Raw genomic sequence first — 56,981 nt, 5'->3', positions numbered from 1 at the left:
CCGAGGCGGTGGTGGAGGGCCGGACCCGGATCTCGTACGGCGAACTCGGCGCCCGCGTCGAACGGTCGACGGCGGCCTGCCTGGCGAACGGCATCGCGCCCGGCGACCGGGTCGGCATCTGGGCCCCGAACACGCTGGACTGGATCGTGGCGGCGCTCGGCGCGGTGTCGGCGGGGGCGGTGCTCGTGCCGGTGAACACGCGGTTCAAGGGCACGGAGGCCGCGGACGTGCTGCGCCGCAGCGGGGCCCGGCTGCTCTTCGTGACCGGCACCTTCCTGGGCACCTCGTACGTGGCGTCGCTGCGCAGGGCGGTCGCGGAGGGGCCGGGGCTGCCGGAGCTGCGGCAGGTGGTCGTGCTGTCGGACGACGCCCCGGCGGACTTCCGTACCTGGAAGGACTTCCTGGCGAGCGGCGACGGGGTGGGCGAGGCGGAGGTGCGGGCGCGCGCGGGGGCCGTGGAGGGCTCCTGGCCGTCGGACATCGTCTTCACGTCCGGCACGACGGGCCGCCCGAAGGGCGCGGTGATCACCCACGCGCAGACGCTCCGTGCCTACGAGGTGTGGAGCGACCTCGCGGGGCTGCGGCAGGGCGACCGCTATCTGATCGTGAACCCCTTCTTCCACACCTTCGGCTACAAGGCCGGGGTGATCGCCTGTCTGATGCGGGGCGCCACGATGATCCCCCAGCCGGTGTTCAACGTGACCACGGCCCTGGCGAACATCGCGGCGGAACGCGTGTCCGTACTGCCGGGCCCGCCGACCCTCCACCAGTCGCTGCTGGACCACCCGGCGAGGGACACGCACGACCTCTCCGCGCTGCGGCTCGTCGTGACCGGCGCGGCGGTCGTGCCGTTGCGGCTGGTGGAACGCCTGCGCGGGGAGCTGGGCGTGGAGACGGTCCTCACGGCGTACGGCCTCTCCGAGGCCGGCGGCATCGTCACGATGTGCCGGCGCGGCGACGACCCGTCGGTCATCGCCTCGACCTCGGGCCGCGCGATCCCGGGCACGGAGGTATGCGTCGAGGCCCCGCCCGGCGAGCCCGGCGAGGTCCTCGTCCGCGGCTTCAACGTCATGCGGGGCTACTACGAGGACGCGGCGGCGACGGCGGAGGTGCTGACGGAGGAGGGCTGGCTGCGGACGGGGGACGTGGGGGTGCTGGACGCGGCGGGGAACCTGCGCATCACCGACCGCATCAAGGACATGTTCATCGTCGGCGGCTTCAACGCCTACCCCGCGGAGATAGAGCAGATCCTGGGAGTGCACCCCGACGTGGCCGAGGTCGCCGTGATCGGCGTACCGGACGCACGGCTGGGCGAGGCCGGCAAGGCGTACGTGGTGCGCCGGCCGGGGGCGGTGCTGACCGGGGACGACCTGATCGCGTGGGCGCGGCGGGAGATGGCGAACTACAAGGTGCCGCGGGTGGTGGAGTTCCTGGGGGAGCTGCCGCGGAACGCGAGCGGGAAGGTGGTCAAGGGGGAGTTGCGGGGGCGGGCGGGGAGCCGGCCGTGAGCCCGTGATGGTGAGGGGTTCGAGGGCGGTCGGTATCGCGCCGCTTTGCCGACCAGCACGTGCAGAGCCGGAGCGAGGGGGGCCAGTCGCGAGTGGCGGCGGTATGGTGAGTGGTATGGCAACCAAGAAGTACACTGTGACACTGCCGGAGGAGCTCGCCGAGGAGATCCGGCGCGAGGTGGGGGCGGGCAACTTCAGTGCGTTCGTCACGCGGGCCATAGAGCGTCAGCGGGAGCAGGACCGGCTGGGAGAGCTGGTCGCTTGGATGCAGGAAGAAGGCGGACCGCTCACCGAGACCGAGCTTGCGGAGGCGGAGGCGGAGCTGCGGGGGCACGAGCGCCACTTCGCGGAACGCGAGGCCGACGGTGATGCGCACCTTCCGATGGCGGGCTGATGAGCGTCGGCACATTCGTGCTGGACTGTGAGGCTCTTTCCCGGGCTGTCCGGCGCGAGCGGAGGATGACCGCGCGGCTCACGCAGGCGCACCGCTCCGGCATCCGGGTTGTCACCGGCTCCATGACCCTGATCGAGGCCTACCACGGTCAGGTGCAGCACGCGGCCTGGGCATGGGCGATGTCCCGGATCGTCGTCGAGCCCGTCACGCGGGACGTGGCGGAGGAGGCGGTCGTGCTGCTGCGGGACACCGGGCTTCACGGACACAAGTACGCCATCGATGCTGCGCTGGCCGTGATCGCTGGGCGGCTCGGCGGGAATGTCGTGCTCTACACGTCCGATGAGGACGACATGACCAAGCTCTGCGGGGAGCGGGTTCGAGTCGTCGCGCTGTGACCGGTGTGGTCAGCCACGGGCCAGCACCCTGGTAGGCGAGATCGGCCAGGATGGGAACGCCCTGGCGCTCACAGATCCGGATGATCCGGTGGGTGCGAGCGGCGGTCAGGTCGTGAGTGCGGCCTGGCAGGGCGGGTGAGAGCCACAGCAGCCGGCCGCCGGGGTCGGTGACGACCTGCACGTTCACGCCGTGGCGCCGGTGTTTCTGGGAGTAGTCGCCCCGTCCGTCGCCGACTCGGTCGCACTCGGCGAGCGTGCCGTCCAGCAGGACGAAGGCCGCGTCGCTCTCGCGCAGAACCTTGAGCAGACCCGGTGCTCGTTCGGCGAGCAGGTGGACGACCGCACTGGTGTAGGCGTGGGCGGTGGACTCGCAGATCCCGAATCCGGCAGCGATCTTCGCCAGGGTGGCGTGTTCGCGCAGGTACACCAGTGCCACCATCGCACGCTGAGACGGGCGCAGCTTGCATCGGCGGTCGCCCTCACGGGTGACGATCAGCATGGTGACCCACTCCACGAGCGCATGCGGCAGGTCGAGTGCGGCAGGATGGATGACCAACGGGGCCCCCGAGCAATGTGGTTGAGACGTCAGACATCTCGATCAACAGCCCAGGGGCCTCGCTCGTTGCCCTTCGCTGGCCATCACCTGATCGATGCCCAACTCGAAGAAGCTCAATGAGAGTTTATCGGGGCTGATGGCTGTTGCTGCGGCGGACGCACCTCGGCCGCGGCAGCTTCCCCTCCGAGCCGCCGCGGCCGATCCCCGTGGGATGTGGCTTCAGCTGGTCGGCTCGCCGGTGGCGTGCGAGTTGTCGGTGGTGGCGTCGCCGGTGCCCTCGTCGGCGGCGAGGACGGTGTTCAGCGGCTCGCTGGTGGCGTGGCTGTTCAGCGTGGTCACCTTGGCGGCCTCGGTGTTCGTCGCCTCTGCCTCAGCGGTCGTCTTCTTCTCGTTGCTCATGACTGGCTCCCCTGAATGTTCTTGGTGCGGTGAGTGGTGGGACCGGCCCGGCAACTCCCCCGCGGGCCGCCGGGCCGGTCACCTCCGGGCCGCAACACCTTAAGGTGCGGCCACCGGTCGTCCCGCCTGCCCCCCGACGCGACGGATCGACACGACAAGAGTGCCGTGGGGCGATAAACGAACGATGAACGCGTACGTGCCTTGTCAGGCGAGGGTAAGAGGCTGGAGCAGTGCTCGTACTTCTTCGGCCTCGGGGGCCTTGAGCTCCTCGAAGATCTCCAGAGCTTCCTGCCAGCAGACCTGAGCACGACCGGTCTGCCCGATGCCGCTCAAGGCCCGCCCCAGCACGGTGAGTACGTTGCCGCGCCGCCACTCACCGCCGATTCCGCGGAGCACGGTCAGTGCCAGTTCCGCGTTGGCCGCGGCCTGCCCCGGGCGCAGGGCGGCCAGGTCGACCTCGGCGAGACGGAAGAGGGTCATACCCTCCCAGAGGCGTTGTCGGCTGTCCTGGAAGACTTCGAGCGCCTGCCCCAGCCGATCGGCGGCTTGATCCAGCTGACCGCTTTGGGTGAGTGCGAGGCCCAGCGCGTACCGGCCGTTGGCTCCCTTCAGCGCGTGCCCCATGTCGTCGTACATGGCGGTGCCCTGCTCGGCCAGGGACACCGCGCTGTCGGTGTGCCCCATGGCGAGATGGATCCGCGACAGGTTGCACAGGGCGCTGGCCTCGCCCGGGCGATCCTCGCAGGAGCGGAAGCTCTCTATGGCGCGGGTCAGGTGTGTCTCGCCGTCCTCGTACCTGCTCTGGTAGAGCGCGATGATGCCCAGCATGTTGGACGCCCAGCAACGGGGGAGCGGATCCCCCGCGGCCTCTGCCAGCTGCACCGCGTCGGCGGCCTCCTGATCCGCGAGCTCGAAGTGGCTGCCCGAAAGGTGATGGCCGTTGGCCAGGGTCACGAGGGCCCGGGCTTGCGCCCGTTGGTCTCCGGCGGCGTGCGCCGCGGCGCGCATGGAGGCCGCTGTCGCTTCGTACTCCTTGGAGTTCGCGCCCGACTCGGTGAGGTCGATGGCCAGCCAGAGCAGGTCGACGGCACGCCTCAACTGGTGGGGAGCTGTGGACTGACGCACACACGCGAGCAGGCAGACGGCCTCCGAGTACAACCAGTCCTGAGCGTGATGCCGGTCCTCGAACGTCAGCCCTGGATACTCGGTCGCCGCCAGATGATCCACCAACCGATCCCCCGGCCGCTCGATCGCGTAAACTCCCGCGGCCGTGGCCAGATAGAAGTCCAGCAGCCGCGACAGCGCCGCATCCCGCTCGCTCGGCGGCCACTCGTCCCGCTCCGCGCACGCACGCGCGTAGAGCCGCACCAGATCGTGGTACCGGTACCGCCCGGGCGCCGCCGACTCCAGCAGCGAGGTGTCGACGAGGGACTCCAGCAGGTCCTCCGTCTCCTCCACCGGCAGGTCCAGTACGGCCGCGGCGGCGGCCAGCGAGATGTCCGGCCCGTCCGCCAGCCCCAGCAGCCGGAACGCCCGGGCCTGGGTCGCGTCCAGTGCGCCGTACCCCAGCTCGAAGGTCGCCTTCACGGCCAGGTCCCCGGCCTGGAGTTCGTCCAGCCGGCGCCGCTCGTCCGCGAGCTTGGCGGCGAGTACGGACACCGTCCACGTACGGCGTGCCGCGAGCCGGGACGCCGCGATGCGGATCGCCAGCGGCAGGAAACCGCACGCCGCGACCACGTCGAGCGCCGCCTCTCGCTCGGACGCCACCCGCTCCTCGCCCACGATCTTCGTGAAGAGGGACAGCGCCTCCTCCGGGGACATCACGTCCAGGTCGACCAGATGGGCACCGGCCAGGTCCACCATCCGCACCCGGGACGTCACCAGCGCCGCGCAGCCCTCCATGCCCGGCAGCAGCGGGCGGACCTGGGCCGCGTCACGGGCGTTGTCCAGCAGGACCAGGACCCGGCGGCCGTCCAGCACGGACCGGTACAGCGCCGCCCGCTCCTCCAGCGAGTCCGGGATCGCCGAGTCCGCCGTGCCCAGGGCGCGCAGGAACGAGCCCAGGACCGTCTCCGGCTCCGCCGCCCGCGCGCCCGCGCCCTGGAGGTCGACGTAGAGCTGCCCGTCGGGGAAGGCGGTGCGCGCCTGGTGGGCCACGTGCACCGCGAGCGTCGTCTTGCCCACGCCGCCGATGCCCGCCACCGCCGACACCGCCATCACCCGGCCCTCGGCCGAGGCGAGGACCTCGCTCAGCTCCGAGACGAAGGCGGAACGGCCCGTGAAGTCGGGCACGGTCGCCGGGAGTTGCGCCGGGCGCACCGGGGCCGTCGGCGGCTCGGCCACCGGCGCCGACGGCGCCGCGAGGCCGGGGTCCGCCTGCAGGATCCGCTGCTGGAGCTCCTTCAGGCCCGGGCGCGGGTCCACACCCAGCTCGTCCGCCAGCAGGCGCCGCGTGTCCGCGTACACCGCCAGCGCCTCCGCCTGACGGCCGCTGCGGTACAGCGCGAGCATCAGCAGCTCCCGCAGCCGCTCCCGCAGCGGGTGCGCCGCGGTCAGCGCCGTCAGCTCCGAGACCGCCTCCGCGTGGCAGCCCTGCTCCAGGTCCATGTCGAGGCGGGACTCCAGCAACTGGAGCCGCCATTCCTCCAGGCGGACCCGCTGAGCCTCCGCGTACGGCCCGGGGACCCCCGCCAGCACTTCCCCGTCCCACAGCGCCAGCGCCCGCCCCAGCGCCTTGCGCGCTTGGCACAGATCCCCGGAGTTCCTGGCCTTCTCCCCCTCCGTGGCCAGCTCCTGCGCCACCGCCAGGTCCAGCGCGCCCTCGGCCAGGCCCCGCACCGCGTAGCCGCCCGACTCGCTCACCAGGACCCCGGGGTCCAGCACCTTGCGCAGCCGGGAGGCGTACGTCCGTACCGCGGCCAGCGCCTGCGAGGGCGGCTCCTCGCCCCACAGGGCGTCGATCAGCTCCGCCGCGGTCGCCGTACGGCCCTCGCGCAGCAGCAGGGCCGCGAGCAGGGCGCGTTGCTGGGGGGACCCGGTGGGGAGCTGCTCCTCGCCGCGCCAGGCGCGCACCGGACCGAGCAAGCCGAAGCGCAGCGCCGCCGCCGGCTCGGCCGGCTCCGCCGTATCTGCCGAGGAGCCGGGACGCCTCTGCTCCGGCACTCGCGGTACCCCGCCCATCGCAGTCCCCCTAGGACCCGTTTACATCTCCGCCAGTTTGCCTTGTTCCGGCAGATGCGTCAGCTGTGGAGGAGCTGATCACAGGCAGGCGCGCGGGATATCACAAGGTCCTCACGTGCTCTCCGCACGGCGGTGCCCGCTCCCGCATGACCGACGGCATAGCTGACGGACCGTCAGATCGGCGCTACCGTGACGGACATGGACACCGAGACGACGTTTCCCCTGATCATCTCCGTCGACGACCACACCGTGGAGCCGCCCACCGTCTGGCAGGACCGGCTCCCGAAGAAGTACCTCGACACCGGGCCGCGCATCGTCCGCGCGCCACTGAAGGAAATGACCTTCCTCGGCGGCCGGTTCAAGCCCGTCATGGGCCGGCCCGGCGACGACGGGCCCATCGGCGACTGGTGGGTGTACGAGGACCTGCACCGGCCGATCACCCGCCTCGACACGGCCGTCGGCTACAGCAGGGACGAGATCAAGCTGGAGGTCATCACCTACGAGCAGATGCGCCCGGGGTCCTACGACGTCCCCGCCCGCCTCGCCGACATGGACGTCAACCACGTCCAGTCCGCCCTCTGCTTCCCGACCTTCCCCCGCTTCTGCGGCCAGACCTTCACCGAGGCCGCGGACCATGAGCTGGGCCTGCTGTGCGTGCAGGCCTACAACGACTGGATGGTGGAGGAGTGGTGCGGGCCGGACGCCCAGGGGCGGCTCATCCCCCTCACCCTCATCCCGCTCTGGGACGCCGAACTGGCGGCAGCGGAAGTCCGCCGCAACGCCGCCCGCGGCGTCCGTGCCGTCGCCTTCTCCGAGATACCCCCGCACCTGGGCCTGCCCTCCGTCCACACCGACGACTGGGACCCCTTCCTCGCCGCCTGCGACGAGACCGGCACCGTCGTCGCCATGCACATCGGATCGTCGAGCCGTATGCCCTCCACCTCCGCCGACGCCCCGCCCGCCGTCGGCTCCACCATCACCTTCGCCAACTGCTGCTTCTCGATGGTCGACTGGCTGATGAGCGGCAAGTTCGAACGCTTCCCGAACCTCAAGGTCATGTACGCGGAGGGCCAGATCGGCTGGATCCCGTACATCCTGGAGCGCGCCGACGTCGTGTGGGAGGAGAACCGGGGCTGGGGCGGCGTCGCCGACAAGGTCCACCGCCCGCCGTCCGAACTGTTCGCCGACCACGTCTACGGCTGCTTCTTCGACGACGCCTTCGGGCTCAGGAACCTGGACGCGATCGGCGTCGGAAACGTCCTGTACGAGACCGACTACCCGCACTCCGACTCCACCTGGCCGAAGTCCCGCGAGGTCGGCGAGGCGCAGATGGGGCACCTGGACGCGGACGTCGTGGAGCGGATCGTGCGGGGCAACGCCATCGAGCTACTGGGACTGACGCCACAGGGGCTGTGGGCACCGGGAGGCGGCCGCTGATCGTAAACAACCGGTCTGGAACGGAACCCCGACCGCGTACAAGCCATCTTCCCCACCGAGGTGCGAAGTACCTCGTACATGACCATTACGCACATATTTCTCTTCGGTCGGGGCAACCATGGCTCTTCAGGACGCGCAGGTCACTGTCGTCGTCATCGGGTACGACGACGCCGCCCATGTGGCGGACGCGGTGCGCTCGGCGCTCGCGCAGGGGCCGGCCGTCCGTGAGGTGATCGCGGTCGACGACTGCTCGACGGACGGCAGCGGGGAGCTGCTGGAAGGGCTGGCCGCCGAGGAACCGCGCCTGAAGGTGATCCGGCGCCCGACCAACAGCGGCGGCTGCGGCACTCCGCGAAACGACGGGCTGAACGCCGCGACCTCGCCCTACGTGATGTTCCTGGACAGCGACGACGTGCTGCCGCTGGGTGCCGTCGACGCGCTGCTGGGCGCGGCCGTGCGGCACGACACCCCGGTCGCGTCCGGGCTGGCCCTGCGCAAGGAGCTGCCGTCCGGGCGCGAGACCCCCTGGCAGCCCGAGCTGTACACCCGGCGCACCCTGGTCGCCCACCCCGCCCGGCGGGTGCGCCTCGTCCGCGACACGCTCTGCGTCAACAAGCTCTACAGCACCGCCTTCCTGCGCGAGCACAGGATCAGCTTCCCCGAAGGAGCCTTCCCGTACGAGGACTTCGTTTTCGGCGCACGGGTGCTGGCCGCCGGGCCACGCATCGCGATCGTCCCGGAGCCGGTGTACCTCTGGCACGTGCGCCGATCGGCGGCCCGGCTGTCCATCTCCCTCGACCGCTCGGACACCGCCAACTGGCAGGCCCGGATCGACGCCGACCGGCTGTCGTACGACATCCTGCTGAGCGCCGGGGAGAAGCGGCTGGCGCGGGCGACGCGGGCGCGCTTCCTCGACCACTCGCTGCGGATGTACGCACGCGAGCTGCACCTGCGCGGCGCCGACTACCGGCGCGAGTGGTGGACCCTCACGCGCGCGTACCTGGCCTCCTTCGACGAGAGCGACCTCACGGCGGCGACCACGCCCGGCCGGATCGTCGCCCGGGTGGTGCTCGCCGCCGAGGAGCCGCGCGACCTGGACCGGCTCAAGGAAGTCGCGGCCCGCCCGGCACGGCTGAACCCGCCGTACGCGCACGCGGACGACGGCTCCCCGGTCTGGTCGGCGGACCTGCCCCAGGCGGAGTTGGACCACCTCCTCGTCCGCCCGGTGCACCGGCTGCCCGCCGCCGTCGACGCCGAACTGCGCCCACGCGTGCGTGGGACGGTGCTCCGGCTGCGCCTGCACGAGCTGTACGGACGGATGGCGGAGGGGGGTCCGCAGACCGTGGAGGCGGAGTTCGCGGAGCGGGAGGACGGGCGGGTGGGATTCACCGCCACGGCGCCCCTCACGGCCCACCCGGAGTCCGGCACCTGGTCGGCCGAGTTCCCCCTGGACCTGGCGGCGCTGGGCAGCGGCACCTGGGACCTCAGGCTGCGGCTGCGCTTCAGAGACGGCACTGACCGGCACACCACCGCCCACGCTCTCGCGGGCGCCGGACTGCTGCGCCGCAGCGCACTGCCGAGCCTGCGACACGGTGTGCTGCTGGCCCAGCCGTACGCCACCCACTCGGGGGCGCTCGCGGTGCGGCTCGCGCCCGGCTTGAGCGGACTGACCGAGGTCATACGCCGTCGCCTCAAACGCCTCTTTCGCTGATCTGTGACCCACTCCGACGAAGGGACCGCGGTACATGACCTGGCTGATCACCGGTGGCGCCGGCTACATCGGGGCGCACGTCGTGCGCGCGATGCTCGATGCGGGAGAACGAGCCGTCGTCTACGACGACTTGTCCACGGGGATCGCCGAACGGGTCCCCGAGGGCGTGCCGCTGGTCCTCGGCTCCACGCTGGACGGTGAGCGGCTCGGGCGCGTCATCCGGGACCAGGGCATCACCGGCGTCGTCCACCTCGCCGCGAAGAAGCAGGTCGGCGAGTCCGTCGAACTGCCGTTGTACTACTACCGGGAGAACGTCGAGGGCCTGCGCATCCTGCTGTCCGCCGTCGCCGAGGCCGAGGTCGCGTCGTTCGTGTTCTCCTCATCGGCCGCCGTCTACGGCATGCCGGATGTCGACCTCGTCACCGAGGAGACTCCGTGCGAGCCGATGAGCCCGTACGGCGAGACCAAGCTGGCCGGCGAGTGGCTCGTACGGGCCACGGGCCGGGCGACCGGTCTGTCGACGGCCTCGCTCCGCTACTTCAACGTGGCCGGCGCGGCGACCCCGGAACTGGCCGACACCGGCGTCTTCAACCTCGTCCCCATGGTGTTCGAGAAGCTCACCGAGGGCGCCCCGCCGCGGATCTTCGGCGCCGACTACCCGACCCCCGACGGGACGTGCGTGCGCGACTACATCCACGTCGTCGACCTGGCGGAGGCCCATGTGGCGGCCGCGCGGCGGCTGCACGCGGCACCGGGCACGGACCTCACCCTCAACATCGGGCGCGGGGAGGGCGTCTCGGTGCGCGAGATGATCGACCGGATCAACGCGCTCACCGGCCACGCCCTGCCCCCGGTGGTCGTGGACCGGCGGCCGGGCGACCCCGCCCGGGTCGTCGCCTCGGCCGACCGCATCGCGGCGGAACTGGGCTGGAAGGCGCGGTACGGGGTGGCGGACATGATCTCGTCGGCGTGGGCGGGCTGGACTGCGCACCACCCCGTGAAGTGAGCACCACCCCGTGAAGTGAGCAGTACGGCCCTTCCTCTCCAGGAAGGGCCGTACGCCTTACCTCTCCAGGAAGCCGAACAGGGCTTCCCACCGCCCGGCGATCTCCTGCGCCCCGTACCGCCGTATGTTCTCCCGCGCCGCCTCGCCCATCCGGTCCCGCAGCTCGCGGTCCGACATCAACAGGTCCAGCTTGCGGGCCAGTTCGCCCGTGTTGCCGGGCCTGGCGAGGAGGCCGTCCTCGCCGTCGCGGACTATCTCGTGGACGCCGGGGGCGCAGTCGAAGGCGGTGCAGGGGACGCCCATGGCCATGGCCTCCATGAGGGCGAGCGGGAAGCCCTCGCCCCTGGAGGACAGCGCGAACACCGAGCCGCCCCGCAACGCGCCCGGCACGTCGCTCGTGCGGCCCATCCACGTCACCGAGTCGTCGAGGCCCAGGGCGGTGCACTGCTTCCTGAGGATCTCCTCGTCCTCCCCGGAGCCGTAGATCTTCAGCACCCAGCCGGGGTGGCGGGGGGCCACCTCGGACCAGGTGTCGAGGAGCATGTCGACGCCCTTCTCGTCGCTGAGCCGGCCGATGCTGATCACGGCCTTCTCGGTGCGCGGGGAGGGCACGTCCGGCAGCCAGGGCACGGCGTTCGGCAGATACGAGGCGTTGTTGAGGCCCGCGCCGATCCACAGGTCGGCGTCCTCGCGGGTGAGGACGAGCATGCGGTCGACGTCCCGGTAGTGCTTGAGGACCCGCTGGAAGCGCGAGGACCGCTTCGAGGTCTCGAAGGACTCGTGGCTCATCCCGATGACGGTCAGACCGCCTGTGTCGGCGAGCTTCACCCACTCCATCGCCCACACCTGGGTCACGATGACGACCCCGCCGGGACGCGCGGCGCGGAAGAGGCCCGTCAGCACGCCGGCCTTCTCCCGCATGCTCGCCTCTCGCGCCCGGCCGGGGGCCGGCGGCTGGCCGTCGTACAACCGGGTGGTGGGGTACGGGAGTTCGCCGAGGTGGTGCGGGTCCTCGGGGGTGGTGACACCGATGACGTGGACGCGGTGGCCGCGCTCGGTGAAGAGCCGGGCCATCTGATGGGACCAGCTGGTCACGCCGCCCATCTCGTCCACGCTGTTGGAGACCAGGAAGACGTCCCGCTCCGGCATGCTGTCCCTCACGCTTTCCTCCAATCGGCGAAGAACTCCTCGACGATGCGCCGCGCGGCGGTGCCCTTGTCGTACTCGCCGAAGTCGGCCACGAACCGCTCCCGCGCCGCCGCGTACTTGACCGTCTGCTCCTCCAGCGGTGAAGCGCCCAGCACGGAGTGCAGTTCGTCCTCGGTGCGGACGACCGGGCCCGGTGCCCGTTCCAGCAGGTCGAAGTAGGTGCCGCGGCCCTCGTGCACGTACTCCTCGTAGTCGTACGGGAAGAAGAGCATCGGGCGGTCCAGCAGGGCGTAGTCGAACATCACCGACGAGTAGTCCGTGATCAGGGCGTCGGCGAGGGCGAGGACGGGGGTCACGTCGTGGTGGTCCGACACGTCGATGACCCGGCCTCGTACGGACGGCGGGAGGACGACGTGGTTGAGGTAGTGCGCGCGCACGAGGAGGACGTACTCGTCGCCGAACGTCTCCGCGAAGCGCTCCACGTCGAAGGGCAGCGCGAAACGGCGCCCGCCCTGCTGGCGGAAGGTGGGGGCGTACAGCAGCACCTTCTTGTCCGACGGGATGCCCAACTCGGCGGCCAGCGGCGGCCGTTCGGCGGCCTCGCGGGCCCGCACGAGCGCGTCGTTGCGCGGGTAGCCCACGCGCAGCAGCGCCTTCTCCGGCAGCCGGAAGGCCTTGGCGAGGGTGCGGACGTCGTGCTCCGAGCGGATCAGGAAGTGGTCGAAACGGTCCAGGGTGCGCTGCTGTTCCGCCTGCTCGGCGCGGGACTTGAGCTTCCAGCCGGGTTCGTCGAAGCCCATCCGCTTGAGCGCGGAGCCGTGCCAGGTCTGGATGTACGTCGTCCCGGGGCGCTTGGTCAGCTTCAGCGGGTAGCTCTGGTTGTCGACCCAGTACTCGGCGCGGGCCAGCGCGCGCAGGTACGGCAGCGACCAGCGGCGCACCAGCGTGGCGTCCTTGGGGAAGCCCTGCGGCTTGCCCGTGTACGACCACACCGCCTCGAAGTCGATCCCCTGCCGGCGCATCTCCTCGTAGATCGCCCGGGGGCTGTCGCTGTACTGCCGGCCCAGGTGGCTCTCGAAGACCACCAGGCGCTTGTGCACCGGCATCCGCAGGAAGACGTCGCGGTAGAGGCGGAGCTTGGTGTCCCCGGAGGACGCTTTCTTGCGCAGGGTCTTCGCCTTGCGGTAGCCGGCCTTGGCGAGGCGGCCGGGTGGGCCCTGCAGTCCGCGGGTGACGAGGGTGTTCGCCTTCTTGTCGGGGACGAGGCGGAAGGCGAGGTGGCCGCGGGCGGAGACCTGAGGCTCGACACGGTCGGCGACCAGCCGGGTCAGGCGGGGGCGCACCGGCACCTCGCCGGTCGCGAGGCCGGGGCCGGCGGCGGTCAGGCGGGTCGTCGTACGCTCGCCGTCGACGTCCAGGTGGAGGCGTACGTCCCAGACGGCGTCCACGATGCCGAGCGGGCGCAGGCCCTTCGAAAGGTTCGCCGAGGCCTCCCAGGACACGTGCGGGCCCTCGTGCCGCACCGTCGCCACCGGGAAGCGGAAGGTCTGGAAGCGTACGCCCTGCCGGCGGGCGTAGAACTCCAGCTCGGCGGTGAGCCGGGCACCGGCCGGGATGACCCCGAGGGGGTTGGTGACGCGCCCCGCGAGCCGGACGACACCGCCCTTGCCCTGCTCCCGCTCCTGCCGGTACTCGGTCAGTTCGTTGCGCAGGAACAGCTTCCCGACCGGCCGGGCGTGATAGCCGAGCTCGGTGACGTCCAGGATCCGGCGGGCGAGGGGGTCCTCGTCGATGTGCTCGGCGCACCAGTAGACCCGCCCCTCGCGCTCGGCGAGCGGGGCGGAGACCTTGTCGCGGTTGGTGAGCGTGTCCACGGCGGGCAGCAGGTTGTCCCAGTCGCTCATCCGCAGCAGATAGGCGCAGACCGCGTGGATCGGCTCGACCTCGTCGTACGCGGCCGGGTCGATCGACGCCAGGTAGGTGCGGGCGAGAGCGGCGAACTCCTGACGGTAGGCGGCGTCCCGGAAGGGCAGGTCGCGCAGGTGCAGGACCAGGTCGTGCTTGAGGAACTTGACGTCCTTGCGGAACTTCAGCTCGGGCAGGCCCTGGTCGGCGAGCAGTCGGTCGACCCGGCGGTGCATCTCCATGCGGTGCGCGAAGTTGGCGATCTCGGCCCGGCGGTTGCTGATCGACTTGGCGTCGGCCTTCTCGACCACGTTCCAGTCGTAGACCCGGTTCGGTATGAGCGTGATGCGGCGGGCCGCGGTGTACGCCTGGGCGGAGAAGAGCAGGTCCTCGTAGTGGATGCCGACGGGGAAGTCCAGGCCGCTGTCGACCAGGAACTGCCGGCGGTAGCACTTGTTGGTCGACAGGGTGTCGTAGACCAGCAGGTCAGGCAGCTCGGAGACCGAGTCGAGGGTGCGGGTGCGGGCGTACAGCCACGGGTACCACCTGACCTCCTTGCGGTGGCGCGAGTCGACGTGGACGCGGACACAGAGGCCGGAGACCAGGTCGGCGCCGGTGGTCTCGGCCGCCTCCAGGAAGTTGCGGCAGGCGTTGCGCTCCAGGACGTCGTCGCTGTCGAGGAAGAGGACGTAGGCGCCGCGGCTCTTCAGGATGCCGTGGTTGCGGGGCGCGCCGCAGCCGCCGCTGTTCTCGGGGAGCCGGTGCGCCCGCACCCGGTCGGGGTGCTCGGCGGCGAGGCGGCGGGCCACCTCGTACGAGCCGTCCGTGCTGTGGTCGTCCACGATCACGACCTCGACGCCGCGCAGTGTCTGCTCCAGCACCGAGCGTACGGCCGTGGGCAGCCTGGCCTCGTCGTTGTAGACGATCACGACGACGGACATGGCGACGTCGGCTACGGAGGGTCGCTGATCGACGTCCACATTCACCTCGTTCATCCCTGCTTCCACCCTTTGGAAGCGATCACGCGCTAGAGGGCCACATGGGTAGATGTCAATAGGGGCGCACGGGTTCCTTCGGTGGGGCCGGACCCTTGTCTGACAGTGCGTCAGCTACGACCATGTAGTCCGCGCCGGTCGACATCCCGGACCGCCAGTGAAGGGGGCACCATGCCAGCCCTGTCGCCGGAAGGGCGTCTTGCCTACGGCATCCAACTTCCCGTCCAGTCGCAGAGCACGATCTACGCCGAACCCTGGGAGGCCTCCGCCGGCCCGGACGACCTGCTCGCCCTCGCCCGCACCGCCGACCGCGCCGGCTTCGCCTACCTCGCGAGCTGCGACCACGTCGCCATCCCGCGCCGCCTCGCCTCCGCGATGAGCACGGTCTGGTACGACCCCGTCGCCACCCTCGCCTTTCTCGCGGCCGCGACCGAGCGCGTCCGGCTGCTCAGCCACGTGGCCGTGGTGGGCCTGCGCCATCCCCTCGTCACCGCCAAGCAGTACGCCACCCTCGACCACCTCAGCGGCGGGCGGCTGATCCTCGGGGTCGGGGCCGGGCATGTGCGGGAGGAGTTCGAGGCGCTGGGCGTCGACTTCGAGCGGCGCGGACCCGTGCTCGACGAGTGCGTCGACGCCCTGCGCGCCGCCCTCGGGCCCGACGAGTTCCCCGAACACCACGGCAAGCTCTACGCCTTCGAGGGCCTCGGCCAGCGACCGCGCCCCGCCCAGGAGCACGTCCCGCTGTGGGTCGGCGGGTCCTCCCCGGCCGCCGTACGCCGAGCCGCCCTCAAGGGAGACGGGTGGCTGCCCCAGGGGGATCCGCGGGACCGACTCCCGGCGCAGATCGCCCGGATACGGCGGCTGCGCGAAGAAGCAGGCATCGAGGGGTCGTTCACCGTCGGCGCCATCGCCGAGCCCCTGTACGTCGGCAAGCCCGGCTGGGACGTCGGACGCCGGACCCTCACGGGCGACGCCGAGGAGCTGGCCGAGTCGCTCCGGGCCTACCGTGCCATGGGCGTGCACCAGCTCCAGGTGCGGTTCCGGTGCCGCAGCCGGGCCGAACTCACCGATCAGATGGAGGCGTTCGGGACGCAGGTGGCACCGCTGTTGTAGCGGGCCCGGCACGCAGCGCTTCTTGAAAGCTTGAACATGTCCACGCCGACCGCCGTATGTATGGACGTACTGACGTAGACGTACGGCCGTACGGCTTCGGCGGAAGGACACATGACGTGCGCACTTCCCGGAAACTGACCGTCGCCCTCGCCTGCCCCGAGGATGCCTGGCCGCATCCCGACTGGCCGGCTCCGGACGACCCGTACGTCGGGCGGGTGGTGCAGTCGGCCGCTCCCTTCGAGGCGGTGGGGGAGGGCGCGGACGTCGTGATCCTGTGCTGCGAGGACCCCTCGGCGGCGCTGCGGGAGCGGTGGGCCGCCGACGTCCCGGTGATCGTCATCAGCCCGCGCCGGGACACCGAGACCATCGTCGAGGCGTTCCGTGGCGGGGCGGGCTATCTGGTCGAGGGGGACTACTGCACCTGCATGCTCTCCTCGGCCGTCGTCGGGGCCACCGTCGGGCACACGTACCTCTCCCCGGCGGCCTGCGCCGCCCTGCGGGAGGGGGCGCGGCGGATGCCCACCGGCGGGGAGGCCATGGAGCGGCTGCGGTCGCTGCTCTCGCCGCGCGAGCGGCAGATCATGGAGCTGCTGTCGACCGGCCTGGGCGCGCAGGAGATCGGGCTGCGATTACGGCTGAGCGAGAAGACCGTCCGCAACAACCTCAGCAACATCTACGCCAAGCTGGACGCACGCGGCAGCACGGACGCGGTCCTGCGCTGGCTGGGAGCCGCGCCCGTGCTTCGCTTCCGAGAATGCGGCTGACGACTCCTGACAAGCTGCTGCTCTTTGAGCTGCGCGCCGCAGACCTGCTCGACTTCTCCCGCGCAGCGGTCGACTCCAGCCACATCCGCGCGATGAAGGGCGGGCCGGCCACCGGTCCGTCTCCGGTGGACCGGGGCAAGGCCGACAGCAAGCACCACCTGATCGTCGAGGCGCACGGCACCCCGCTCGCGGCAAGCGCGGCCAGCCACTGCGCCGCCCCGAGCACCTGTATGCCGACCGCGGCTATGACCACGAGGCGCATACGTGGCAGTCGCGCCCGCGCAGCCTCACATCCGGGATCTCAGCACGTCGACCTCACAGCCCGGCGCGAACGGGTCGAAGCCGTGCTCGATCAGCCAGCGAACTATCAGCAGGCTTCGCAACGACCACCACGCGTGGATCACGTCGAGGTCGATGTCGGTGCCATAGCCGGCGATGACGTCGTCGAGGTGCTCCTCGTGTCCGAGCGTGAAGGTGGCGAGGTCGTACAGGGCATCACCCTGGCCCGCCTCGGACCAGTCGATGATGCCCGTGACCTCGTCGCCGTCGACGAAGAGGTGATCGATCTGCAGGTCGCCGTGCGTGAACGCCGGAGTCCACGGCCGGAGCGCGGCCTCGGCGACCTGGCGGTTGCGAGTGACCAGGTCGGCGGGCAGGACGCCGTTCGTCACGAGCAACTCGCACTCGTCGTCGAGTTCCGCCGCCAGCGCGACGATGCTCCGGCCGGCCTGGCCCGGCCGGGCCGGCAGGGGCGCTTCGTGCAGCTTCCGGATGGCGGCGCCCGCCGCGGCCCACGCCGCCGGCGACCCGGTCGACGGCCCGCCGAGGCGCCCAAGCGTCGTCCCCGGGAGTGCGGCGGTCGCGAGCACGGACGGCTTGCGCCACAGGACCTCCGGGGTCGGGACCGGCGCGAGGGACATCGCCTCGACCTCGGCATCGATGCGCGCCTGATCGGCGTCCACCTTCAGGAACACGTCGCCGACGCGCAGAGTCGCGCGCTCGGAATGGGAGACGACGACTTTGACCTCATCCATGGGCGACCAGTATCCCGGGGATGTTCGCCGACGTCGCCGGGTTAGGAGTCCTAAGGTGCCGGAACCTCCGACAGCGGGATCTCGACGTCGGTGACGTTCTCGCTGCCCTCACCGAACCCGGGTTCCGACCTCAGAGCGCGGGTCGAATTCTGAATGCCGGATGCTTCAGGAGTTCCGCACTTCACATTGCGCAGCCAGAGGCGGCCGTCGGGGGTGCCGTTCTTCAGGATCTGCGGATAGAAGACGTGTACGCCCGTGGAGCCCTCGCTCGGCGAGAAGAACACCGTCTGGCCGTCCTGTGCTTCCTTGTACGTGGCCTTCAGGAATCCGCTCACATCGGTGCGCTTGGCGGACCACATGAAGAAGCCGATGCTGTCCGCCTGTACGGTGTCCGTCCTGCTGAACGCCAGCGTCGTCGTCTTGTCGTCGCGGGTGATGTTGATTTCCGACGTGTTGAACTTCACGCCGATCTCGAAGAAGGAATTGCCGAGCTTCGTGCCGGCGTCCGCGGTGAATCCGTCCTCGAGCTGGATGGTCCGGGTGACGGACGCGCTCACGTTGAAGGTCTTCGAGGCGGTGCCCGTCGATCCGCAGTTGTCGCTCACCGTGGAGACCCGCTGATTGGGTCCGAGGTTGTCCCGCTTGAACTGGACGTCGACGAACTCGCAGTTCTCCAGCCTGTCGGAGTCCGCCGAGCAGTCGGCGGTCACTTCGGAGGGGGTGGCGGCACCGGCCGAGTTCATCAGCGGGACGGCCGCCGCGACGGCCACCAGCGGGGACAGGGCGAGGGCGATGCGCTTCTTCTTGCTCCGGTGGCTTCTGGCGCGGCCGACGCGTGTCATGGGGGTTCTCCTCTGGAATGTGGGAGGTCAGGGGGGTGGTGGTCGGGGTCAGCAGTCGGTCAGTACGGCCTTGGAGGTGCCGTCCGCGACACCCGGAGCACCCGCGGCACCCGGCAGGATGACGGGGCCCTCGACGACGTCCGGTGCCACGAAGTTCTGCTCGGGGGAGGGGTTGGTGACGGTCGTCGCCTCACGGGCGTCGATCCGCACCCGCCATTCGCCGGTCATGCGCTGCATCTTCGGCGTGAACTCCATGTGGAGCACCTTGCCGACCGGCACCTCACGCTGTTCCGTGTCACCGGCGGTCGCGGACTTCACGGTCATGTCGAGGGTTCCCTTGTGCTTGAGCCAGGATCCGGTCAGCGCGCCGAAGAGTCCTCCACCGCCGCCCTGTTGGGTGACGGTGTACTTGCCCTGTCCCTGGGCCGCCGTCGCCGACCAGGTGATCGACGTCTTCGCCGGTTCGGTGGCGTTCGGTTCGCAGTTCGGGAAGTCGATGGAGGCCTTTTCGGCCGGCCCGTCGAAGGTCTCGAACTTCGTCTCGACGAAATCGCAGTTGTCGGAGGCGAAACTCGGTCCGGCGATCGGGTGGCCGCCGAAATCGAAAATGGACTGCTGTTTGCCGTTGAGCACCTTGGCCCGCTGGCACATGGTCATGATCTGCTCGGGCGTCTTCTCATCGGCGGCGTTCGCCGACGGCAGCAGTACGGTGGCGATGGCTCCCCCGGTCACGAGAGCCGACCCGACCGCCACGATCCTGATCTTCTTGTTCTTCAGTCTCCGCTTGGACATGGGCAGGATTTTGTATTCCCTTGACGGATGCCGACAGGGTCAAACATCCCTACTTGTGGGTCACGTGAGATTCGCCTCAGCAACCCTCAGGGCTTGCATCTGACGCTTCGTCAGGTATGGCGCTACGATGCGGAGTTCACGATGCGGGGTCCACCGTGTCCACCCTTCGAAGGGGGCCGAAATGGGCAAGCTCGACGGACGGGTCGTCATCGTCACCGGGGCGGCGCGCGGACAGGGCGAGCAGGAGGCGCGGCTGTTCGCCGCGGAGGGCGCGCGAGTCGTCGTCGCCGACGTGCTCGACGACCAGGGCGAGGCCCTCGCCGAGGAGATAGACGCGCTCTACGTCCACCTCGACGTGGGCCTGGAAGCCGACTGGCAGGCCGCCGTCACCGCCGCGCGGAGGGCCTACGGCCACCTGGACGGGCTGGTCAACAACGCCGGCATCCTGCGCTTCAACTCCCTCGTCGACACGCCCCTCGACGAGTTCTTGCAGGTCGTACGGGTCAACCAGGTCGGCTGCTTCCTCGGCATCAAGACCGTCGCGCCCGAGATGGCCGACGGCGGCACGATCGTCAACACGGCCTCGTACACCGCGGTGACCGGCATGGCGGCCGTGGGGACGTACTCCGCCACCAAGCACGCCATCCTCGGCCTCACCCGGGTCGCCGCCCTGGAGCTGGCGCCCCGCGGCATCCGGGTCAACGCCATGTGCCCCGGCGCCATCGACACCGCGATGTCCAACCCGTCGCTGCTGGATCCGGAAGCGGACGCGGAGGAGACGTCGAGGGCGCTCGACGGGCTCTACCGCAAGCTCGTGCCGCTCGGCCGGATCGGCAGGCCCGAGGAGGTGGCGCGCCTCGCGCTGTTCCTGACCTCGGAGGACTCCTCCTACATCACCGGGCAGCCGTTCGTGATCGACGGGGGATGGCTGGCGGGCGTCTCGGTCATCTGACCGCCGGCCGACTGTCATCTGACTGCCCGTCAACTATTGACCATCCTTGCGCCCGGTGCCACAGTCGGCGGCATACCGCCGATCTGACGAAGCGTCAGAAACTACTGGGGACGGTGAACCTCCTTGGAATTCGGGCTCTTTGTACAGGGATACGTGGGCAAGCGCGCCGAGACCGACCCGCTCGCCGAGCACAAGGCACTGATGGAGGAGGCCGAGTACGTCATCCAGGCGGACCGGTCCGGCTTCAAGTACGCCTGGGCGTCCGAGCACCACTTCCTGGAGGAGTACTCGCACCTCTCCGCGAACGACGTCTTCCTGGGGTACCTGGCACACGCGACGGAACGGATCCATCTCGGCTCCGGGATCTTCAATCCCCTCGCCCAGGTCAACCACCCCGTGAAGGTCGCCGAGAAGGTGGCCATGCTCGACCATCTCAGCGGCAACCGCTTCGAGTTCGGGTCCGGTCGGGGCGCGGGGTCGCACGAGATCCTCGGGTTTCTGCCGGGCATCACCGACATGAACCACACCAAGGAGATCTGGGAAGAGACCATCGCCGAGTTCCCGAAGATGTGGCTCCAGGACGAGTACGCCGGCTTCCAGGGCAAGCACTGGTCGCTGCCGCCGCGGAAGATTCTGCCGAAGCCGTACGGGAAGTCCCACCCCGCGATGTGGTACGCGGCCGGGTCGCCGCCGTCGTACGCCATGGCGGCGAAGAAGGGGCTCGGGGTGCTGGGCTTCAGTGTGCAGAAGGTCGCCGACATGGAGTGGGTGCTGGAGCAGTACAAGACGGCGGTCGTGAACGCCGAGCCCATCGGTGACTTCGTCAACGACAACGTGATGGTGACGACGACGGCGATCTGTGCGCCTACGCACGCCGAGGCGATCGAGATCGCGGTGCGGGGTGAATTGCACTACCTGCCGTCGCTGGTGTTCCGGTACCACGACACGTTTCCTCGTCCCGAGGGGTTCCCGGTGTGGCCGGAGACGTTGCCCGAGTACACGCCGGAGTTCGTGGAGCTGCTGATCGAGGAGGAGTTGCTGATCTGCGGGGATCCGGACGAGGTGTTCCGGCAGTGCAAGCGGTGGGAGCAGGCGGGGGCGGATCAGTTGAGCTTCGGGTTGCCGGTGGGGGTGCCGAAGGAGGAGACGTTGCAGACGATTCGGCTGATCGGGGAGCACGTGATTCCGAAGATCGACACGGATCCGGTTCATCGGACTACGCGGTTCCGGAGGGGTGTCTGATCGCCGTTGGCGGGTGCGGGTTCGTGGGGGCTGGTCGCGCAGTTCCCCGCGCCCCTAGGTAGGCCGGCCGGCCCGGAGTTCAAGGAGGCAACGTTCATGCTCGATCACGTCATCAAAGGCGCGTCCGTTGTCGATGGGACGGGTGCGCCTGCGTACACCGCCGACGTCGGCATACGGGACGGTCGTATCGCCGTCATCGGCCAGGTCACCCAGGAGTCGCGCACCCGAGAAGACGCCACCGGGCTCGTCCTCGCCCCCGGATTCGTCGACCCCCACACCCACTACGACGCCCAGCTCTTCTGGGATCCGTACGCGACCCCCTCCCTCAACCACGGGGTGACCACCGTCGCCGCCGGGAACTGTGGGTTCACGCTCGCGCCGCTCAATCCCGCCCGTCCGGAGGACGCCGACTACACGCGCCGCATGATGTCCAAGGTCGAGGGCATGTCGCTGGTCGCGCTGGAGGAGGGGGCGCCGTGGAGTTGGCGGACGTTCGGGGAGTATCTGGACGCCCTTGAGGGGCGGATCGCCGTCAACGCGGGGTTCATGGTGGGGCACTGTGCGCTGCGGCGGCATGTGATGGGGCCGGACGCGGTGGGTGGGCAGCCGAGTGCGGAGCAGCTGGCCGAGATCGTCCGGCTGTTGCACGACGCCATGGACGCCGGTGCCTGGGGCTTCTCCACCACCCAGTCGTCGAGCCACTCGGACGGGGACGGCAATCCGGTGGCCTCCCGGCACGCCGGGCCGGACGAGCTGCTGGCGATGTCGCGGGCGGTCGGCGAGCACGAGGGGACCCAGATCGAGGCGATCGTCGCGGGGTGTCTGGACCAGTTCAGCGACGCCGAGATCGAACTGTTCGTGGAGATGAGCGCCGCCGCCGGACGGCCGCTCAACTGGAACGTCCTGACCATCGACTCGGCCGTGCCGGAGCGGGTGCCGCGCCAGCTCCTCGCGAGCGAACAGGCCCGGAAGGCGGGCGGCCGGGTGGTGGCCCTCACCATGCCGATCCTCACGCCGATGAACATGTCCCTGGGCACCTTCTGCGCCCTGAACCTCATCCCCGGATGGGGGCCGGTCCTCGGGCTGCCCGTGCCCGAGCGGATCGCCAAGCTGCGCGAGCCGGACGTGCAGGCCGAGCTGCTCAGGCACGCCACCGCCAAGGAGGCCGGTGTCTTCCGGCGGCTGACGAACTTCGGGCGGTACGTCATCGGCGACACCTACAGCGAGGCGAACCGGGGGCTGAGCGGGCGGGTCGTGGAGGACATCGCCCGGGAGCGCGGCCTGGAACCCTTCGCGTGCCTGGTGGAGATCTGTGCCGCCGACGATCTGCGGACCGTCCTGTGGCCGATGCCGACCGACAACGACCCGGCGTCCTGGTCCCTGCGCGCCGAGACCTGGCAGCACGAGGACGTGCTGCTCGGCGGCTCCGACGCCGGGGCGCACCTGGACCGCATGTGCGGGGCGCCGTACACGACGCGGTTCCTCGGGGACTGTCTGCGCGGGCGCAAGCTCGTGGGGCTGGAGCAGGCGGTGAAGATGCTGACCGATGATCCGGCGCGGCTGTTCGGGCTGCGTGAGCGGGGCCGGGTGGAGGAGGGCTTCCATGCGGACCTGGTGCTCTTCGACCCGGAGCGGATCGATGCCGGTACGGCCACCCTGGTGCACGACCTGCCGGGTGACAGTCCGCGGCTGGACGCCAAGGCGATCGGTGTGCGGGCCGTGTGGGTCAACGGGGTCGAGGCGATCCGGGACGACGTGGTGACCGGGGCGGTGCCGGGGCGCGTGTTGCGCTCGGGGCGGGACACCAGGACGGTGGCCACCAGGTGAGCTTGAAGGGGCCTGATCGGCAGCGGTTGTTCGTCGGTGGTGCGTGGGTCGAGCCGGACGGCGGCTATTACGCCGTGATGGACCCGGCATCCGAGGAGACCGTCGGGTGGGCTCCGGAGGCCTCGCGGGATCAGGTGCACGCGGCCTGTGCCGCGGCCCGCGAGGCCTTCGGGCCGTGGTCGCGTACGACGCCTGAGGAGCGGGCGGCCGTGCTGGGGCGGGCGGCGGACACCATCCGCGGCCACCTCGTGCCGTACGCCGAACTGGCCCAGGCCGAGACCGGCGCGACCACGGGGACGGCCCGGGGCATGCAGGTGGGCGTCGGGGCGGCCCGTTTCCGGCGGTACGCGCGCGTGGAGCCCGCAGAGTGGGCCATCCCGCCGCAGATCAACGAGGCCGGGCCGATGGGGAAGGCCGGCGTGATGGGAGCGCTGGCCGTCCGCCAGCCCGTCGGGGTCGTCACCTGCGTCACCTCGTACAACAACCCGTGGGCCAACCCGGCCGGCAAGATCGCCCCCGCGCTGGCCATGGGCAACACGGTCGTCGTGAAACCGGCGCCGCAGGATCCGCTGTCCGTCTACCGGATGGCGGAGGCGCTTGAGGCCGCCGGGGCTCCGGCGGGGGTCGTGAACGTCGTCTCCGGGCGGGCCGTGGAGGTCGGCGAGGCGGCCGTCTCCTCCCCGGACGTCGACATGGTGAGCTTCACCGGCTCCACGGCGGTCGGGCAGCGCATCGCCGAGGCGTGCGGGCGGGACATGAAACGCCAGTTGATGGAGCTCGGCGGGAAGGGCGCGGCGGTCGTCTTCGACGACGCGGACCTCGGGTCGGCGGTGGCCGGGATCGGGACGACGTTCTCCTTCTACAGCGGGCAGATCTGCACGGCGCCGACGCGGGTGCTGGCCCAGCGGGGCGTGTACGGCCGGCTCGTCGAGCAACTGGCGGCGTATGCGGGCCGGTTGAAGGTCGGGGATCCGCGTGAGGCGTCCACGATCGTCGGGCCGGTGATCTCGGCGGAGCACCGGGACCGGGTCGAGGCGTATGTGGAGACGGGCCGGAAGGAAGGCGCGGTGGTGGTGGCGGGCGGTGAACGGCCGCCGTACGAGCGGGGTTTCTACGTCTCTCCCACCCTCCTCGCGGACTGCACGAACGACATGCGCGTCGCCCGCGAGGAGATCTTCGGGCCGGTCGTCTCCGTGATCCCCTTCGACGAGGAGGAAGAGGGCGTCGCCCTCGCCAACGACACGGACTACGGCCTGATCGACTACGTCTGGTCCGGCGACGTGGCCCGCGCCTTCCGGGTCGCGCGGCGGTTGCGGGCCGGCGGGGTCGGGATCAACACCGTGGGCCGCAACATGGAGGCGCCCTTCGGCGGCTTCAAGAAGAGTGGGGTGGGCCGGGACGTCGGGTCGTACGCCCTGCACGCCTACAGCGAGGTTCAGTCGATCGTGTGGCCGGGCTGACCTCGGCCGAGCGTCTGCCGTGAGCGGCGGGCGGGCTGCGGCACAGTCGCCGCATGGAATCCATCGTGAAGGTCGACGGCGGCGAGGTCTGGGCGGACGACACGGGCGGGGGCGACACGGGCGGGGACGGGGTGCCCGTGGTGCTGCTGCACCCCGGCGTCGCGGACTCGCGGTTGTGGGACCGGGTCGCCCCGGCCCTTGCCGCGCGTCACCGGGTGATCCGGTACGACTCCCGCGGCTTCGGCAGGTCCCCGAGACCCACCACCGCGTACTCCCTGGTCGCCGACCTGCGCGCGGTCCTGGACCACTTCGGCGTGGAGCGCGCGGTGCTGGTCGGTTCCAGCATGGGCGGCGCCACCGCGATCGGCCTCGCGCTGGACGAGCCCCCGCGCGTCGCCGCCCTCGCCCTGCTGGTCCCCGGGGTGACCGGGTATCCCGAGCTGGAATCACCGGAACTGACCACCCGGCTCGGCGAGTTGGCGTCGGCCGGGGACATGGACGGGCTGGTCGCGCTGTCCCTGCAAGCCTGGGGAGCGGCGGGCACACCGCCCGACACCGAGGCCGTCGACCTGCTGCGCGCGGCGATCCCCGCCTGGCCCGCCATGCACCGTCACCGCACGGAGGACCCGCCGGCCTTCCCGCGCCTCGGCGAACTCTCCGTGCCCTGCACGCTGTTGCTGGGCGAGCGGGACCTGCCTCGGGTGGTCCGCTGCAACGAGGCGATGGCCGCCGCCATCCCCGGGTGCCGTCTCGTCCGTCTCGCGGCCTGCGACCACTTCCCGACCCTGCGCGCACCGCAGACCGTCGTGAGCGTGGTGGCGGAGCTGTGCGCCGGGATCACGGAAGCGGTGTGAGCCGGTAGCTCCACCACTCGGTCCGCGGGGTGTGACCGGCGAGGTGGGACCGGCGGGGCGTGATCACCGCCGCTCACCCCTCCAGATCCACCCGCACCGTCAGCTGCCCGACCCCGATCACCCGTACCGCGGCGCTGTTGAGCCGGGGCAGGGCGCGCAGCCGGGCGGCGGTGTCGTCGTCCGGGAGGAGGTGGGCCGTACCCGTGTGCCACCGGCCCCGGATGCGTACCCGTACCCGCGGATCGGCCTTGATGTTGCGCACGTACTGGGAACGCTCCCCGAACTCCGACACGAGCCAGAAGGAGTCCCCGACCCGGCGTCCGCCGACCGGGGTGCGGCGGGGCAGGCCGGAGGTGCGGCCGGTGGTTTCCAGGAGGGTCTGGATCGGCAGCCGGCGCATCACCGTGTTGAGCCCTCGCTGGAAGGCCGTGACGGTCCGGTACTTGCTCTCTGCGCGGGTCTCTGCGCGGTCGGGCATGGTTTGCGGGTCTCCTGTCTCATGGTGGTGCTGATGCTCTTCAATGTCTCTCACGGCGGGATCGAATGACCGGCGGAACCTCGAACGGTTCCTCTATGAGAGACGGTGGCCCCATGCGGGTCGTGACCTGGAATCTGTGGTGGCGCTTCGGGCCCTGGGAGGCCCGGCAGAAGACGATTCTCGCCGCGCTGCGCGAACTGCGCCCCGACGTCGTGGGCCTGCAGGAGGTGTGGGCCGCCGGCGGCGAGAACCAGGCCGAGTGGCTGGCCGGCGAACTCGGCATGCACTGGGCCTGGGCCCCCTCGCCCGCCCCCGAGCGCTGGCGCCGGCGGATCGGCGATCCCACGGTCGACATCGGCAACGCCGTACTGAGCCGCTGGCCGGTCGCAGACCGGCGCACGCTGCGCCTGCCGGCCCCGTCCGAGGTCGACGACGGCCGTCTCGCCCTCTTCACCCGCCTGACCACCCCCGCCTACGACATCCCCTTCTTCACCACCCACCTCACCTCCGCCCTGCACGCCTCGGCCGTACGCTGCCGCCAGGTCACCGCGCTCGCCGAGTTCATCGCCGAGAACCGGGGCGACACGCCCTTTCCGACCGTCGTCACCGGCGACTTCAACGCCTGGCCCGACTCCGACGAGATCCGCCTCTTCGGCGGCTACCGGACCGCGCCGGTCGTCCCCGGCCAGGTCTTCTTCGACGCCTGGCAGTACGCCGACCCGGCCGCCCCCTCCGTCACCTGGGACCGCGAGAACCCGTACGTCGCGGCAGGCCGGGAGCCGAGCGTGCGGATCGACTACATCCACGTGGGGCCGCCCGGGGCAGGCGGACTGGGGCATGTGCGGGGCGTACGGCGGGCGGGCGACGGTCCGGTCGACGGTGTCTGGCCGTCGGACCACGCGGCGGTGGTCGCGGACCTGGGGGACGGGCCGACGCCATCGGAAGGAACCAACAGCGGGATGGCAGACGTCTCCTGAGCGATCAAGCTTGAGGAGTGCGCACAGTGCGGATCTACATCAGCGCGGACATGGAAGGCGTCACAGGGCTCGTCGACGCCGACGATGTCCAGCCCGGCGGCCGGGACTACGAGCGTGGACGGCTGATGATGGCGGAGGACGTCAACGCTGCCGTCCGGGGTGCCCTCGCGGCCGGGGCCACAGACATCACCGTCAACGACGCTCACGGCCCCATGCGCAACATCCTTCCGGAGAACCTGCACCCGTCAGCCCGCCTCATCCGCGGCAAGCCCAAGCACATGGGCATGCTCGAAGGCCTCGCCCCCGAGCACGACGCCGTGATCTGCGTCGGCTATCACTCCCGGGCCGGCGCGCTCGGGGTGCTGAGCCACAGCTTCATGGGCCACGAGATCGAAGACATGTGGCTGGACGGCCGGCCCGTGGGCGAGATCGGCCTGGCCCACGCCACCGCGGCGGCCATCGGTGTCCCGGTGGCGGTCCTCACCGGTGACGACCGTGCCTGCGTGGAGATGGCGGAATGGGATGCCTCCGTCACCACCGTTGCCGTGAAGCATGCACGAGACCGGTTCGCGGCGGACCTGTGCCCGGCCGAGGAAGCACGCAAGGCAATTGAGGAGGCGGCTGCCGTCGGCCTCTCCGCGCAACGGACGGTCCAGGCGGTGTCTTCGGACCCGTCCACCCTCACCGTCCGCTGGCAGTCGGCCTCAGTGGCCTCCACCCTTCTGGGAATTCCAGGGGTCTCCTCGACCGACACGCGCACCGTCCAGGCGCAAGGCACTCTGCCCAGCCTCTACCGGCAGTTCGGAGTGTGGATGCGGGTAGCGGCTTCCCTGACCAACCAGCCACCGTACTGCTGACCGTCCAACCACGCTTCACCGCAAGGCAGTCGCCGCCTACGGCCGCCCCAGGAAAACCGGATTCGTGAACGCCGCCAGCGCCCCCGGCAACGGCCCCACCGCCGCCTCGTGCCGCAGCTCCGCCCGTACATAGGCCGCGTACGAGGGCGTCGTACGCCACTCCACGACCCCCGACCCCGCCACCGGCAGCGGCGGGCTCGTGAACAGTACGCCCTGGTCGGTCACGAAGCGGACCGTGCAGCGTGGGGCGCCCGTGGCCTCCAGGCGTACGGTCACCGGCGAGTTCCGGTCGACCTTCAGCCGCTCGCCGATACCGGCGTGTTCGCCCTTCGCGCCGGAGACGCCGAAGGCCAGGGAGACATTCTTCGACTCGGCCACGTACGACCGCCCCGCCTTGATCCCCTCCTGGATCGCCTCCCGCGTCAGGTCGTCCGCCAGGACCACCGTCTGCGGGCTGCCGACCGGGTCGGGGTCGCGGTGGGCGTCGCTGTTGCCCATCGCCGGGATCCAGTCACGGCCCTCCCGCACCGATGCCACCAGCATGCTGTCCCAGTCCGCCAGGGCGACTTCGTCGTCGGGCGTGTAGGGCCCGTTCCACACCTCGATCGCGTCCGCCTCGCCGAAGCCGAACTTCCAGTTGCAGCCGACGCAGGTGGCGTGCGGGTGGGCGGGGACGACGAGGCCGCCGGCCTTGCGGATCCGGCGGGCGAAACGGCCGAAGCGGTTGTCCCGGGCGCGGTAGCGCCAGTCGACGAAGGTGCCGGGGTCGGTGCCGAGCGCCACCACGTGGCCGTTGCGCGTCGTGACCTCCTCGCCCAGCATGATCAGGAGGTCGTCGCCCGCCTCGGACGCCCAGTGCGCGTGCGCCGAGTGCGTGTTGTGCTCCGAGCTGTTGATGAAGTCCAGCCCCGCCGCCCGCGCCAGCGCCGCGATCTCGGCGGGCGTACGGCGGCCGTCGGAGTACCAGGAGTGCAGATGGCAGTCGCCCCGGTACCAGGCCCGCCCCCGGCCCTTCGCCCGGTCCGGCGGGTAGATCGGCTCGACGACCTCGCCGGGCTCGCCGTACGTGAGCGTGATGGTGAGCTCGTACGGCAGTCCCTGCGGAGCCACCGTGTAGGGGCCGAGGGCGATGTGCCAGGTGCCCTCACGCACCGGGCCCGGGAGGTACCCGGGCGTCGCTTCGTCCGCCCGGATGAAGAACTCCGTGCGCGCCCCGCCCGACCAGCCCCGGAAGCCGTGGCCGCCGAGCTCCGTGCCGCGCCAGTCGAAGATGCCGATGTCGAGGGCGTTGCCCGGGGTACCGGCCGGGACGGACGGCTTCTCGTAGGTGTAGGAGACCTTGATCTCCTGTACGCCGGACGGCACTTCGACCGGCACGTACACGAAGTCGGGGGACCCGGGCGGCAGGGTGCCCCGCACCGTGCGGGTCTCCGCGTCCCGGGTGTCGTCGGCGCCTGAAGCGAAGGTCACGCTTCCCAACGTAAGCGCGGCGGCGGCGCCCGTCACGAACAGTGCGCGTCTTCCCAGGCCCGCGTGGTGGTCCTCGCACATGCTGCTGCTCCCCAGGTCGTCGTGAAGGACATGGCGTGGGTGGTGCAGTGGTGGTGCGTGCAACTCTGGTATTCAGCCGTGAACTGCCGTGCAAGGGAAGGGAATCGGCAGCCAATCGGCAGTCGAGCGGGAGTTGTCGAAGCTCCGGAGGCGGCGTGTGGAGTGATCTGTGCCGACCGGTCGGTATGGACATCGGACCGTGCGCGCGGTACAGATGCGGTCATGCGCATCTCCGTGACGATCTTCCTCACCGACGAGAGCATCACCCCGACCCGGCTCGCCCGTGAGCTGGAGCAGCGCGGGTTCGCCGGGCTCTACCTGCCCGAGCACACCCACATCCCCGTCGAGCGGGTCACCCCGTACCCGGCCGGCGGCGAGCTGCCGCCCGAGTACGGCCGTACCCTCGACCCCTTCGTCGCCCTCGGCCAGGCCGCCGCCGTCACCGAACGGCTCGGCCTGGGCACCGGCATCACGCTGGTCGCCCAGCACGACCCGATCGACCTCGCCAAGCAGATCGCGACCGTGGACCACCTCTCCGGCGGGCGGTTCACCCTCGGCCTCGGCTTCGGCTGGAACGTGGAGGAAGCCGCCGATCACGGCGTCGAGTGGGCCACGCGCCGCGAACTCGTCCGGGACCGGATGGCCCTGATGCGGGCTCTGTGGGCGGACGAACCCACCGCGTACGAGGGGGAGTTCGGGGCGGTACGTGCCAGCTTCGCCCACCCCAAACCCGTACAGAAGGCGCGCGCGCCGAAGGTCGTGGGGCCTCGCACGCTCATCGGCGGAGCCGCCGGGCCGAAGCTGTTCGCGCACATCAGTGAGTACGCCGACGGGTGGCTGCCGATCGGTGGGCGCGGATTGTCCGAAACTCTTCCCCAGCTGCGGGCCGCCTGGGTCGACGCCGGACGGGATCCGAACGCCCTCCAGGTCGTGCCGTACGCCGTGTTCCCCAACCCCGGCAAGCTCGCGCACTACGCGGAGCTCGGCATCGAGGAGGTCGTGGTGCAGCTGCCGCCGGCCGGTGAGGTGGAGGTACTGCGGGTCTTGGACGGCTACGGAGCCTTCCTCGACTGACCTCCCGGCACTGATCACGTCGACCGTATGCTCGAAGGATGACGACTTCCGCGACCTCCGGAACCGGCTCGACACCTGGCCCGACCGAGAACTCCATGCGTCGCGCCCTAAAACGCGCCAGGGACGGCGTCGCCCTCGACGTCTCCGAGGCGGCCGTGCTGCTCCAGGCCCGCGGCGAGGCCCTCGACGACCTCGTCGCGTCGGCCGGACGCGTGCGGGACGCGGGCCTTGCGGCGGCAGGCCGGCCCGGCGTCATCACGTACTCGAAGAGCGTCTTCATCCCCCTCACCCGGCTGTGCCGGGACAAGTGCCACTACTGCACCTTCGTCACCGTCCCCGGCAAGCTGCGCCGCGCCGGGCACGGGATGTTCATGTCGCCGGACGAGGTCCTCGACATCGCCCGCAAGGGCGCCGCCCTCGGCTGCAAGGAAGCCCTCATCACCCTCGGCGACAAGCCGGAGGAGCGGTGGCCGGAGGCCCGCGAGTGGCTGGACGCGCACGGGTACGACGACACCATCGCCTACGTCCGCGCCATCTCCATCCGCATCCTGGAGGAGACGGGCCTGCTGCCCCACCTCAACCCGGGCGTCATGACCTGGACCGACTTCCAGCGCCTGAAGCCCGTCGCCCCGTCGATGGGCATGATGCTGGAGACGACCGCCACCCGCCTGTGGTCCGAGCCGGGCGGCCCGCACTACGGCTCCCCGGACAAGGAGCCCGCCGTACGGCTGCGGGTGCTGGAGGACGCGGGGCGTTCCTCCGTCCCCTTCACCTCCGGGATCCTCATCGGCATCGGGGAGACGTACGAGGAGAGGGCCGAGTCCCTCTTCGCGCTCCGCAAGGTCTCCCGGGCCTACCACGGCATCCAGGAACTGATCATCCAGAACTTCCGCGCCAAGCCGGACACCGCGATGCGCGGTATGCCGGACGCGGAACTCGACGAGTTGGTGGCCACGGTGGCGGTCGCCCGGCACATCATGGGGCCGAGCGCCTGCCTCCAGGCCCCGCCCAACCTGGTCGACTCCGAGTACGAGCGCCTCATCCGGGCCGGTATCGACGACTGGGGCGGGGTCTCCCCGCTGACCATCGACCACGTCAACCCCGAGCGCCCCTGGCCGCAGATCGAGGAACTGGCCGACCGGTCGGCCGCCGTCGGCTTCGAGCTGCGTGAACGCCTCTGCGTCTACCCGGAGTTCGTCCAGCGCGGCGAGCCCTGGATGGACCCGCGGCTGCTCCCGCACGTCCGGGCGCTCGCCGACCCGGAGACCGGTCTGGCGCGTCCGGACGCCGTCGTCGAGGGGCACCCGTGGCAGGAGCCCGAGGAGGCCTTCGTCGCCTCCGGCCGTACGGATCTGCACTCCACCATCGACACCGAGGGCCGTACGTCCGACCGCCGCGACGACTTCGACGAGGTGTACGGCGACTGGGGCGCCCTGCGCGAGGCGGCCGCGCCCGGGATGGCGCCGGAGCGCATCGACACCGATGTGCGCCAGGCGCTGCGGGTCGCGGCCGACGACCCGACCCGGCTGACCGACGAGGAGGCGCTGGCGCTGCTGCACGCGGACGGCCCGGCGCTGGACGCGCTCACCCGCATCGCCGACGACGTCCGCAAGTCGGCGGTCGGCGACGACGTCACGTACATCGTCACGCGGAACATCAACTTCACCAACGTCTGCTACACCGGCTGCCGCTTCTGCGCCTTCGCCCAGCGGCGCACGGACGCCGACGCCTACACCCTGTCCCTGGACCAGGTCGCCGACCGCGCCCAACAGGCCTGGGACGTGGGCGCGGTGGAGGTCTGCATGCAGGGCGGCATCCACCCGGACCTGCCGGGAACGGCGTACTTCGACATCGCGCGAGCCGTGAAGTCCCGCGTCCCCGGCATGCACGTGCACGCCTTCTCGCCGATGGAGGTCGTGAACGGCGCCACCCGCACCGGCATGTCCATCCGCGAGTGGCTCACGGCGGCGAAGGAGGCGGGCCTCGACTCCATCCCGGGCACCGCGGCGGAGATCCTCGACGACGAGGTCCGCTGGGTCCTGACCAAGGGCAAGCTGCCGACGGCGACATGGATCGAGGTGGTGACGACCGCGCACGAGCTCGGCATCCGGTCCTCCTCGACGATGATGTACGGCCACGTCGACCAGCCCCGCCACTGGCTCGGGCACCTGCGCACGCTGGCCGGGATCCAGCAACGCACGGGCGGGTTCACGGAGTTCGTGACGCTGCCGTTCATCCACACCAACGCGCCGGTGTACCTGGCGGGGATCGCGCGCCCCGGCCCGACGATCCGCGACAACAGGGCGGTGACGGCGATGGCCCGTCTCCTTCTGCACCCGCACATCCCCAACATCCAGACCAGCTGGGTCAAACTGGGCACGGAGGGCGCGGCGGAGATGCTCCGCTCGGGGGCCAATGACCTCGGCGGCACGCTGATGGAGGAGACGATCTCGCGGATGGCGGGTTCGTCGTACGGCTCCTACAAGTCGGTACGCGACCTCGTGGCCGTCGCCGACGCGGCGGGGCGTCCGGCGAAGCCCCGCACCACCCTGTACGGCGAGGTGCCCGAGGAACGGCAGCGGGCGGCGGCGGCCTCGGACGGGCATCTGCCGGAGCTGTTGCCGGTGCTGGACTGAGGAGACCCGCCTCGCGGGGGTCGGTACGATGATCCGACCCCCGCTGGAGGGGTCCCGTAGCTGAGGAGATGCGTGCCGTGCCTGCTCCCAAGGTCTGGGTGACCGGTCTGACGGTGGGAGCGATAGCCGCCGTCACCGTCCTCGCCGTACAGGCCGACAAGGGGCCGCACCCGACAGCGACGGCGGCCCGCCCGAGCGCGTCGGCGTCGGCGGGCGCGAGCCCCGCACCGTCGAAGTCCACCGCACCCGCCGCCGTGCCGGAGGGCTCGGGCACGGGACGCCGGATCGTCTACTCCCTGGGCCAGAAGCGGGTCTGGCTGGTCGACGCGAGCGACGCGGCCCGCCGTACCTTCACCGTCTGGCCGGGGACGGTGAGCCCGGACCCCGGCACCTACTCGGTGTCGTCGCGGAACATGGCCACCACGGGCTCGGACGGCGTGCAGATCGAGAACATCATCTACTTCGCCGCGAAGTCCGGTCTCTCCATCGCCTTCTCCAACGCCGTGGACGGCTCCTCGCCCCCGCCCGCCTCGGGCAAACAGACCGGCGGGGTCCGCACGCGCGCGGCCGACGGGGCGGCGCTGTGGACGTTCGGGGAGACGGGCACGACGGTGGTCGTGGTCAAGTAGGGCGAGCAGGTCAGGTAGGAGTCCGCTGCATCTTTCGATGTAGGGCAGGATCCACTTCGCTCATGACGATTCGGGCCGTGACCGCCGTGACGATGAGTTCATGACGCAGCACACGGACGAGCGAGCCCAGCGGACCGCCCTGGACACGGCCATGGGGGCTTCCCCGACCGGACGACGACTCCCCCTCCTCGACGTTCTGCGCGGGGTGGCCATCCTGGGCACGCTCATGACGAACGTATGGATCTTCACCGGGCCGGGCGCGGAGTGGGGAGCCCTGGAGTCCGGCCCCTCCACGGATGTCGTGCAGGACGCCTTCAGCGTGCTGGCGAACGGCAAGTTCCTGTCACTGCTGACGATCCTGTTCGGAGTCGGGCTGGCCATCCAGTACGGCTCGGCGGCGCGACGCGGACAGCCGTGGCCGGGGCGCTACCGGTGGCGGGCGCTGTTCCTGTTCGGCGAGGGCACGCTGCACTTCGTCCTGGTCTTCGCCTGGGACGTACTGATGGGATACGCGGTCACCGCGCTGCTCGTCGCCTGGCTGCTGACCCGTTCGGAGCGGGCACAGCGGCGGGTGATGTGGTGGGCGGCGGGGATGCACCTGACGGTGATCGGCCTGCTGACGGCGGCCATGGCCCTGGCCGGCGGCGACGACGGTGACACCGGCGGCACCGTGTCCCGCGAGGTCGTCGACCTGTACGCGCACGGCGGCTACCTGGACCAGATCGCCTTCCGCCTGGAGAACTCGATCGCGCTCCGCATGGAGCCGGTCCTGACCTTCTTCCTCCTGGTCTTCCTCTTCCTGCTGGGCGTACGGCTGTTCCGGGCGGGGGCGTTCGGCGCGGACGAGACGGGGCGCAGGCTGCGCTCCCGCCTCCTGCTGTGGGGCCTGGGCCTCGGACTGCCGCTCAACGTGGCGGCCACACTGGCCGGCCCGGACCTGTTCCTGCTGGCCCGGTACGGCACCGCACCGCTGCTCGCCCTCGGCTACATCGGCCTGATCGGCGCGCTGGTGGACCGGGTACGGCGGCCGGGCCCGCTGATGACAGGGCTGACGTCCGTCGGCCGAACCGCCCTGTCCGGCTACGTCCTGCAGAACCTGCTGTGCGTGCTCGTCTCCTACGGCATCGGACTGGGCCTCGCCGAACGGCTCGGTGACACCGGCCCGTGGTGGGTGGTGGGACTGTGGGTCACGGTCTGCGCGGTCCTGATGGTGGGCTCCACGCTGTGGCTGCGACGCTTCTCGACAGGGCCCCTGGAGGCGGTCCAGAAATGGGCCCTGCGCCACTGATACGCGAGGGGCGCCGGGGTGGTCATGGCGCCGCGTTCTGAAGATCGGTGGGGCGCGGTGAGCCCGTGGTGGGAGTGGGAGTGGGAGCGGCCGGGGTTGACGTCGGCAGATCGCCCTCCGGGCGACGCACGCGGGTCAGGTCGGCTCCGTCCAGCTGCACGTCCATCAGGTCCGCCTCCCGCAGGTCGGTGTTGTGCAGCGAGGCGCCCCGCAGGTCTGCCTTCTCCAGGTCGGCGGCTTTCAACCGGGCGGAGTCCAGGCGCGCTTGGGACAGGTTCGCCTCGGTGAGAACGGCGTCGTTGAGGACGCCTTTGCTCAGGTTCGCCCCGGTCAGATCGGCGCCCTTCAGGTTCGTTCCGCTCAGCGTGGCGCCATGCAGGTCCGCGCCGGACAGTTTCGCGCCTTCCAGGTTGGCGTGGGAGAGGACCGCTCCGGCGAGGTTCGCCCCGCTCAGATCGGCCCGGTGGAGGTCGACGTCGGCCAGTCGGACGCCTCTGAGGTCGATGGGGCGATCACCGTCGTGCGCGGGGTCGCGCTGGCCGAGCACAGAGAGGGCCGCCTGGATGTCGGGAGCCTTCCCGGTCGTGGACGACTTCTTGGTGGCGCGGCCGCGGATGTACTCGGACAGGGTGTAGAGCACCGTCGGCTGCTGTCGCGGGGAGTCCTCCATGATGCCCTGCAGAGAAAAGATCGCGCTTCTGCGGATGTTGGCGGAGCCGTTGTCCAGCCGTTCCATGGCCTTGTCGGTCCGGTCCGCGATCTGTCCCTGCTCCGAAATGGTCAGTTCTTCGGAGGCCTGCGTCACGGACACCCAGGTGAAAGCCAGTGTGGCGACCGCCGCGAGCCCGGGGAGCATCAGCGCGACGAGGCCCGCTCGCTGTCCCCACAGGGCCCCTTCCGCGGGCGGGCCCTCCGCCAGGCGGGAGGCGGCGCCGGTGCCGCGGCGCTCCGGTGCTCTGCGGCGGTGTCCCGGGCGATGTGTTCCCAGCGGAGCTCTGGCGCGCCGGCCGGCGGGCCGGCCCGTCTGTGCCCGGCGTTCTGCGATCCGCCGCAGCTGTCTGCTCCGTGCCCCTGCTCGCGGTATGCCCCTGGTCATGCCTGCCATTCGAACCGACGGCGGCCCGGAGAGGGGTGGATGTTGCTGCTGGGTTCACAAGATTCCCACGCATCCGGGCCGCCGGTCGTCAGGAGCAGTGGTCAGCTGGCGTCGGTCCGCTCGCTCTGCCCGAGCGGCAGATGGTTGACGATCAGTACGACCCCGCTGAACAGGAACACCCGGGTCGCCGCGTCCAGCCCGTTCCAGTCCCCCGACTGCCACATCGAGAACCACTCACCACCGATGGCGATGAACCCGCCGCCGAACAGCAGCATCAGCATCAGCAGGCCGTAGGTGGAGAAGCGGCGGGCGCGCCGGTCGTCGCGGCGGAACCAGAGCCAGGTGCCGTATATGAGGACGAGGGCGGCGACGGTCTCCCAGACGATGATCGCGACGTACGCCGCGTCCTGAAGTCCCTTGCTGGTGATGGCTCTCCACATCAGGTCGTCGTCCTTGAACGTCGTATCCATCGCCAGGACGTGCTGCACGAACTGCTGGTTCGTCCCGAAGTCGGTGATGTTCCCGAAGGCGACGAGGGTGATGTAGAGGGCGACGGTCGCGGTGAGGAGGGTGGCGGCGAGGTGGAGTGCGGGGCGTGGGGGTGTGGTTGACATGGTGGTCATCTTCCCCGGCGGACCGGTTCACCACATACGCATTGAGCCAGCCACTACGGGATCTACTCGGTGTCCTTGGGGTGGCGGGTGGACGCGTACACGAGATGGACGGTCCGGCGTCCTTCGTCGACGAGGTAACGCACGCGACCGCCGGCCGTCACCTCGTACTCCCACTGGGGATACTCGCGACCACCGAGGCTTCCCATGGCCAGACGACCGCGCAGACGGTGCTGACGGTCGGGATCCGCTCGGGACAGGGGGTTACTGCGCAGCGCTTCGAAGCAGCGCCTTGTGTTCCCCGGGGCCTCTGCGCCCAGCTCTCCCCACCCCTTCGCTGACTCGTTCGTCGCGAATCGTAAGCGCCATTCCTCGTCCACCGGCGGTGGAGCAACGTCGTCGCCACGCTTCGGGCTCACGGCGCGGTCACCTCGCCATGGTCCTCGTCCGGCAGCCGACGGGTGAGCTGCGCGGTGAGCTCCGGGTCCGCGAGGACGCGTGCCGTCGCGCGCCATTCGACGACGACTCGGTGGAGATTGGCATGGACGTCCAGCTGTGCCGCGTCGTGCGTGGCGTCGATCAGCTCGGCCACGAACTGCTTCAGTTCGTCCGCCGACAGGTGACGGACCCATGGGAAGACGGAAGGTAGCGCGCGCAGTATGGCCCGCTCGCCGGCATTGCTGCGGACGAGGGCGGCGAGCAGGCGAGCCGTGATGTCCGCCGTCTCCTCGCGCTGTTGGTCGTGGCGAGCTGTCGTCAGGTAGAGATCCTCGCCGTCCCGGCGCGTGATGTGCACACGCTGAGTGCGGTCGAGCGTTTCGGCGACGCGCTTCGAGTTCTTCGAGAGCTCGGAGAAGGCGACCGTGGGAGTGGACATGATCCGACGGTACTTCGGAACGTATTCCGAAGTCAATCGCGGGCGACTGTCCGGGTGCTTGCGCCTCTGCCAGACTTCAGGGGACCGGCTACGGGGGTGGAGCGGATGAGGCCGACGCGGCCGTCGATGCAGGAGCTGATCGGGCGCCGGAAGCGTGCGGGTTTCGTCGGCCGCCGCAGCGAGCTCGACCTGTTCCGCGCCAACTTCGGTACTTCGCCGGAAGATGAGCGGCACAGTTTCGTCTTCCACATCCATGGCACGGCGGGCGTCGGCAAGTCCTCACTGGTCCGGGAACTGGAGGCCGTGGCTGCCCAGCGCAAGGCGCTCACCGCCTGCACGGACGAAACCGTGAACAGTGTGCCGGAGGTGATGGCGGCGATCAGCGCTCAGTTCGAGAAGCAGGGCGCCGAGTTGAAGGCCCTCGACAAGCTCCTGGTCACCTACCGTCAGCGCCGCCATGAGGCGGAGACAGCGTCGGCCGTACTGCAGGCCGGCCCTGACCCCGGCCTGCCCTCACCGGGCAGCATGGCCGTGTCACAGGCCGGGCTGATCGGCCTGGGCATGGTGCCGGTCGTGGGGGCCTTCGCCGGGGCCATCGATCCGGCCCAAGTGGCCCACAGCACAGACCGGTTGAAGGCGGCTCTCAGCGCACGATTCCGGAACCACGACGACGTGCAGCTGGTCCTGGATCCGCTGAAGGTCCTGACACCTGTCTTCGTCGCGGAGCTGGAACGCGTGGCGGCTGAGGAACCCTGGGTCGCGCTCTTCTTCGACACGTACGAGCGGACCGCACCCTTCCTCGATCCCTGGCTGCTCGATCTGATCACGACGGACCGGTACGGCGCGCTACCGGCGAACATGGTCGTCACGCTGGCCGGCCAGCACGGACCCGATCCGGCCCGCTGGGCGGACTACGCAGGGTTTGTCACCGAGTTCGTCCTGGAGCCGTTCACGGAATCCGAGGCGCGGCAACTCCTTGCGGCGAAGCGGGTGGTGGACGAAAACGCCGTACGGGAGGTGCTGCGGTTGTCCGAAGGACTTCCCGTACTCGTGTCGATGCTTGCGGAGAACCCGGGGGCGGTGGATGACCCCACCGCCACTGCCGTGGAACGCTTCCTCAAGTGGGAGCGTGATCCTGCGCGTCGGGATGCGGCACTCGCGTGTGCTGTGCCTCGGTGGCTGAACGAGGACGTGTTCCGGGTGGTGGTCGGCGAGGGAACCGAGGGGTCTTACGAGTGGCTGCGAGGTCTTCCCTTCGTCGGCGAGAGTGCGGGCCGGATCCGGTACCACGACGTCGTGCGCACCGCCATGCTCCGGCTCCGGCGGACACGGTCGGGACAGCAGTGGACGGCGGGGCACGCGCGGCTCGCAGAGGCATACGGGGAGTGGCGCGCCGAGGCGGAAGAAGGGCTGGAGCCGGACGAGTTGTGGTCCGACGGCCCATGGCGCGAGCTGCGGATGGAGGAGTCGTATCACCTGCTGTGCGCCAGCCCAAGAACCGCGCTGCCCCAGATGCTCAGAGATGTGGTCGGCGCCTGCCGTGCGGGCGAGGCAGCGGCGCGTGGCTGCGCGCAGGTGCTCGCTGACGCGGGGGAGCACGCGGACGCGCAGGCCGCACGGACATGGGGCCAGGACCTTCTCGCGGCGCTCTCGGACGAGTCGGAGGGAACGCTGCGCGCACTGGGGCTGCTGCTGAACAGGGCGGGCCTCGATGCACCCGGGCGCGCCGAGGCGCATTGTGTGCGGGGGCACGAACTGCGGTGGGACGGGGAACACGAACGGGCGCTCGCCGAGTACGACCGAGCCATCGCCCTGGCCCCGGAGTCGGCCGAGGCGTACAGCGGGCGGGCCCTTGCCCACCGGACGCTGCGTGATCTCGCGGCTGCCCTGGCCGACGTGGATCGTGCCGATGCGCTGAACCCTGACACCGTGCGAATCCTCGGCCTGCGGGGAGACATCCTGCAGGGCATGGCTCGCTACGAGGATGCGGTGGCGGCCTTCGACCGCGTTCTCGACCTGGATCCCGGACACACGCTGGCCAAGGCGAGCAGAGGACAGAGCAAACACTTCCTCGGTGACGACGAAGGGGCACTCGCCGACTTCGACGAGGCGTTGCAGACCGACCCGGAGTACCTGTGGGCTCTGGTGCACCGGGCGGAGCTGTACCGGGACCAGCGTCGGATGGAGGAATCCTTCGCCGACCTCGACCGGGCTGTGGAGATCGCTCCCGACAGCGCGTGGATCGCCTCCGAGCGGGGAGACGCCTACCGGCTGGTGGGCAGGAACGAGGAGGCCGTCGCGGAACTCGGGCGCGCCTGCGAGCTTGATCCCGACTACTCCTCCACACACGCCGGTCGCGGATACGCGCTCGCGCGTCTGGGACGCCACGAGGAGGCACGAGCGGCCTACGACCGTGCGATCGAGGTGGATCCCGCCTACCCCTGGGCACTGGTTCACCGCGCACTTCTCCGAGGTGAACTGGGGGACGAGGAAGGCATGTTCGCGGACCTGGACAGTGCCGTGTCGGCGGACGGGACGGATACATGGGCGCTGAACCAGCGAGCCTTCGCCTACCGGAACGCCGGCCGCTACCTGGAGGCGATGGCGGACTACGGCCTTGGACTGAGGCGCGAACCCGATCTCGGCTGGGGCCAGTTGAAGATGGTGACTCTGGTCGCGCTGAGCGAGGACGACGCGGCGGTCGCCGAGCTCGACCGGGCGCTGCAACTCGATCCGGACGACGTGGACCTGTTGGCGAGCAGGGGCGTGGTGTGCCTGAGGCGCGGGCAGTACGCCGCAGCGCTTCGGGACCTGGACCGGGCGATTTCCCTCCGCCCGGACATGGCGAGCCTGAACGCCACCCGGGCGAGGGCGTGCATAGCCATCGGGCGGCATCCGCAGGCCCTCGCTGACCTCGCTCGGTGCGTGGAGCGAGGAGAGGAGCCCGCATGGGCGACCCGGAGAACCGCCGAGGTGCTGCTGTGGTGCGGCCACTATGACGAGGCCCGGCAGCTGCTGGACGAGCTGGGGGCAACCGGGGGGCGGGAGGGCGACGCGGAGACAGTGACGGTCGCCTGGTACTTCGACAGCGAGAGCGATCGGTGGGAACGCGCGCGGAACGTCGGTGATCTGATGGCGCCCTTGCACTTCCTGGCCCGGCGATTCCTGTCGGTCGTGTCGCAGGTCATGTCGGGGGACTTGAGTACAGCCGAGCCCGTGCGGAGATTCCTGCGGCAGGTGGGTGTGCAGGCGGACGGGGATGCCGACGCGACGGTCAAATTCGAGCAGGCGCTGGTCAGTTGTGCTGTGGGCGACTGGTCGCGGGCCGACTCGCTGATCTCTGGAGGGCTGGCCCTCGACCATGACTGGGAAGATCTGGCCGACCTGACCCTTCGGCTGACCCTCCTGGCGCGCAGCCCCAATGCCGACCCGGCGCTCTTCGGCCCGCGACTGGCCCGAGTCACCGCGGCCCGCGACGCTTTTCAGGCCCGCTACGCGGAATAGGCCTCGACGAATGCTGCCCAGGAGCGGTTCGCGAACGCGAGCCGTGCTCCTTCCTTGTCCTTTGAGTCGCGGACGTGGACGGTGGTGTGGGCGGGGGATATGGCGACCTCGACGCACTCCGGCCCGTCGTTGCTGCTGTAGCTGCTCTTGAACCACTCGTGCTCAAAGATCATGTCTCTTCTCCCAGGACTTTCTCGATGAAGGCCAGCGACTCCCGGGGCGTGAGAGCCTGCGCCCGGATGATTCCATAGCGCATCTCCAAGATCTGGATCTCCCGGGGATCACTGATGACGCGACTGTGCAGCTGGGCCTCCGAGTGCCCCAGCGTCTTGCCGTCCCGGAGCTTCAGCACTTGGAGAGGTCCGCCCATGCCCGCGTGGTCCTCGCGGTCCGTCGGCATGACCTGGATCTCGACGTGCCTCAACGCACTGATCTCCAACAGATGTTCGAGCTGTTGTTGCAGCACCATTCTGCCGCCGATCGGCCGCCGCAGTGTCGCCTCTTCCTGGACGAAGCTGAGCAGTGGTGCGGGGACGCGTTCGAAGACGCGCTGTCGTGCCATCCGCGCGGCGACATGACGATCGATCTCGTCCTCCGTGTACGAGGGCCGCCGCATCGCGTACAGCACGCGTGCGTACTCCTGTGTCTGGAGCAGGCCGTGCATGTTGTGGTTGGCGTACGCCCCCAACTCGACCGCCTCGTGCTCCAACTTCGCCAGGTCCCGCACTTTCTTGGGATACCGGGCCCTCTCCACGTCCTCCTTCATCGCCGAGAGCTTCCCGCCCGCCCCCAGAACCTCATCGGCCTTGTCCAGGAAGTCAGGCTTCGGAATCCGCCGCCCGCGCTCGACGGACGAGACCATCTCCTCGCCGTACCCGATGGCGACGCCCAGTTCCCCCTGTTTCATTCCGGCGGCCTCCCGCCACATCTTGATCTGCCGTCCGACCGTCCTGAGAACGGCCTCGGCCTCCTCGTCCTCCACCCTCGTCCCTCCCGACGTACGAGCAGTACGACCCGGACCTGCACCCGGACAGTCACGTTCCGTACCCGGGTCGTTGCTGTTCAGCGTAGGAACGGCTCGCCACGCTAAGTGACATGAGTCCGAATTCCCTCCCCCAAGTCACCTCTTCCACGCACCAATTCGCGGTTCAGCTGTCCGCGACTCGAAGAGGTGCTCGACTCGCCCGCCTGCTCGCCGAGCGCCAACTCGTCGACTGGGGCAGAACTGTTGAAGGCGGAACGCACGTCGTGGCCGAGCTCGCGTCGAACGCCGTACTCCACGGCCGCGTCCCAGGGCGAGACTTCCGGCTGCGGCTGAAGCTCCACGCCGACCGCACCCTCCGCATCGAGGTCACCGACGCCCGCGGCGACCGGATCCCGCAGGTCCGGGACGCGGTAGGCGCTGACGCGGACTCGGGGCGGGGCCTGCTGATCGTGGCGGCGTACGCGGACCGTTGGGGCGTCGACGAGGCTCCGGCCAACTGCAAAACGGTGTGGGCCGAACTGGCGCCGGATCGCGGGGAGTCGTGACCCGGCTGTTCCCGACGCCAAAAACCAAAGAACCGGGAAAAGAACCAACCCGCCCCCACCGCCCCCGTCGATCACCCGCAGGGGTGAACATCGCCAACTCGGCTGGCGTGGAAGGGATTCGATGGTGCAGCGTCAGCCCGGACGACAACCGCACACATGAATCGGCCCCCGCCGGGAGTGGCATCCCAGTGCGAGGGCCTAACACCGAGGAAGAAGAGACCTTCCCGATGACTGAGCAGCAGCCTAGCGCGCCCGCGCGCGCCAAGTCCGGCCATTCCGCCGGAGGCGTCGAGCACGTCACCGAACCCCACCACGACCACTTCGTCGTGGTCGGAAACCACCTCGCCCAGCACCCGGAGCTGTCCCTGACGGCGATTGGCTTGGCGGTCCACATCCAGTCACTCCCCGCCCGGACCCCGGTCGGGATCAAGACGCTGGCCGCGAAGTTCCCCGAGGGGGAGATGCGGATCGCCGGGGCCCTGCGGGAGCTGGAGGCGCATGGATACCTGGCTCGCACCAAGGAGCGTCTTCAATCGGGCCGAGTCGTGACCCGGACGATCTCGTACAACAGGCCGGGACGCGCGGTGGTCCTAGCGGCCACGGAGCCCCCCCGTACCGCGCCCGGCACCGCCGTCCCGTCAGCAGGCGCCGGCCGCACCCCGCGCCGCCGTCGACCTCCTCGCCGGTCTGCGTGCCTACGACTCCCGCCTGCTGTTGGCCGAACGTGACGTACACCGCCTGGCCCCGGCCGTCTCCGCCTGGCTGGAGCGGGGCGTCCCGCCGACCGCCGTACAGCGAACCCTCTCCAGCGGCCTGCCCACGGACCCCATCCAGAACCCGGCGGCATTCCTCGCCCACCGCCTCGAAGCGCTCCTCCCGCCGCCGCTCCCTGCCCCGGCACGCCCCCCGGCCCCCGTCCGCCGGGACCCACTCCAGACCTGCGAAGGCTGCGACCGGGCCTTCCGCTCCCCGCTGCCGGGCCGCTGCCGGGACTGCCGTGCGGCCGGCGTGGCGGCGGCGTAGGGACCCGGGAAGTGAGCCTCGTGACAAGCGCTGCCCACACACCGCTCCACCGACTCCGCCGGTACCGTACGAGGACCGAGTCACCCGCACCGGAGGTCACCGTGAGCGCCCAGACCGATGGCCCGTACGGTCCGCTGATCCCCATGCCCGAGCTGACCCCGGACGCATTGCGGGCTGCGGTCGCGCGCATCGCGCCGAGCAGGATCCCAGCCCTGACGCAACACCTCTTCGAGGCCACCACGAACGCCCAGCAGACGCAGAGCCTCGCACCGCTCCGAGCCTTCGTGCATTCCTGGGCCGTGTTCGTGGCGATCGAACGGCACCCAGACCGGGCCGCCCGGTTGCGGGAGCTGGAGCGGCTCGTGGACGCGGGGGAGCAGGACCCGACGGAGGCCATCAACGAGATCCGCGCGATCAGGGGGTCCGCCGAGGCGGAGGCCGGGCTGTGACGGACTGGGCATGGGACTACAACCCGAGTGCCGAGTTCGTCACAGGCGGGCTGCCGCCCGGAGTCGTGGCGGAGGTGGAACGGCTCGCCACCGAACTGGCGCACTCGGACATGACTCCGTGAAGGTCGGCAGACCGCTGGACCGGGAGGGCGGGCTGCGTGAATTCGACATCCTCGGCGGGCGGGGCTTCATCTGCTTTCTGGCCGTGCCACGACATGAATGCGTCTACATCTGCAATGTCACCTGGTACGGGTAATAACTGACCACTGAGGATTACTCGTGACCATTTAGGCCACACCTCGCATACCATTCCGCCCCCTGAACCGACCGTCCCCATTCGATTACAGTGGCGAATCGTCGTACAGACGGACGCTGTCACGGGGAGGTCTTGGTGGGTGCGACAGTCGGCGCCGTCTGGGGCCGTACCGAACAGCAGGACTTCCGTAGCCGGGTGCGCGGCACGCTTCTCGGGGCGGCCGTAGGGGACGCCCTCGGTGCGCCGGTGGACGGGCTCGGGCTGGACGAGATCCGGGAGCAGTACGGCGCCGAGGGCCTCGTCGATCTCGGGTTCGGGTACGGCCGGCGCGGTGCCGTGAGTCATCTCACGCAGCTCACCCTCTTCAGCGTGGACGGGTTGATAAGAGCGCAGGTCCGGCGGGACACCGGCGCCTGGCATCCGCCCACCGATGTGCACCGGGCGTATCTGCGCTGGGCCGCCACACAGCGGGACTGGGGTCCCGACGAGCGCCGTAAGGACGACGGGTGGCTGGCGCGGGAGGAGTGGCTGTACGCCCGCCGGGATCCCACCCGCGCGCTCCTGCTCGGCCTCGGTGACGAGACCATGGGCACCCTGGAGTCGCCCAAGAACGCGGCCGAGCTCGGGCCCGAGGCCGTCGCCCGTTCCGCGCCCTTCGGGCTGCTCGTCGGCTGGGAGCCGCAGCTCGTCGTCCAGCTCGCCGTGGAGTGCGCGACGCAGACCCACGGCCATCCCGTCGCCTACCTGTCGGCGGGTGCGTACGCCGTCATCGTGCACGGTCTCGCCTGCGGGGAGAGCCTCGACGGAGCCGTGCAGCGGGCGCTCGCGCTGCTCGCCCTGCGGCCCGGGCACGAACCCGTGTCGGACGCGTTGCAGCACGCGCTGGGCGCCGTACGGCAGGGCATGCCCACCCCGGCGCGGGTGGAGGAGCTGGCGGCCGACGGCTCGGCCGACGGGCTGCTCGCGGCCGCCGTGTACTGCGCCCTGGTGGGCGAGGACATCCGGCACGGACTGTGCCTCGCCGTGAACCACGACGGCCCCTCCGCCGCCGCGGGCGCCCTCACCGGCGGTCTGCTGGGCGCCCTGCACGGAGAGACGGCCCTGCCCCCGGCCTGGCTGGCCGAACTGGAGGGCCGCCCCACGATCCTCGAACTCGCCGACGACTTCGCCATGGAGATGACCCAGGGGCCTGCGCTGCACGGGCCTGCGGGGGCGTCACCGGGGTGGCTCGCGCGGTACCCGCGAGCCTGACCCGAACGGGGGCTCAGTCCTTCGCCCGGACCACGTCCTCCACCGGGCCCGCCGGTGCCGGTGCCGGTACCGCGGCCGCCGCGGCGCCGTCCCCGTCGGTGTTGATCTTCTCGATGATCGCGAGCCGCTCCGGGGTGTCCTCCGGCTTGATGAAGCCGACGAGGATGTACAGGACCAGCGACACCGCCAGCGGAATCGAGACCTGGTACTGGAGCGGGACGCCGCCCTCGATCTGCCAGCTGATCGGGTAGTTGACCAGCCAGAAGGCGAGCAGACCCATCGACCAGCTGGTGAGCGCGGCGGTCGGGCCCGAGCGGCGGAACGGGCGCAGCAGGCCCAGCATCATCGGGATGGCCATCGGGCCCATGAGCCCGGCGACCCACTTGATGACGACGGTGATGATGTCCCCGAAGGTCGGGGAGTTGACCTGCGTCGCGGCCGCCATGGACAGGCCGAGGAAGACGACGGTCGTGATCCGGGCGACCCGCAGGCCCTGTCCCTCGCTCCAGGCCCGCGCCCTGCGCCACACCACCGGCGCGCAGTCCCGGGTGAAGACGGCCGCGATCGCGTTGGCGTCGGAGGAGCACATGGCCATGGTGTGCGAGAAGAAGCCGACGATGACCAGGCCCAACAGGCCGTGCGGGAGCAGCTGTTCGGTCATCAGGCCGTACGAGTCGGAGCCGTCCCCCTTCTGCGAGGTGACCAGCAGCGGCGACATCCACATGGGGAAGAAGAGGACCACCGGCCAGACCAGCCAGAGGATCGCCGACAGGCGTGCCGAGCGCTCGGCCTCGTACGCGCTGGCCGTGGCCATGTAGCGCTGGGCCTGGTTGAGCATGCCGCCGTTGTACTCGAAGAGCTTGATGAAGAGGAAGGCGAGGAGGAAGACCGTGCCGTAGGGGCCGACCAGCGGCTCACCGTGGCCCTGCAGCTCCGGCCTGTCCCAGGCGTCGAAGAAGCCGATGCCCTTGTCGTTCAGCTTCATCACCACGGCGACGAACATCGCGACGCCGGCCAGCAACTGGATGACGAACTGGCCGAGTTCGGTCAGCGCGTCCGCCCACAGGCCGCCGATGGTGCAGTAGACGGCCGTGATGGAGCCGGTGATCAGGATGCCCTGGTTCAGTGAGATGCCGGTGAACACGGACAGCAGCGTGGCGATCGCCGCCCACTTCGCGCCCACGTCCACGATCTTCAGCAGCATGCCGGACCAGGCCAGCGCCTGCTGGGTCTTCAGGTCGTAACGGTTCTTCAGATACTCCAGCGGGGAGGCCACATGGAGTCGCGACCGCAGCCGGTTGATGCGCGGCGCGAACAGTTTCGAGCCGATGGCGATGCCCAGCGCGATGGGGAAGGACCAGGTGACGAAGGACGTGACGCCGTAGGTGTAGGCGATGCCCGCGTACCCGGTGAACATCACCGCGCTGTATCCGGACATGTGGTGCGAGATGCCGGACAGCCACCACGGCATCTTGCCGCCCGCGGTGAAGAAGTCGCTGACGTTGTCCACCCGCTTGTGCGACCAGACGCCGATCGCCACCATCACGCCGAAGTAGCCGATGAGCACGGCCCAGTCGAGACCGTTCATGTGCGCCCTCCCAGGGTTCAGCCCGGCGCTCATCCTGGGCGCTGTCGCGTGAACACGACAAGTGAGCGTAAGGTCAAGGGGAGGTAAAAGTGTTCGAGATGAGAGTCTGCGTTCACCTACATGAACTCACCTCATTAGCTCCCCAGCGTTGACCAGCAACGACTGCCCCGTGAGGGATCGTGCCCTGTCCGACGTCAGGAACACCACCGCGTCCGCCACATCCCCGTCCGTGGCGAGATCGGGCAGCGCCATCCGTTCGGTCAGCCGCTTCAGTACGTTCGCCTCCGGCACGCCCTGCGTCTGCGCCGTGAACTGCACGTACGCCTGCACGGGCGGCCCCCACATCCAGCCCGGCAGTACGGTGTTCACCCGGATCCGGTACGGGCCCAACTCCCGGGCCAGCGAGTACATCGCGCTCGTCAGCGCCCCCTTCGACGCCGCGTACGCCGCCTGCCGCACCTGCGAAGGGGCGGCGACCGAGGACTGTGTCCCGATGAAGACGACCGAGCCCCCGCGCTCCTTGAGGGCCGGCAGACAGGCCCGTGTCATCCGCAGCGACCCCAGCAGATTCACGTCGATCACCGACTGCCACGTGGTGAAGTCCGCGTCCTCCAGGCCGCCGAAGTAGCTGTCCCAGGCGGCCACATGGACGACTGCGTCGATCCGCCCGAACCGCTTCCGCGCGAGCGCCGCCAGCGCCTCGCACTGCGCCTCGTCGGTGATGTCGGTCGCCCGGTACGCCGTGTGCGCCCCGTCCGGATCGATCTCGGCCGCGCTCTTGGCGAGGTTGGCCTCCGTGCGCGCCCCGAGGACCGCGTTCCCGCCGTCGCGCACCACCGTGGCGGCGACCTGGTGACCGAGCCCGGCACCCACCCCCGACACGACGACGGTCTTGCCCGCGAGCAGTGACATTCCGTTGCCTCCCGACTCTGGACGCACTATCTGACGGCCCGTCAGAGTATGGGTGACCGCAGGAAAGGGGAACCGCATGAGCGAGGACACCCGCAGCGAGGCGTACGCCGAACTGGCCGCCGTCGGCCCGTACGGAGTCCGCCCGGGCCACGCCCTGATCACCATGGTCGAACCGCACCCGGGCCACGAGTACGCCTACAACCGCTGGTACGAGGACGACCACTACTACGCCGGCGCGATGGCGATGCCCTGGATGTACGCGGGCCGCAGGTGGGTGGCGACCAGGGACCTCCAACTCCTGCGCTACCCCGAGAAGTCGGCGATCGCCCAGCCGGTCACCGCCGGCTGCTACATCTCGACGTACTGGATCACCGCGGGCCGCTACGACGACCACATGCGCTGGACGGTCGCCATCAACAAGCGCCTCAACCGCGACGCCCGCGTCTACCAGGACCGCACCCACGTCTTCACGGCGTTCCAGGACCACGAGGCGACGGTGTACCGCGACGGCGCGGCCGGCCCCCGCGACTTCCACGCCCTGGACCACCCCTACGCGGGCCTGGTGGTGCAGGTCATCGACGCGGACTCACCGCAGCAGCGCGCCGAGCTGCTGGAGTGGCTGCGCGCACGTCACCTCCCGAAGCGCCTGGCGGGCTCCCCGACCGCGATGGTGACGATCTTCCGGCCCACACCGCTGCCGCTGGACCGCATGTCGTACGTCAAGCAGGTCGAGGGGGTGGATACGCGCCTGACGCTGCTGTGGTTCCTGGAGACGGACCCGAGGGAGTGCTGGGAGAGCTGCTTCACCGACCTGGACACGGCGGTCGGAGAGTCGGGGCTGGGGAGGGTGGAGCTGGTGGCGCCGTTCATTCCGACGGTGCCGGGGACGGAGACGTACGTGGACCAGCTGCGCTGACGGTCACTTCTCAGGGCTGGTCCAGGCATTCCAGGGTCTGGGGGCGGCAGCCCCCAGGAACGCCGGTCAGCGCAACTCCTCGGGGCAGGGAGTACCTCGCGGCACCGTGTACGGCGCCGCCAACCTGTACTCGCCCGCCCGCGGAGCGACCAGCATCGTCCACTGGTCGCCGAGCGCGTCCTCCTCCGTCTCCATCAGACAGCCGTTGACGTTGTCGTACGACTTCGGCTCGTCGTCGGGACGGTCCTTGGACGCCTCCGTCTCCTGCGGCGGGTCGAGCTTCTTGCCGTCGGCGTCGACGATGCTCAGCCAGGGCGAGTAGGGGATGCGGATGAGGATCCGGCCCGGCTTGCTCACCTGCATCGTCATCTCGCCCTGCTCGGCCCGCTCGACGACCGCGTTCGGCTCGGCGAGCGGCGCCGGGTGGGTCACCTCGAACAGCTGCCAGTTGGCGTCGCCCCACACCTGCCTGAGGTACGGCATGCCGCGCTGCACCAGCTCCCGCTCCCGCTCCGCCGCCGAGGGGTCGGGCTCGTCCTTGGGCAGGACCACGAAGTGCACGGCCCAGCGCTTGAGCCACTCGTAGTAGTTCGCCGAGTTGAGCGTGCCGTCGTAGAAGAGCTGGTTGCGCTTCATGTCGGCTTGGCGGTTCCAGCCGCGGGCCAGATTGACGTACGGCGCGAGGGCGGCGGCCTCGCGGTGGGAGCGGGCCGGGACCACCTCGACGCGGCCCTTCTCGGCACCGACCTCCTGGAGCTCGTTGACCAGCGGCGCCAAGTCGCGAGCCCAGGACGCCTCCGGGGCGGCGTGGATGATGTCGTCGATCGTCTTGTAGCCGATCCAGCCGGCGAAGGTGACGAGCGCCAGCACACCCGTGTACCACTTACGCGAGCGCGGCACCGTGAAGGGCAGCGCGGCCACGAGGGCCGTCCCGCCGAAGAGCATCGCCAGGCGCGTGATGTTGGAACCGATCTGCGAGCTGATCACCCAGACCAGGACGACCGAGAGGCCGTAGACGGCGGACACCAACCGGACCGTCTTCCACTCCTTGGGCACGAGGACGAAGGTGACGACGGCGACCAGCAGCGGCAGCAGCACCGAGCCGATCACCATCGGCTGCGTGCCGGAGAAGGGGAACAGCCAGGCCGACACGGCCACGACCGCGGTCGGCGCCAGGCCGAGCGCCCATGCTCCCGGCCGCCTCTTCTGCAGGAACAGCGCCACCGCCACGAAGCCCACGAACAGGCCCGCCACCGGCGACGACATCGTGGCGAGCGCGGCCAGCGGGGCCGCGCACAGTGCCTTCGCCCACCGTTTGTAGCGCCAGCGGTAGGGCCAGCAGAACACGACGGCGACCGCGCCCAGCGCGAACATCATGCCGAGGCCGAAGGTCACCCGTCCCGAGATCGCGTTGCACACCAGCCCGAACACCCCGGCCAGCGCCGCCCACAGGGGGTTCCTCACCGAGCGGCTGCGGAGCAGGACCAGTGTCAGCAGGCCCGCGGAGATCGTCCCCGCGATCATCATCGTCGTACGGACACCGAGCACCGACATCAGATACGGCGACACCACGCTGTACGACACCGGGTGCATACCGCCGTACCAGGCCAGGTTGTACGCCGAGTCCGGATGCCGGCCGACGAATTCGGCCCAGGCGTCCTGGGCCGCGAGATCACCGCCGCTGCTTGCGAACGTGAAGAACCAGATGACGTGGAGGAGTCCGGCCAGAGTCGTGATCGACAGCACCGGATGACGCAGAAGGCGCTCACGCAGGGTGAGGAGGACCGTGCTCAGACGCGACGGCGGTCTGTTCTCCGTAGGGCTTTGACGGTCTTCCCGGCGTGGCGCGGGCACGCGTATTCGCGGACCGGCTCCCCGTCCCGGATCAGCGTCGTCTGCGCGTGTCGGCTCCGCAGTGGCCACCTTTGAGGCACTCCCCGTACTGTCCTGTCTTCTGTTCTGGCCGCGTACCGTTTCCCGCGTGTTGTCGGCCCTGTCCCTGAAGATTTCCGGGCCGCGCCTCGTGAGCGACGACCTGCCCGTTTCGTGACGCTAGCACGCAGCCCGCCGACGAGGCCTGTCGGCGGGCTGCGGTGCGCTGCCGCTGCGCCGTCCCCGGGGGTCAGCCGAGGCGGGTCAGCTTGTCCGTGAAGCCCGGTTCGGTGAGGTCCGTCTGCAGGGCGACCGGGATCTTGACCGCGCCGCTCGTGCCGTCACCCACGGTGAGCGTGCCCACCTTGGTGCCGGCCTTCGCGGTGTGCGGTACGGCATCGGAGGCGAAGGTCAGCTCGACCTTCAGCCCGGACCAGCCGACCGCCGTGACGTCCTTGGTGGCCACGACCGGAGTGCGGCCGCCGAGGCCGTCGTCGACGTATCCGACGACGTCCCCCTTCTTCAGCAGCGTCGCCGACTTCAGGGCGTCCTGCGCGGCGCGGATCAGCTGGTCGCCCGAGTCGAGAGCGGCAGCGAGGATGCCGCCGCCCGCGTCCGGCTGGCGCACCACGGCGCCCACGATGGTCCGGGTCTCGCCGCCGACCTCCTTCTTCGCGGCGAACACGAGGTTGCCGAGGGCGGAGGTGGTGGTGCCGGTCTTGATGCCGACGACGTTGTTCTTGCCGACCAGCTGGTTCCAGTTGCCGTGGTTCTTGCCCCTGTAGTCGTCGTACGACATCATCGCGGCGACCTCGCGGAAGGCGGGCTCCTTCATCGCCGCCTTGGCCAGCTTCACCTGGTCCACGGCCGTGCTCACGGTGGTGTTGTTCAGGCCGGAGGGGTCGGTGTACGTCGTGTTCGTCATGCCGAGGTCCTTGGCGGTGGCGTTCATCTTCGCCACGAACGCCTTCTCGGAACCGGCGTCCCAGCGGGCGAGCCGGCGGGCGATGTTGTTCGCGGATGCGATCAGTACGCTCTCCAGGGCCTCGCGCTGGGAGATCTTGTCGCCCGCGAACACGTCGACGGTCGACTCCTGGCCCGCGTCCGACTGGTCCTCGGCGGCCTGGTCGATCTCGATGTCCGGGCCCTCGGCGCCGCTCTTGAGGGGGTGCTCGCGCAGGATCAGGTACGCGGTCATCACCTTGGCGACGCTGGCGATCGGCACGGGCTTCTGGTCGCCGGAGGAGCCGAACGTGCCGAGGCCGTCCACGTCGAGCGCGGCCTGGCCCTCGGCGGGCCACGGGATGTCGACCTTGCCGCCGTCGAACGTGTAGGTGTCCTCGGCGGTGAGGTCGAGGGTGGGGGCCGGGAGCGGGCGTACGGACTGGACGACCCCGAGGATGACCACGAGCAGGAGGACCAGCGGGGTCCAGATCTTGATCCGCCGGATGACCGTGCGGACGGGGGTGTCCGGGGGCCGCGGCGTGTTCGTCAGCTCGGCGAGCAGGTCGAGCGGGGGCTTGGGGGGCAGCGGCTGCTGCGTGGTGCGCTCGGGGCCGACCTGGGGGATGGCGGCGGTGGCGTCGGGGGGCGCCGGAGCGGTGGCCTTCGGCGAGGCAGGGGTGGCCGGGGTGCCCGGGGTACCCGGGGCCTTCGGGGTGTCCTGCCGGATGTCCGCCTTCAGGGCGACGAACTTGCTGGTGCGCTCGGAGGGGGACTCGGGCTGCTTGGGGGCCTTGAGTGTGGTGGTGGGCTGGTCGACGGGGGGCTTGGTGGGGCGTACGGCCTTGAAGACGGCGGTCGGCTGGTCGACGGGCTTGGCCGCGGGCGCGCCGCCCTGCCCGGCCTCGGCTTCGCCGTCGGCCTTGTCGTTCCCACTCGCACCACCCGTGCGGCTCTCGTCGCCGGGTGCGGGTGGCCCCTGCGGGGCGTCCTCGCCGTCGGCGGCTGCGGGTGCGCCGTCGGCAGCCTTGCTGGACGCGTCTGCGTCTGCGGCAGGAGCCTCGGCGGGCCCGGTCGAGCCGTCCTGGGCGGCCGTGGGGGTCTCGTCGGCGCCGGAAGCCTCGGCAGGCTCGGCGGATCCGTCGGCGTCGGCCTCGGAAGCCGCCGCAGCAGCCGTCTCGACATCGGCGTCGGCGACGGACTGGGCGGAGTCGGCGTCCTCGGCCTTCCCGGCGCCCTCAGCCGCGCCGTCCTCGGCGTCGGTCACGTCCCCGGCCCCGTCGGCCTCGTCGCGCGCGTCGGCATCCTTCGCGCCCTCGTCGGCGGTGTCCGCGGAAGCCACCCAAGCCGCCACAGCAACCCTCAGCCGATCTTCACCCGGCGCAGCAGCCTCGTCACCGTCACCCGGCGCCCCGGACGAGGCCCCGTCCCCGGCACCCTTGCCCTCGGCGTCGTCGGTCTCGGCCTGCGCGCCGTCGGCATCGTCGACTTCAGCGTCGGCGCTCCCGGCCGCGGCCTCCGCGCTGCCAGCGTCCGTGTCTCCGTCGACCGCACCCCCGGCCCGCGAGCCCTCGGCGCTACCGGTCTCGGTGCTCGGGCCCTCGGCGTCGTCAGCCTCAGTCTCAGGGCTGCCGGCCTTGCTGCCCGCGTCGCTCTCGCCCGCACCCTCGGTCTTCCCGGCGGTCGCGCTCGCACTCGCGGTGTTCCCGGCGGCGGCCGTGCCCGCACCCTCGGTCTTCCCGGCGGCGGCCGTGCTCGCGCCCTCGGAGCCCTCAGCCCCCGCGTTCGCGTCCTCGCCGTCCTCGGCCCCGGCGTTCGCGTCGCCGTCCTCGGCCCGGGTGTTCGCGTCGCCGTCCTCGGCCCCGGCGTTCGCGTCGCCGTCCTCGGCCCCCCCGGCCTCCTCCAGCTTCGCCCTCACGGCCTCCAGTTCCCGCCGTGACAGGACCCTGGTCGCCGTGTCCACGCCGCCGCGCGGCGTGGCAGTGGACTCCCGTGGCGCGGCACTCTCGCGTGCCACCGCCAGTCGAGGGTCGCGCTTCTCACCGGTGTCGGCTGCGCGCGTGCCCTCGGCTTCGGGGCCGGACTCGGGAACCGGACCCGTGCTCCCCGACGTCGGTTCTCCCGACGACTCGCGCTGCTTCGACCTGTCGGGGGACTCGCCCGCCACCGATGCCTCCTCCATGTGCCGCCGCACGCCCTCCGTGCGTCTGCCGAACCGTGAGTCGTCGCCCGGACACCGCGCCCGCACGACCCCCCGTGCCGCTGCCCGAACCATGTACCAGTGTCCTGTGTGCGGCCCTCTACTTCTGCGGTAGACGAGAACGACATACCTGCCGGTTCCCTCACGAACCGGTCACGCACCCTCGACAGATGAATGTGAGAGGGGTCACCCTGTCTTTCATCCACGCGGGGAGGCATGGATGGGCAGGAGCCGCAGAACAATTCCGGAGGAGCTTTTGCTGCTGGCGTTGGACCCGGCCACGGGTACCACCGCACAGCCGCAGTCGCTCGACCTCGGTCTGGCCGGAGCACAGCTAGTGGAGCTGGCGCTGGCCGGACGGATAGCCCCAGACGGGGATCGTATCGCCGTGGTGGCACCACGGCCGACTGGAGATCCAACATTGGACTGCGCATTGGAGTTGCTGCGAAGGCGTGGCGCTCCCGTGCGTGCCGTCCACTGGATTGGCGGGCCACGCTTGGGGCTCCGCCAGACCTATCTCTCGCATCTGGAGCGGTGCGGCATGGTGCATGCCGTGGCCGGTCAGATGTGCGGGGTATTGCCGACGACTCGCTACCAGGCGACGGACAACGAGATCAGCCGGGAGATCAGGGCCCGGCTGGATTCGGCGATCCGCACCGGCGTACCGCCGGACCCGCGGACCGCGGCGCTCGCCGCTCTGGCACACGCGGTCGGCCTCGGCAAGCACCTGTATCCGGGGAACGAGGGGCGATCCTCTCGTTCTCGGCTGCGGGATCTGATCAGGCACGACCCCATGGGCGGTCTCGTCGCGCACGCCGTGATGGACGTCCAGAACGGCGCGGCGGCCCAGCCGCGTCGCAGCCCGGCCCCGGCCGGCCGTCAGGCCGCCCCCGGAGGCAGGGCCGCAGCGGAACCCGCCCGTGGCGTTCCGGTGCAACCGCGCCGCGGATCCATGGCGCGCGTCGTGGCTCACTGAGCCGCAGTCCCACGACCCGCACCAACCGGTCCACCGCACGCACCGCTTGATCCACACGCTCGAAACGCTCGACACGCTCCGCAAGTTCCACAAGCGCCAACAGCTCCACGAGCTTCATACGCACGCCACGTGCAGCGCCGCACCGCAGTCCCCAAGACCCGGTACGGGAGCCGCTGGTCCGCGCGGGGCGACGGGACCGTACGTCCGGACGACGACACGGTCCCGCCGCCCCGCGCGGCCGTATTTGCCGGGGGTGTCCCCGAACTGGCGTGTATCCAGCGCATATCCACCGTTTCCCAGCGGTAGTAAGCACCTTGGTGGCAGTCTGCTCAGCAGCAGATACGCAAAGTGGCAATCAGCAGTCACGCAGCCGGAGGTGCACGTCCCGTGGCGTCCAATGTCAATCCCACCGTCAGGCGACGCCGGCTGGGCCAGGAGTTGCGCCGGCTCCGAGAGCTCAAGGGCATGACGGCCGAAGAAGTGGCCGAGCGGCTGTTGGTGTCGCAGTCGAAGATCAGCCGGCTGGAGAACGGGCGGCGCAGCATCAGCCAGCGCGACGTCCGCGATCTGTGCGGGGTCTACGAGGTGGAGGACCACCGCATCGTCGATTCGCTGATGCAGATGGCCAAGGATTCGCGGCAGCAAGGGTGGTGGCATTCGTTCGGCGACATTCCGTACAGCGTCTACATCGGGCTGGAGACGGATGCCGCGAGTCTGCGCGTGTACGACCCGCAGGTCGTCCCCGGGCTGTTGCAGACCAAGCAGTACGCGGAGGCCCTGATCGCCGGGGCGCTGCCGGAGACACCGCCCGCCGAGGTCGAGAAACGGGTCCAGGTGCGTATGCGCCGACAGGAACGAATCTCCACCGAGGAGAACCCGCTGCGCCTGTGGACGGTCCTGGACGAGGCCGCCCTGCGCCGGGTCGTCGGCAACCGCTCCCTCATGCGGGACCAGTTGGAACAACTCGTCGAGCAGTCCCAACTGCCGCACGTCACCGTGCAGGTGATCCCCTTCGACATGGGAGCGCACCCGGGCCTCAACGGTCAGTACGCGATCCTCGAGTTCCCGGACGCGGCCGACTCCAGCGTCGTCTACATCGAGGGCGTCACCAGCGACCTCTATCTGGAGAAGGCGAACGACGTCCAGAAGTACAGCGTGATGTACGAACACCTGCGGGCGCAGGCCCTGAACGTGGACCAGTCCCGCCAGTTCATCGCGGACATCGCGAAGGACTACGCGCGCTGATCATCGGCGCCGATCACCCGTGCGGGGGACCATCCCGACCGGAGGGGCGCGGTACGGTACACCGTCTCCTGGCCGGGATGGAAGGCTCCACTGGAATATGCCATCCAGTCGAGTGAATAGTCGCTTCGTAAGCCGATGTTGGCTAGTAGCGTCGATCACGCCACCGAGCAACAAGGTTGGCGTGAATCGCATTGCGGGGTCCGGTTGCGTCCGGACGTGCAGCGCGGTGACAGCAACTCAACATCTGGCAATTCGGAGCAAACATGGCAATTCGTCAGGGTGCCACGGACACGTGGACCAAGTCCTCGTATTCCACCGGGAACGGCGCGTGCGTCGAGGTCAAGTCGCCGGTCACAGCGGCCATGGCGGTACGGGACTCCAAAGTTCCCGAGGGCCCGGTCCTGGCGTTCCCCGCTAACGCGTGGAACACCTTCGTGGCGTCGGTCAAGGCGTGAGGGGCGAGGCTGTCTGATCCTCACCCTCGACCCACCGCACGATCAACAACTGCACAAGCACCACAGGAAGAGCCCTCTCGACCAGCCCGCCGTCCTTGCCGAGAGGGCTCGGCCGTGCCCCGGATCACCTCACCGGGAACGCCACATCACACACCGGGTCCTGAGCCCCCGCCGCGTCCCAGTCCGCGAAGTACACCTCCCGGCACGGGCCCGCCTGTTCGAGGCCCTCCCGGGCGATCCACTCCTCCACCGCCTCGAAGGCCGCCAGGATCT

The 56,981-nt window shown here is 70.3% G+C and carries 49 protein-coding genes and 2 pseudogenes (2 of these 51 only partly in view); 30 read left to right on the top strand and 21 right to left on the bottom strand.

Annotation, left to right across the window (positions count from 1 at the left end; genetic code table 11):
* Together PBV52_RS20550 and PBV52_RS20545 are read left to right on the top strand one after the other, a co-directional pair.
* Positions 1-1,508 carry the 3' portion of a FadD3 family acyl-CoA ligase gene (locus PBV52_RS20550; RefSeq protein ID WP_274240016.1) on the top strand. It extends 58 nt beyond the left edge of the window, so 1,508 of the gene's 1,566 nt are visible here — the last part of the coding sequence; its start codon lies beyond the left edge, outside the window; the stop codon is at positions 1,506-1,508.
* A 115-nt stretch (positions 1,509-1,623) separates the two neighbouring features.
* The gene (locus PBV52_RS20545) at positions 1,624-1,902 is read left to right on the top strand and encodes a hypothetical protein (protein WP_274240015.1); all 279 of its coding nucleotides are present in this window, start codon (positions 1,624-1,626) and stop codon (positions 1,900-1,902) included.
* A gap of 204 nt (positions 1,903-2,106) precedes the next feature.
* On the opposite strand, the gene PBV52_RS20535 is transcribed toward PBV52_RS20545, so the two are convergent.
* The 3 genes from PBV52_RS20535 to PBV52_RS20525 form a co-directional block, all read right to left on the bottom strand.
* Positions 2,107-2,853 carry a transposase family protein gene (locus tag PBV52_RS20535; RefSeq protein ID WP_373921889.1) on the bottom strand — a complete coding sequence of 249 codons (747 nt, stop codon included), beginning with the start codon at positions 2,851-2,853 and terminating at the stop codon, positions 2,107-2,109.
* Positions 2,854-3,072: 219 nt separating this feature from the next.
* Positions 3,073-3,252 (bottom strand): hypothetical protein, encoded by a 180-nt coding sequence (locus PBV52_RS20530; RefSeq protein ID WP_274240014.1) that lies wholly within the window; start codon positions 3,250-3,252, stop codon positions 3,073-3,075.
* A gap of 204 nt (positions 3,253-3,456) precedes the next feature.
* Positions 3,457-6,432 carry a BTAD domain-containing putative transcriptional regulator gene (locus PBV52_RS20525; RefSeq protein WP_274240013.1) on the bottom strand — a complete coding sequence of 992 codons (2,976 nt, stop codon included), beginning with the start codon at positions 6,430-6,432 and terminating at the stop codon, positions 3,457-3,459.
* Positions 6,433-6,630: 198 nt separating this feature from the next.
* Between PBV52_RS20525 and PBV52_RS20520 the strand changes: the two genes are divergently transcribed.
* From PBV52_RS20520 to galE, 3 genes are all read left to right on the top strand, one after another.
* Positions 6,631-7,869 (top strand): amidohydrolase family protein, encoded by a 1,239-nt coding sequence (locus tag PBV52_RS20520; protein ID WP_274240012.1) that lies wholly within the window; start codon positions 6,631-6,633, stop codon positions 7,867-7,869.
* Between the two features lie 118 nt (positions 7,870-7,987).
* Positions 7,988-9,580, top strand: a complete 1,593-nt coding sequence (locus tag PBV52_RS20515; protein ID WP_274240011.1) for a glycosyltransferase family 2 protein — start codon at positions 7,988-7,990, stop codon at positions 9,578-9,580.
* Between the two features lie 34 nt (positions 9,581-9,614).
* Positions 9,615-10,586 carry a UDP-glucose 4-epimerase GalE gene (galE, locus tag PBV52_RS20510; protein WP_274240010.1) on the top strand — a complete coding sequence of 324 codons (972 nt, stop codon included), beginning with the start codon at positions 9,615-9,617 and terminating at the stop codon, positions 10,584-10,586.
* Between the two features lie 57 nt (positions 10,587-10,643).
* On the opposite strand, the gene PBV52_RS20505 is transcribed toward galE, so the two are convergent.
* Together PBV52_RS20505 and PBV52_RS20500 are read right to left on the bottom strand one after the other, a co-directional pair.
* Complete coding sequence (locus PBV52_RS20505; RefSeq protein ID WP_274249472.1) at positions 10,644-11,735, bottom strand: glycosyltransferase; 1,092 nt, start codon at positions 11,733-11,735, stop codon at positions 10,644-10,646.
* Positions 11,736-11,743: 8 nt separating this feature from the next.
* Positions 11,744-14,635, bottom strand: a complete 2,892-nt coding sequence (locus PBV52_RS20500) for a CDP-glycerol glycerophosphotransferase family protein (protein WP_274240009.1) — start codon at positions 14,633-14,635, stop codon at positions 11,744-11,746.
* Positions 14,636-14,806: 171 nt separating this feature from the next.
* On the opposite strand from PBV52_RS20500, the gene PBV52_RS20495 reads away from it, so the two are divergent.
* The 3 genes and pseudogenes from PBV52_RS20495 to PBV52_RS51770 all read left to right on the top strand — a co-directional run.
* On the top strand, positions 14,807-15,748 hold the full coding sequence (locus PBV52_RS20495; protein ID WP_274240008.1) for a TIGR03619 family F420-dependent LLM class oxidoreductase: 942 nt from the start codon (positions 14,807-14,809) through the stop codon (positions 15,746-15,748).
* A gap of 116 nt (positions 15,749-15,864) precedes the next feature.
* Positions 15,865-16,512: a response regulator transcription factor gene (locus tag PBV52_RS20490; RefSeq protein ID WP_274240007.1), complete on the top strand. Its 648-nt coding sequence runs from the start codon at positions 15,865-15,867 to the stop codon at positions 16,510-16,512.
* Positions 16,513-16,529: 17 nt separating this feature from the next.
* Positions 16,530-16,682 (top strand): annotated as a pseudogene (locus PBV52_RS51770) (IS5/IS1182 family transposase); the annotation flags it as partial.
* A gap of 117 nt (positions 16,683-16,799) precedes the next feature.
* Here PBV52_RS51770 and PBV52_RS20480 read toward each other — a convergent pair.
* From PBV52_RS20480 to PBV52_RS20470, 3 genes are read right to left on the bottom strand one after another with little or no spacing between them, the layout of a single operon-like run.
* On the bottom strand, positions 16,800-17,546 hold the full coding sequence (locus tag PBV52_RS20480) for a phosphotransferase family protein (protein WP_274240006.1): 747 nt from the start codon (positions 17,544-17,546) through the stop codon (positions 16,800-16,802).
* A gap of 50 nt (positions 17,547-17,596) precedes the next feature.
* On the bottom strand, positions 17,597-18,388 hold the full coding sequence (locus tag PBV52_RS20475; RefSeq protein WP_274240005.1) for a hypothetical protein: 792 nt from the start codon (positions 18,386-18,388) through the stop codon (positions 17,597-17,599).
* Positions 18,389-18,436: 48 nt separating this feature from the next.
* Positions 18,437-19,180, bottom strand: coding sequence for a hypothetical protein (locus PBV52_RS20470; protein WP_274240004.1), 744 nt, complete (start codon positions 19,178-19,180; stop codon positions 18,437-18,439).
* 181 nt (positions 19,181-19,361) lie between these two features.
* On the opposite strand from PBV52_RS20470, the gene PBV52_RS20465 reads away from it, so the two are divergent.
* The 5 genes from PBV52_RS20465 (at position 19,362) to PBV52_RS20445 (ending at position 25,515) form a co-directional block, all read left to right on the top strand.
* On the top strand, positions 19,362-20,132 hold the full coding sequence (locus tag PBV52_RS20465; RefSeq protein ID WP_274240003.1) for an SDR family NAD(P)-dependent oxidoreductase: 771 nt from the start codon (positions 19,362-19,364) through the stop codon (positions 20,130-20,132).
* Between the two features lie 123 nt (positions 20,133-20,255).
* Positions 20,256-21,374, top strand: coding sequence for an LLM class flavin-dependent oxidoreductase (locus PBV52_RS20460; protein WP_346283446.1), 1,119 nt, complete (start codon positions 20,256-20,258; stop codon positions 21,372-21,374).
* Positions 21,375-21,470: 96 nt separating this feature from the next.
* Positions 21,471-23,201, top strand: coding sequence for an amidohydrolase family protein (locus PBV52_RS20455; protein WP_274240001.1), 1,731 nt, complete (start codon positions 21,471-21,473; stop codon positions 23,199-23,201).
* Positions 23,198-24,661: an aldehyde dehydrogenase family protein gene (locus PBV52_RS20450; RefSeq protein ID WP_274240000.1), complete on the top strand. Its 1,464-nt coding sequence runs from the start codon at positions 23,198-23,200 to the stop codon at positions 24,659-24,661. The genes PBV52_RS20455 and PBV52_RS20450 overlap by 4 nt, the downstream gene beginning before the upstream one ends.
* A 53-nt stretch (positions 24,662-24,714) precedes the next feature.
* Positions 24,715-25,515 (top strand): alpha/beta fold hydrolase, encoded by an 801-nt coding sequence (locus tag PBV52_RS20445; RefSeq protein ID WP_274239999.1) that lies wholly within the window; start codon positions 24,715-24,717, stop codon positions 25,513-25,515.
* A gap of 73 nt (positions 25,516-25,588) precedes the next feature.
* Here PBV52_RS20445 and PBV52_RS20440 read toward each other — a convergent pair whose 3' ends face one another.
* Complete coding sequence (locus PBV52_RS20440; RefSeq protein WP_274239998.1) at positions 25,589-25,993, bottom strand: nitroreductase family deazaflavin-dependent oxidoreductase; 405 nt, start codon at positions 25,991-25,993, stop codon at positions 25,589-25,591.
* Between the two features lie 113 nt (positions 25,994-26,106).
* On the opposite strand from PBV52_RS20440, the gene PBV52_RS20435 reads away from it, so the two are divergent.
* Both PBV52_RS20435 and PBV52_RS20430 read left to right on the top strand, forming a co-directional pair.
* A complete protein-coding gene (locus PBV52_RS20435; protein WP_274239996.1) occupies positions 26,107-26,970 on the top strand; it encodes an endonuclease/exonuclease/phosphatase family protein in 864 nt (287 codons plus the stop codon).
* 26 nt (positions 26,971-26,996) lie between these two features.
* On the top strand, positions 26,997-27,827 hold the full coding sequence (locus tag PBV52_RS20430) for a M55 family metallopeptidase (RefSeq protein ID WP_274239995.1): 831 nt from the start codon (positions 26,997-26,999) through the stop codon (positions 27,825-27,827).
* A gap of 36 nt (positions 27,828-27,863) precedes the next feature.
* On the opposite strand, the gene PBV52_RS20425 is transcribed toward PBV52_RS20430, so the two are convergent.
* Positions 27,864-29,378 carry a CehA/McbA family metallohydrolase gene (locus tag PBV52_RS20425; protein WP_274239994.1) on the bottom strand — a complete coding sequence of 505 codons (1,515 nt, stop codon included), beginning with the start codon at positions 29,376-29,378 and terminating at the stop codon, positions 27,864-27,866.
* A gap of 222 nt (positions 29,379-29,600) precedes the next feature.
* Between PBV52_RS20425 and PBV52_RS20420 the strand changes: the two genes are divergently transcribed.
* From PBV52_RS20420 to PBV52_RS20405, 4 genes are all read left to right on the top strand, one after another.
* A complete protein-coding gene (locus tag PBV52_RS20420) occupies positions 29,601-30,452 on the top strand; it encodes an LLM class F420-dependent oxidoreductase (protein WP_274239993.1) in 852 nt (283 codons plus the stop codon).
* Between the two features lie 38 nt (positions 30,453-30,490).
* Positions 30,491-33,088 carry a bifunctional FO biosynthesis protein CofGH gene (locus PBV52_RS20415; protein ID WP_274239991.1) on the top strand — a complete coding sequence of 866 codons (2,598 nt, stop codon included), beginning with the start codon at positions 30,491-30,493 and terminating at the stop codon, positions 33,086-33,088.
* Between the two features lie 68 nt (positions 33,089-33,156).
* On the top strand, positions 33,157-33,717 hold the full coding sequence (locus tag PBV52_RS20410; RefSeq protein WP_274239989.1) for a hypothetical protein: 561 nt from the start codon (positions 33,157-33,159) through the stop codon (positions 33,715-33,717).
* 100 nt (positions 33,718-33,817) lie between these two features.
* Positions 33,818-35,005: a DUF418 domain-containing protein gene (locus PBV52_RS20405; RefSeq protein ID WP_274239987.1), complete on the top strand. Its 1,188-nt coding sequence runs from the start codon at positions 33,818-33,820 to the stop codon at positions 35,003-35,005.
* Between the two features lie 22 nt (positions 35,006-35,027).
* Here the strand turns inward: PBV52_RS20405 and PBV52_RS20400 are convergent, their stop codons facing one another.
* The 4 genes from PBV52_RS20400 to PBV52_RS20385 form a co-directional block, all read right to left on the bottom strand.
* Positions 35,028-35,861 carry a pentapeptide repeat-containing protein gene (locus tag PBV52_RS20400; protein WP_274239986.1) on the bottom strand — a complete coding sequence of 278 codons (834 nt, stop codon included), beginning with the start codon at positions 35,859-35,861 and terminating at the stop codon, positions 35,028-35,030.
* A 341-nt stretch (positions 35,862-36,202) separates the two neighbouring features.
* Complete coding sequence (locus PBV52_RS20395; protein ID WP_274239984.1) at positions 36,203-36,715, bottom strand: DUF2165 domain-containing protein; 513 nt, start codon at positions 36,713-36,715, stop codon at positions 36,203-36,205.
* Between the two features lie 62 nt (positions 36,716-36,777).
* Complete coding sequence (locus PBV52_RS20390) at positions 36,778-36,921, bottom strand: hypothetical protein (RefSeq protein WP_274239982.1); 144 nt, start codon at positions 36,919-36,921, stop codon at positions 36,778-36,780.
* Positions 36,922-37,127: 206 nt separating this feature from the next.
* Positions 37,128-37,589: a prevent-host-death family protein gene (locus PBV52_RS20385; RefSeq protein ID WP_274239981.1), complete on the bottom strand. Its 462-nt coding sequence runs from the start codon at positions 37,587-37,589 to the stop codon at positions 37,128-37,130.
* A gap of 105 nt (positions 37,590-37,694) precedes the next feature.
* On the opposite strand from PBV52_RS20385, the gene PBV52_RS20380 reads away from it, so the two are divergent.
* Complete coding sequence (locus tag PBV52_RS20380; RefSeq protein ID WP_274239979.1) at positions 37,695-41,093, top strand: tetratricopeptide repeat protein; 3,399 nt, start codon at positions 37,695-37,697, stop codon at positions 41,091-41,093.
* Here the strand turns inward: PBV52_RS20380 and PBV52_RS20375 are convergent.
* Both PBV52_RS20375 and PBV52_RS20370 read right to left on the bottom strand, forming a co-directional pair.
* The gene (locus tag PBV52_RS20375) at positions 41,081-41,266 is read right to left on the bottom strand and encodes a DUF397 domain-containing protein (RefSeq protein WP_274239978.1); all 186 of its coding nucleotides are present in this window, start codon (positions 41,264-41,266) and stop codon (positions 41,081-41,083) included. The genes PBV52_RS20380 and PBV52_RS20375 overlap by 13 nt on opposite strands.
* Positions 41,263-42,075 (bottom strand): helix-turn-helix transcriptional regulator, encoded by an 813-nt coding sequence (locus PBV52_RS20370; protein WP_274239976.1) that lies wholly within the window; start codon positions 42,073-42,075, stop codon positions 41,263-41,265. The genes PBV52_RS20375 and PBV52_RS20370 overlap by 4 nt, the downstream gene beginning before the upstream one ends.
* Positions 42,076-42,188: 113 nt before the next feature.
* Between PBV52_RS20370 and PBV52_RS20365 the strand changes: the two genes are divergently transcribed.
* From PBV52_RS20365 to PBV52_RS20340, 6 genes and pseudogenes are all read left to right on the top strand, one after another.
* Positions 42,189-42,623: an ATP-binding protein gene (locus PBV52_RS20365; protein WP_274239975.1), complete on the top strand. Its 435-nt coding sequence runs from the start codon at positions 42,189-42,191 to the stop codon at positions 42,621-42,623.
* 227 nt (positions 42,624-42,850) lie between these two features.
* Positions 42,851-43,646 (top strand): annotated as a pseudogene (locus PBV52_RS51765) (helix-turn-helix domain-containing protein).
* A 101-nt stretch (positions 43,647-43,747) separates the two neighbouring features.
* A complete protein-coding gene (locus PBV52_RS20355) occupies positions 43,748-44,095 on the top strand; it encodes a DUF6247 family protein (protein WP_274239974.1) in 348 nt (115 codons plus the stop codon).
* Positions 44,092-44,217 carry a hypothetical protein gene (locus PBV52_RS20350; protein ID WP_274239973.1) on the top strand — a complete coding sequence of 42 codons (126 nt, stop codon included), beginning with the start codon at positions 44,092-44,094 and terminating at the stop codon, positions 44,215-44,217. Before PBV52_RS20355 ends, PBV52_RS20350 begins: the two co-directional genes overlap by 4 nt.
* The gene (locus tag PBV52_RS20345; RefSeq protein WP_274239972.1) at positions 44,214-44,351 is read left to right on the top strand and encodes a hypothetical protein; all 138 of its coding nucleotides are present in this window, start codon (positions 44,214-44,216) and stop codon (positions 44,349-44,351) included. The genes PBV52_RS20350 and PBV52_RS20345 overlap by 4 nt, the downstream gene beginning before the upstream one ends.
* A 135-nt stretch (positions 44,352-44,486) precedes the next feature.
* A complete protein-coding gene (locus PBV52_RS20340) occupies positions 44,487-45,602 on the top strand; it encodes an ADP-ribosylglycohydrolase family protein (RefSeq protein WP_274239971.1) in 1,116 nt (371 codons plus the stop codon).
* A 13-nt stretch (positions 45,603-45,615) separates the two neighbouring features.
* On the opposite strand, the gene PBV52_RS20335 is transcribed toward PBV52_RS20340, so the two are convergent.
* Both PBV52_RS20335 and PBV52_RS20330 read right to left on the bottom strand, forming a co-directional pair.
* Entirely contained in the window at positions 45,616-47,190 is a 1,575-nt protein-coding gene (locus PBV52_RS20335) for a sodium:solute symporter family protein (RefSeq protein WP_274239970.1), read from the bottom strand.
* A gap of 126 nt (positions 47,191-47,316) precedes the next feature.
* A complete protein-coding gene (locus PBV52_RS20330; protein ID WP_274239969.1) occupies positions 47,317-48,102 on the bottom strand; it encodes an SDR family oxidoreductase in 786 nt (261 codons plus the stop codon).
* Positions 48,103-48,178: 76 nt separating this feature from the next.
* Here PBV52_RS20330 and PBV52_RS20325 point away from each other — a divergent pair, with 76 nt between their 5' ends.
* The gene (locus PBV52_RS20325) at positions 48,179-49,018 is read left to right on the top strand and encodes a hypothetical protein (protein ID WP_274239968.1); all 840 of its coding nucleotides are present in this window, start codon (positions 48,179-48,181) and stop codon (positions 49,016-49,018) included.
* 66 nt (positions 49,019-49,084) lie between these two features.
* On the opposite strand, the gene PBV52_RS20320 is transcribed toward PBV52_RS20325, so the two are convergent.
* Positions 49,085-50,941 carry an MFS transporter gene (locus tag PBV52_RS20320; RefSeq protein WP_274239967.1) on the bottom strand — a complete coding sequence of 619 codons (1,857 nt, stop codon included), beginning with the start codon at positions 50,939-50,941 and terminating at the stop codon, positions 49,085-49,087.
* A 199-nt stretch (positions 50,942-51,140) separates the two neighbouring features.
* Positions 51,141-53,999 carry a D-alanyl-D-alanine carboxypeptidase gene (locus tag PBV52_RS20315; RefSeq protein ID WP_274239965.1) on the bottom strand — a complete coding sequence of 953 codons (2,859 nt, stop codon included), beginning with the start codon at positions 53,997-53,999 and terminating at the stop codon, positions 51,141-51,143.
* 253 nt (positions 54,000-54,252) lie between these two features.
* Here PBV52_RS20315 and PBV52_RS20310 point away from each other — a divergent pair, with 253 nt between their 5' ends.
* The 3 genes from PBV52_RS20310 to PBV52_RS20300 all read left to right on the top strand — a co-directional run bounded on the left by PBV52_RS20310 (position 54,253) and on the right by PBV52_RS20300 (position 56,708).
* The gene (locus PBV52_RS20310) at positions 54,253-55,008 is read left to right on the top strand and encodes a GPP34 family phosphoprotein (RefSeq protein ID WP_274239964.1); all 756 of its coding nucleotides are present in this window, start codon (positions 54,253-54,255) and stop codon (positions 55,006-55,008) included.
* A 387-nt stretch (positions 55,009-55,395) separates the two neighbouring features.
* Positions 55,396-56,253 (top strand): helix-turn-helix transcriptional regulator, encoded by an 858-nt coding sequence (locus PBV52_RS20305; RefSeq protein ID WP_274239962.1) that lies wholly within the window; start codon positions 55,396-55,398, stop codon positions 56,251-56,253.
* A gap of 263 nt (positions 56,254-56,516) precedes the next feature.
* On the top strand, positions 56,517-56,708 hold the full coding sequence (locus PBV52_RS20300; RefSeq protein ID WP_108707382.1) for a DUF397 domain-containing protein: 192 nt from the start codon (positions 56,517-56,519) through the stop codon (positions 56,706-56,708).
* 124 nt (positions 56,709-56,832) lie between these two features.
* Here the strand turns inward: PBV52_RS20300 and PBV52_RS20295 are convergent, their stop codons facing one another.
* Positions 56,833-56,981, bottom strand: the end of a protein-coding gene (locus PBV52_RS20295) for a MerR family transcriptional regulator (protein ID WP_274239960.1). The gene runs 721 nt beyond the window's last position; 149 of the gene's 870 nt are visible here — the last part of the coding sequence; its start codon lies off the right edge, out of view — the gene reads right to left on this strand; it ends in the stop codon at positions 56,833-56,835.

Source organism: Streptomyces sp. T12 (assembly GCF_028736035.1).
Taxonomy (GTDB): domain Bacteria; phylum Actinomycetota; class Actinomycetes; order Streptomycetales; family Streptomycetaceae; genus Streptomyces.
Note: the sequence above shows the minus strand (reverse complement) of the source record. Positions and strands in the feature narration are given on the sequence as shown.

Excerpts from the sequence above, each read along its gene's own strand:
- PBV52_RS20545 (WP_274240015.1), top strand. The coding sequence starts at position 1,624 with ATGGCAACCAAGAAGTACACTGTGACACTGCCGGAGGAGCTCGCCGAG.
- PBV52_RS20530 (WP_274240014.1), bottom strand. The coding sequence starts at position 3,252 with ATGAGCAACGAGAAGAAGACGACCGCTGAGGCAGAGGCGACGAACACC.
- PBV52_RS20525 (WP_274240013.1), bottom strand. The coding sequence starts at position 6,432 with ATGGGCGGGGTACCGCGAGTGCCGGAGCAGAGGCGTCCCGGCTCCTCG.
- PBV52_RS20520 (WP_274240012.1), top strand. The coding sequence starts at position 6,631 with ATGGACACCGAGACGACGTTTCCCCTGATCATCTCCGTCGACGACCAC.
- PBV52_RS20515 (WP_274240011.1), top strand. The coding sequence starts at position 7,988 with ATGGCTCTTCAGGACGCGCAGGTCACTGTCGTCGTCATCGGGTACGAC.
- galE (WP_274240010.1), top strand. The coding sequence starts at position 9,615 with ATGACCTGGCTGATCACCGGTGGCGCCGGCTACATCGGGGCGCACGTC.
- PBV52_RS20505 (WP_274249472.1), bottom strand. The coding sequence starts at position 11,735 with ATGCCGGAGCGGGACGTCTTCCTGGTCTCCAACAGCGTGGACGAGATG.
- PBV52_RS20500 (WP_274240009.1), bottom strand. The coding sequence starts at position 14,635 with ATGAACGAGGTGAATGTGGACGTCGATCAGCGACCCTCCGTAGCCGAC.
- PBV52_RS20495 (WP_274240008.1), top strand. The coding sequence starts at position 14,807 with ATGCCAGCCCTGTCGCCGGAAGGGCGTCTTGCCTACGGCATCCAACTT.
- PBV52_RS20480 (WP_274240006.1), bottom strand. The coding sequence starts at position 17,546 with ATGGATGAGGTCAAAGTCGTCGTCTCCCATTCCGAGCGCGCGACTCTG.
- PBV52_RS20475 (WP_274240005.1), bottom strand. The coding sequence starts at position 18,388 with ATGACACGCGTCGGCCGCGCCAGAAGCCACCGGAGCAAGAAGAAGCGC.
- PBV52_RS20470 (WP_274240004.1), bottom strand. The coding sequence starts at position 19,180 with ATGTCCAAGCGGAGACTGAAGAACAAGAAGATCAGGATCGTGGCGGTC.
- PBV52_RS20465 (WP_274240003.1), top strand. The coding sequence starts at position 19,362 with ATGGGCAAGCTCGACGGACGGGTCGTCATCGTCACCGGGGCGGCGCGC.
- PBV52_RS20455 (WP_274240001.1), top strand. The coding sequence starts at position 21,471 with ATGCTCGATCACGTCATCAAAGGCGCGTCCGTTGTCGATGGGACGGGT.
- PBV52_RS20445 (WP_274239999.1), top strand. The coding sequence starts at position 24,715 with ATGGAATCCATCGTGAAGGTCGACGGCGGCGAGGTCTGGGCGGACGAC.
- PBV52_RS20440 (WP_274239998.1), bottom strand. The coding sequence starts at position 25,993 with ATGCCCGACCGCGCAGAGACCCGCGCAGAGAGCAAGTACCGGACCGTC.
- PBV52_RS20435 (WP_274239996.1), top strand. The coding sequence starts at position 26,107 with ATGCGGGTCGTGACCTGGAATCTGTGGTGGCGCTTCGGGCCCTGGGAG.
- PBV52_RS20425 (WP_274239994.1), bottom strand. The coding sequence starts at position 29,378 with ATGTGCGAGGACCACCACGCGGGCCTGGGAAGACGCGCACTGTTCGTG.
- PBV52_RS20420 (WP_274239993.1), top strand. The coding sequence starts at position 29,601 with ATGCGCATCTCCGTGACGATCTTCCTCACCGACGAGAGCATCACCCCG.
- PBV52_RS20415 (WP_274239991.1), top strand. The coding sequence starts at position 30,491 with ATGACGACTTCCGCGACCTCCGGAACCGGCTCGACACCTGGCCCGACC.
- PBV52_RS20410 (WP_274239989.1), top strand. The coding sequence starts at position 33,157 with ATGCGTGCCGTGCCTGCTCCCAAGGTCTGGGTGACCGGTCTGACGGTG.
- PBV52_RS20405 (WP_274239987.1), top strand. The coding sequence starts at position 33,818 with ATGACGCAGCACACGGACGAGCGAGCCCAGCGGACCGCCCTGGACACG.
- PBV52_RS20400 (WP_274239986.1), bottom strand. The coding sequence starts at position 35,861 with ATGCTCCCCGGGCTCGCGGCGGTCGCCACACTGGCTTTCACCTGGGTG.
- PBV52_RS20395 (WP_274239984.1), bottom strand. The coding sequence starts at position 36,715 with ATGTCAACCACACCCCCACGCCCCGCACTCCACCTCGCCGCCACCCTC.
- PBV52_RS20390 (WP_274239982.1), bottom strand. The coding sequence starts at position 36,921 with ATGGGAAGCCTCGGTGGTCGCGAGTATCCCCAGTGGGAGTACGAGGTG.
- PBV52_RS20385 (WP_274239981.1), bottom strand. The coding sequence starts at position 37,589 with ATGTCCACTCCCACGGTCGCCTTCTCCGAGCTCTCGAAGAACTCGAAG.
- PBV52_RS20380 (WP_274239979.1), top strand. The coding sequence starts at position 37,695 with ATGAGGCCGACGCGGCCGTCGATGCAGGAGCTGATCGGGCGCCGGAAG.
- PBV52_RS20375 (WP_274239978.1), bottom strand. The coding sequence starts at position 41,266 with ATGATCTTTGAGCACGAGTGGTTCAAGAGCAGCTACAGCAGCAACGAC.
- PBV52_RS20365 (WP_274239975.1), top strand. The coding sequence starts at position 42,189 with ATGAGTCCGAATTCCCTCCCCCAAGTCACCTCTTCCACGCACCAATTC.
- PBV52_RS20335 (WP_274239970.1), bottom strand. The coding sequence starts at position 47,190 with ATGAACGGTCTCGACTGGGCCGTGCTCATCGGCTACTTCGGCGTGATG.
- PBV52_RS20330 (WP_274239969.1), bottom strand. The coding sequence starts at position 48,102 with ATGTCACTGCTCGCGGGCAAGACCGTCGTCGTGTCGGGGGTGGGTGCC.
- PBV52_RS20325 (WP_274239968.1), top strand. The coding sequence starts at position 48,179 with ATGAGCGAGGACACCCGCAGCGAGGCGTACGCCGAACTGGCCGCCGTC.
- PBV52_RS20310 (WP_274239964.1), top strand. The coding sequence starts at position 54,253 with ATGGGCAGGAGCCGCAGAACAATTCCGGAGGAGCTTTTGCTGCTGGCG.
- PBV52_RS20300 (WP_108707382.1), top strand. The coding sequence starts at position 56,517 with ATGGCAATTCGTCAGGGTGCCACGGACACGTGGACCAAGTCCTCGTAT.